The 56278-nt window shown below is 67.5% G+C and carries 51 protein-coding genes, 3 tRNA genes and 2 pseudogenes (1 of these 56 cut by a window edge); 15 read left to right on the top strand and 41 right to left on the bottom strand.

Translation table 11 applies throughout. From position 1 onward, the window contains the following. The 3 genes in view from mmsB to AC50YC_RS09970 are tightly spaced (each overlapping or abutting the next) and all read right to left on the bottom strand, a layout consistent with a single transcriptional unit that may run on beyond the window. A protein-coding gene (mmsB, locus tag AC50YC_RS09980) for a 3-hydroxyisobutyrate dehydrogenase (protein ID WP_494953384.1) crosses the window boundary here: on the bottom strand, positions 1-188 show its beginning. 763 nt of this gene lie to the left of the window's left edge; only the first 188 of its 951 coding nucleotides appear in the window; its start codon is at positions 186-188; its stop codon lies off the left edge, out of view. Then, on the bottom strand, positions 181-1254 hold the full coding sequence (locus AC50YC_RS09975; RefSeq protein ID WP_494953383.1) for an enoyl-CoA hydratase/isomerase family protein: 1074 nt from the start codon (positions 1252-1254) through the stop codon (positions 181-183). The genes mmsB and AC50YC_RS09975 overlap by 8 nt, the downstream gene beginning before the upstream one ends. Beyond that, positions 1254-2753, bottom strand: coding sequence for a CoA-acylating methylmalonate-semialdehyde dehydrogenase (locus AC50YC_RS09970; protein WP_494953382.1), 1500 nt, complete (start codon positions 2751-2753; stop codon positions 1254-1256). The genes AC50YC_RS09975 and AC50YC_RS09970 overlap by 1 nt, the downstream gene beginning before the upstream one ends. Positions 2754-2919: 166 nt before the next feature. Between AC50YC_RS09970 and AC50YC_RS09965 the strand changes: the two genes are divergently transcribed. Both AC50YC_RS09965 and AC50YC_RS09960 read left to right on the top strand, forming a co-directional pair. Then, positions 2920-3726: an exodeoxyribonuclease III gene (locus AC50YC_RS09965; RefSeq protein WP_494953381.1), complete on the top strand. Its 807-nt coding sequence runs from the start codon at positions 2920-2922 to the stop codon at positions 3724-3726. Between the two features lie 31 nt (positions 3727-3757). Next, positions 3758-4666, top strand: a complete 909-nt coding sequence (locus tag AC50YC_RS09960) for a DUF8083 family protein (protein WP_494953380.1) — start codon at positions 3758-3760, stop codon at positions 4664-4666. A gap of 54 nt (positions 4667-4720) precedes the next feature. Here the strand turns inward: AC50YC_RS09960 and AC50YC_RS09955 are convergent, their stop codons facing one another. The 24 genes from AC50YC_RS09955 to AC50YC_RS09840 all read right to left on the bottom strand — a co-directional run bounded on the left by AC50YC_RS09955 (position 4721) and on the right by AC50YC_RS09840 (position 27129). Further along, positions 4721-5836, bottom strand: a complete 1116-nt coding sequence (locus AC50YC_RS09955) for a LacI family DNA-binding transcriptional regulator (protein WP_494953379.1) — start codon at positions 5834-5836, stop codon at positions 4721-4723. Positions 5837-5926: 90 nt separating this feature from the next. Further along, complete coding sequence (locus tag AC50YC_RS09950; protein WP_494953378.1) at positions 5927-6181, bottom strand: hypothetical protein; 255 nt, start codon at positions 6179-6181, stop codon at positions 5927-5929. A gap of 10 nt (positions 6182-6191) precedes the next feature. Then, the gene (locus AC50YC_RS09945; protein WP_494953377.1) at positions 6192-7079 is read right to left on the bottom strand and encodes a carbohydrate ABC transporter permease; all 888 of its coding nucleotides are present in this window, start codon (positions 7077-7079) and stop codon (positions 6192-6194) included. Beyond that, entirely contained in the window at positions 7076-8113 is a 1038-nt protein-coding gene (locus AC50YC_RS09940) for a carbohydrate ABC transporter permease (protein WP_494953376.1), read from the bottom strand. The genes AC50YC_RS09945 and AC50YC_RS09940 overlap by 4 nt, the downstream gene beginning before the upstream one ends. Positions 8114-8119: 6 nt before the next feature. Further along, positions 8120-9406 carry an ABC transporter substrate-binding protein gene (locus AC50YC_RS09935; RefSeq protein ID WP_494953375.1) on the bottom strand — a complete coding sequence of 429 codons (1287 nt, stop codon included), beginning with the start codon at positions 9404-9406 and terminating at the stop codon, positions 8120-8122. 235 nt (positions 9407-9641) lie between these two features. Then, positions 9642-10253: a hypothetical protein gene (locus tag AC50YC_RS09930; RefSeq protein WP_494953374.1), complete on the bottom strand. Its 612-nt coding sequence runs from the start codon at positions 10251-10253 to the stop codon at positions 9642-9644. Continuing rightward, positions 10250-10822, bottom strand: a complete 573-nt coding sequence (locus AC50YC_RS09925) for a DUF6286 domain-containing protein (RefSeq protein WP_494953565.1) — start codon at positions 10820-10822, stop codon at positions 10250-10252. The genes AC50YC_RS09930 and AC50YC_RS09925 overlap by 4 nt, the downstream gene beginning before the upstream one ends. A gap of 98 nt (positions 10823-10920) precedes the next feature. Continuing rightward, positions 10921-11301 carry a hypothetical protein gene (locus tag AC50YC_RS09920; RefSeq protein ID WP_494953373.1) on the bottom strand — a complete coding sequence of 127 codons (381 nt, stop codon included), beginning with the start codon at positions 11299-11301 and terminating at the stop codon, positions 10921-10923. Continuing rightward, positions 11298-11489 carry a hypothetical protein gene (locus tag AC50YC_RS09915; RefSeq protein ID WP_354172807.1) on the bottom strand — a complete coding sequence of 64 codons (192 nt, stop codon included), beginning with the start codon at positions 11487-11489 and terminating at the stop codon, positions 11298-11300. The genes AC50YC_RS09920 and AC50YC_RS09915 overlap by 4 nt, the downstream gene beginning before the upstream one ends. Next, positions 11486-11950: an Asp23/Gls24 family envelope stress response protein gene (locus tag AC50YC_RS09910; protein ID WP_494953372.1), complete on the bottom strand. Its 465-nt coding sequence runs from the start codon at positions 11948-11950 to the stop codon at positions 11486-11488. Before AC50YC_RS09910 ends, AC50YC_RS09915 begins: the two co-directional genes overlap by 4 nt. Positions 11951-12089: 139 nt before the next feature. Next, a complete protein-coding gene (locus tag AC50YC_RS09905) occupies positions 12090-14072 on the bottom strand; it encodes a glycoside hydrolase family 32 protein (RefSeq protein WP_494953371.1) in 1983 nt (660 codons plus the stop codon). A gap of 194 nt (positions 14073-14266) precedes the next feature. Continuing rightward, on the bottom strand, positions 14267-15859 hold the full coding sequence (locus tag AC50YC_RS09900; RefSeq protein ID WP_494953370.1) for a glycoside hydrolase family 68 protein: 1593 nt from the start codon (positions 15857-15859) through the stop codon (positions 14267-14269). 494 nt (positions 15860-16353) lie between these two features. Beyond that, positions 16354-17976, bottom strand: coding sequence for a glycoside hydrolase family 32 protein (locus AC50YC_RS09895; protein ID WP_494953369.1), 1623 nt, complete (start codon positions 17974-17976; stop codon positions 16354-16356). Further along, positions 17973-19016 carry an ABC transporter ATP-binding protein gene (locus tag AC50YC_RS09890; RefSeq protein ID WP_494953368.1) on the bottom strand — a complete coding sequence of 348 codons (1044 nt, stop codon included), beginning with the start codon at positions 19014-19016 and terminating at the stop codon, positions 17973-17975. The genes AC50YC_RS09895 and AC50YC_RS09890 overlap by 4 nt, the downstream gene beginning before the upstream one ends. A gap of 81 nt (positions 19017-19097) precedes the next feature. After that, positions 19098-20033 (bottom strand): ABC transporter ATP-binding protein, encoded by a 936-nt coding sequence (locus AC50YC_RS09885; RefSeq protein ID WP_494953367.1) that lies wholly within the window; start codon positions 20031-20033, stop codon positions 19098-19100. After that, on the bottom strand, positions 20030-21028 hold the full coding sequence (locus AC50YC_RS09880) for an ABC transporter permease (RefSeq protein WP_494953366.1): 999 nt from the start codon (positions 21026-21028) through the stop codon (positions 20030-20032). Before AC50YC_RS09880 ends, AC50YC_RS09885 begins: the two co-directional genes overlap by 4 nt. Before the next feature lie 12 nt (positions 21029-21040). Beyond that, on the bottom strand, positions 21041-22018 hold the full coding sequence (locus AC50YC_RS09875) for an ABC transporter permease (protein WP_494953365.1): 978 nt from the start codon (positions 22016-22018) through the stop codon (positions 21041-21043). A 176-nt stretch (positions 22019-22194) separates the two neighbouring features. Further along, entirely contained in the window at positions 22195-23868 is a 1674-nt protein-coding gene (locus AC50YC_RS09870; RefSeq protein WP_494953364.1) for an ABC transporter substrate-binding protein, read from the bottom strand. A gap of 77 nt (positions 23869-23945) precedes the next feature. Then, positions 23946-25019, bottom strand: a complete 1074-nt coding sequence (locus AC50YC_RS09865) for a LacI family DNA-binding transcriptional regulator (RefSeq protein ID WP_494953363.1) — start codon at positions 25017-25019, stop codon at positions 23946-23948. Between the two features lie 298 nt (positions 25020-25317). Further along, positions 25318-25393, bottom strand: a tRNA-Phe gene (locus AC50YC_RS09860). Positions 25394-25441: 48 nt separating this feature from the next. Next, positions 25442-25515: transfer RNA gene (locus AC50YC_RS09855), tRNA-Asp, on the bottom strand. A gap of 96 nt (positions 25516-25611) precedes the next feature. Continuing rightward, positions 25612-25684: transfer RNA gene (locus tag AC50YC_RS09850), tRNA-Glu, on the bottom strand. A 148-nt stretch (positions 25685-25832) separates the two neighbouring features. Further along, positions 25833-26471: an FMN-binding negative transcriptional regulator gene (locus tag AC50YC_RS09845; protein ID WP_494953362.1), complete on the bottom strand. Its 639-nt coding sequence runs from the start codon at positions 26469-26471 to the stop codon at positions 25833-25835. Positions 26472-26526: 55 nt separating this feature from the next. Further along, positions 26527-27129, bottom strand: coding sequence for a LysE/ArgO family amino acid transporter (locus AC50YC_RS09840; RefSeq protein WP_494953361.1), 603 nt, complete (start codon positions 27127-27129; stop codon positions 26527-26529). Positions 27130-27198: 69 nt separating this feature from the next. Between AC50YC_RS09840 and AC50YC_RS09835 the strand changes: the two genes are divergently transcribed. From AC50YC_RS09835 to AC50YC_RS09815, 5 genes are all read left to right on the top strand, one after another. Further along, positions 27199-28080, top strand: coding sequence for an ArgP/LysG family DNA-binding transcriptional regulator (locus tag AC50YC_RS09835; RefSeq protein WP_494953360.1), 882 nt, complete (start codon positions 27199-27201; stop codon positions 28078-28080). Positions 28081-28177: 97 nt separating this feature from the next. Further along, on the top strand, positions 28178-29170 hold the full coding sequence (locus AC50YC_RS09830; protein ID WP_494953359.1) for a DMT family transporter: 993 nt from the start codon (positions 28178-28180) through the stop codon (positions 29168-29170). 21 nt (positions 29171-29191) lie between these two features. Next, complete coding sequence (locus AC50YC_RS09825; RefSeq protein ID WP_494953358.1) at positions 29192-29653, top strand: metallopeptidase family protein; 462 nt, start codon at positions 29192-29194, stop codon at positions 29651-29653. A 10-nt stretch (positions 29654-29663) separates the two neighbouring features. Beyond that, positions 29664-30584 carry a cation diffusion facilitator family transporter gene (locus tag AC50YC_RS09820; protein ID WP_494953357.1) on the top strand — a complete coding sequence of 307 codons (921 nt, stop codon included), beginning with the start codon at positions 29664-29666 and terminating at the stop codon, positions 30582-30584. Between the two features lie 228 nt (positions 30585-30812). Next, entirely contained in the window at positions 30813-32273 is a 1461-nt protein-coding gene (locus AC50YC_RS09815) for a C40 family peptidase (RefSeq protein WP_494953356.1), read from the top strand. 63 nt (positions 32274-32336) lie between these two features. Here AC50YC_RS09815 and AC50YC_RS09810 read toward each other — a convergent pair whose 3' ends face one another. From AC50YC_RS09810 to AC50YC_RS09790, 5 genes and pseudogenes are all read right to left on the bottom strand, one after another. After that, positions 32337-33137, bottom strand: a complete 801-nt coding sequence (locus tag AC50YC_RS09810) for an ABC transporter permease (protein ID WP_354172905.1) — start codon at positions 33135-33137, stop codon at positions 32337-32339. Between the two features lie 109 nt (positions 33138-33246). Next, positions 33247-34305, bottom strand: coding sequence for an ABC transporter ATP-binding protein (locus AC50YC_RS09805; RefSeq protein WP_494953355.1), 1059 nt, complete (start codon positions 34303-34305; stop codon positions 33247-33249). A 19-nt stretch (positions 34306-34324) separates the two neighbouring features. Continuing rightward, positions 34325-35485, bottom strand: a complete 1161-nt coding sequence (locus AC50YC_RS09800; RefSeq protein WP_494953354.1) for a LolA family protein — start codon at positions 35483-35485, stop codon at positions 34325-34327. Positions 35486-35563: 78 nt separating this feature from the next. Continuing rightward, positions 35564-38301: pseudogene (locus tag AC50YC_RS09795) on the bottom strand (PEP/pyruvate-binding domain-containing protein). 58 nt (positions 38302-38359) lie between these two features. Next, entirely contained in the window at positions 38360-39397 is a 1038-nt protein-coding gene (locus AC50YC_RS09790) for a universal stress protein (protein WP_494953353.1), read from the bottom strand. Between the two features lie 479 nt (positions 39398-39876). Here AC50YC_RS09790 and AC50YC_RS09785 point away from each other — a divergent pair, with 479 nt between their 5' ends. Then, entirely contained in the window at positions 39877-40503 is a 627-nt protein-coding gene (locus AC50YC_RS09785; protein WP_494953564.1) for an FAD-binding protein, read from the top strand. Positions 40504-40516: 13 nt separating this feature from the next. Here AC50YC_RS09785 and AC50YC_RS09780 read toward each other — a convergent pair whose 3' ends face one another. Next, positions 40517-41110 (bottom strand): copper resistance CopC family protein, encoded by a 594-nt coding sequence (locus tag AC50YC_RS09780; protein WP_494953352.1) that lies wholly within the window; start codon positions 41108-41110, stop codon positions 40517-40519. 110 nt (positions 41111-41220) lie between these two features. On the opposite strand from AC50YC_RS09780, the gene AC50YC_RS09775 reads away from it, so the two are divergent. Further along, entirely contained in the window at positions 41221-42663 is a 1443-nt protein-coding gene (locus AC50YC_RS09775) for an NCS2 family permease (protein WP_494953351.1), read from the top strand. A 191-nt stretch (positions 42664-42854) separates the two neighbouring features. Then, entirely contained in the window at positions 42855-43808 is a 954-nt protein-coding gene (gene hutG, locus AC50YC_RS09770) for a formimidoylglutamase (protein WP_494953350.1), read from the top strand. Positions 43809-43856: 48 nt separating this feature from the next. Here hutG and AC50YC_RS09765 read toward each other — a convergent pair whose 3' ends face one another. The 6 genes from AC50YC_RS09765 to AC50YC_RS09740 form a co-directional block, all read right to left on the bottom strand. Further along, positions 43857-45161 carry a cation:proton antiporter gene (locus AC50YC_RS09765; RefSeq protein WP_494953349.1) on the bottom strand — a complete coding sequence of 435 codons (1305 nt, stop codon included), beginning with the start codon at positions 45159-45161 and terminating at the stop codon, positions 43857-43859. A gap of 113 nt (positions 45162-45274) precedes the next feature. Beyond that, positions 45275-45520, bottom strand: a complete 246-nt coding sequence (locus tag AC50YC_RS09760) for a hypothetical protein (RefSeq protein ID WP_494953348.1) — start codon at positions 45518-45520, stop codon at positions 45275-45277. Positions 45521-45670: 150 nt separating this feature from the next. After that, complete coding sequence (gene hutH / locus AC50YC_RS09755; RefSeq protein ID WP_494953347.1) at positions 45671-47263, bottom strand: histidine ammonia-lyase; 1593 nt, start codon at positions 47261-47263, stop codon at positions 45671-45673. A gap of 131 nt (positions 47264-47394) precedes the next feature. Next, positions 47395-49092, bottom strand: a complete 1698-nt coding sequence (hutU, locus tag AC50YC_RS09750) for a urocanate hydratase (protein WP_494953346.1) — start codon at positions 49090-49092, stop codon at positions 47395-47397. Between the two features lie 229 nt (positions 49093-49321). Next, a complete protein-coding gene (locus AC50YC_RS09745) occupies positions 49322-50161 on the bottom strand; it encodes an IclR family transcriptional regulator (protein ID WP_494953345.1) in 840 nt (279 codons plus the stop codon). A 283-nt stretch (positions 50162-50444) separates the two neighbouring features. Continuing rightward, positions 50445-51413: an NAD(P)-dependent alcohol dehydrogenase gene (locus tag AC50YC_RS09740; RefSeq protein ID WP_494953344.1), complete on the bottom strand. Its 969-nt coding sequence runs from the start codon at positions 51411-51413 to the stop codon at positions 50445-50447. Between the two features lie 196 nt (positions 51414-51609). Here AC50YC_RS09740 and AC50YC_RS09735 point away from each other — a divergent pair, with 196 nt between their 5' ends. The 3 genes from AC50YC_RS09735 to AC50YC_RS09725 all read left to right on the top strand — a co-directional run bounded on the left by AC50YC_RS09735 (position 51610) and on the right by AC50YC_RS09725 (position 52984). Then, positions 51610-52266 carry a LysE family translocator gene (locus AC50YC_RS09735; RefSeq protein WP_494953343.1) on the top strand — a complete coding sequence of 219 codons (657 nt, stop codon included), beginning with the start codon at positions 51610-51612 and terminating at the stop codon, positions 52264-52266. Positions 52267-52457: 191 nt separating this feature from the next. Continuing rightward, positions 52458-52730 (top strand): hypothetical protein, encoded by a 273-nt coding sequence (locus tag AC50YC_RS09730; RefSeq protein WP_494953342.1) that lies wholly within the window; start codon positions 52458-52460, stop codon positions 52728-52730. 17 nt (positions 52731-52747) lie between these two features. Then, entirely contained in the window at positions 52748-52984 is a 237-nt protein-coding gene (locus AC50YC_RS09725) for a helix-turn-helix domain-containing protein (RefSeq protein ID WP_494953341.1), read from the top strand. Between the two features lie 11 nt (positions 52985-52995). Here AC50YC_RS09725 and AC50YC_RS09720 read toward each other — a convergent pair whose 3' ends face one another. Next, positions 52996-53745: a 3-hydroxybutyrate dehydrogenase gene (locus AC50YC_RS09720; RefSeq protein WP_494953340.1), complete on the bottom strand. Its 750-nt coding sequence runs from the start codon at positions 53743-53745 to the stop codon at positions 52996-52998. A 142-nt stretch (positions 53746-53887) separates the two neighbouring features. Between AC50YC_RS09720 and AC50YC_RS09715 the strand changes: the two genes are divergently transcribed. Next, positions 53888-54805, top strand: coding sequence for a LysR family transcriptional regulator (locus tag AC50YC_RS09715; protein WP_494953339.1), 918 nt, complete (start codon positions 53888-53890; stop codon positions 54803-54805). A 28-nt stretch (positions 54806-54833) separates the two neighbouring features. Here AC50YC_RS09715 and AC50YC_RS09710 read toward each other — a convergent pair whose 3' ends face one another. After that, the gene (locus AC50YC_RS09710) at positions 54834-55754 is read right to left on the bottom strand and encodes a spermidine synthase (protein WP_494953338.1); all 921 of its coding nucleotides are present in this window, start codon (positions 55752-55754) and stop codon (positions 54834-54836) included. A 193-nt stretch (positions 55755-55947) separates the two neighbouring features. On the opposite strand from AC50YC_RS09710, the pseudogene AC50YC_RS09705 reads away from it, so the two are divergent. After that, positions 55948-56278 (top strand): annotated as a pseudogene (locus AC50YC_RS09705) (hypothetical protein); the annotation flags it as partial.

The following is a 56278-nucleotide window of genomic DNA, read 5'->3' as shown; positions in this document are numbered from 1 at the left end:
GCGGTGGCGATGCCGTGCGCCCGGGCGGTTTCCAAGGCGGCCGGCACCACGTCGAAGCCGGTCACGGTGTAGCCGGCTTTTACCAGGTTGATGGCCATCGGCCCGCCCATGTGGCCCAGGCCGAGGAAGGCGACAGCTCCGGACTGAGCGCCGGGCCGGCCCTGTTCGGACGGCGATGGTTCAGACATTGTCGCGCTCCTTCGAAAGAATCAGTTCACGGTCGCCCAGCGGCGCAAAATAGGATTCGACATCGTCGCGGCTGACCTCCGCCAGCGTGGCGGGCTGCCAGTGCGGGTTGCGGTCCTTGTCAACCACCTGGGCGCGGATGCCTTCGCGGAAGTCCGGCCCGGCGAGGAACCGCAGTCCCACCCGGTACTCCTGTTCCAGGGTTTCCTCGAGGCTCAGTCCCCTGACCCTGCGCAGGGATTCCAGCGCCACCTTCACGGCGGTCGGCGACTTGGCGTCGATGGTGTCGGCAACTTCGGAGGCTTCACCGCCCACTGCCCGCAGCCGGCGCACGATCTCCTCGGCATCGTCACTCGAGTAGCAGGCGTCAATCCATTCCTGCTGCGCGGCGAGGACGGAGGGCGGAGCCTCCCCGGCGAAGCGTGCGACGGCGGCGTCCGCGGCCTCGTTCTCCAGCACCCCGGCGAGTTCCGCGAGCTTCGCGGACGGAACGAAGTGGTCCGCGAGCCCCAGGAACAGGGCGTCGGCGCCGCTCAGGTGCGCGCCGGTGAGGGCCGCATGGGTGCCTGACTCCCCTGGTGAGCGGCAGAGCAGCAGGGTTCCGCCGACGTCGGGTACGAACCCGATGGTGGTTTCCGGCATGCCCATCCGGGTGCGCTCGGTGACGATCCGGACCGAGCCGTGCGCGGAAATCCCCACACCGCCGCCGAGGACCAGCCCGTCCATAAACGCGACGTACGGCTTCGGGTAGCCCGAGATCAGGGAATTCAACCGGTATTCCCCGGCCCAGAACTCGGCCGTCGCGTCGCCGCCGTCGAGCATGTCCCGGTAGATGGCCACAATGTCGCCGCCGGCGCACAGGCCCCGGTCACCGGCGCCGCGGACCAGCACTGCAGCCACGGCGTCGTCGTCCGCCCAGACGGTGAGCTGGTCCAGCATGGCTGTTGCCATGCCCGCGGTGAGCGCGTTGACGGCCTGGGGCCGGTTGAGCGTGACGATGCCCAGGTGGCCGCGCCGTTCGAACAGCACCTCCGACGACGTGGCGTCCGAGGAGTGCTTCCCCGCCATCAGCTGCCTTCCGGCATCACGAAGCTGGCACCGGTGCGGATGCCTGAGGGCCAGCGGGTGGTGACCGTCTTGGTCTTCGTGTAGAAGCGGAAGGCGTCCGCGCCGTGCTGGTTGAGGTCGCCGAAGCCGGAGGCCTTCCAGCCGCCGAAGGTGTAGTAGGCAATCGGCACCGGGATGGGGACGTTGATGCCCACCATGCCCACCTGGACCCGGCTGGCGAAGTCGCGGGCGGAGTCGCCGTCGCGGGTGAAGATGGCCACGCCGTTGCCGAACTCGTGCTCGCTGCACAGGCGCAGGGCCTCGTCGTAGTCCTCCGCGCGGAGCACACTCAGCACCGGGCCGAAGATCTCTTCCTTGTAGATCGTCATGTCCTTCGTGACGTTGTCGAAGAGGGTGGGGCCGACCCAGAAGCCGCCCTCGTAGCCCTCGACCTTGAGGCCGCGGCCGTCGGTGAGCAGGGTGGCGCCCTCGTCGACGCCGGCCTGGATGTAGCCTTCGATCCGTTCCTTGGCGGACGCTGCCACCACCGGGCCGAAGTCCGAGTCCTTGGCGAGGCTGTGGCCGACCTTGAGGTCAGCGATCCGTTCCTCCAGCTTGGCGACGAGCGCGTCGCCGGTGGCCTTGCCCACCGGCACGGCCACCGAGATCGCCATGCAGCGTTCGCCGGCGGAGCCGAAGCCGGCGCCCATCAGGGCGTCCGCGGCCATGTCCAGGTCCGCGTCGGGCATGATCACCATGTGGTTCTTGGCGCCGCCGAAGCACTGGGCGCGTTTGCCGTTCGCGGCGGCCGTGGCGTAGATGTACTGCGCGATCGGCGTGGAGCCGACGAAGCCGATGGCCTGGACCCGGGGGTCCTCCAGCAGCGCGTCCACCGCTTCCTTGTCGCCGTTGACGACGTTGAAGACACCGGCGGGCAGGCCGGCCTCGGTGAAGAGCTCCGCGAGGCGCAGCGGGACGGAGGGGTCCCGTTCGGACGGCTTAAGAATGAAGGAGTTGCCCGCGGCGAGCGCCGGGCCGGACTTCCAGAGCGGAATCATGGCCGGGAAGTTGAAGGGAGTGATGCCGGCGACGACGCCGAGCGGCTGGCGCAGGGAATGGACGTCAATGCCGGTTCCGGCGTTGTCCGAGAATTCGCCCTTGAGCAGGTGCGGGGCGCCCGCGGCGAATTCCACGACCTCAATGCCGCGCTGGATGTCACCCTTCGCGTCGAGGAAGGTCTTGCCGTGTTCCGAGGACAACAGGGTGGCCAGTTCGTCCAGGTTCTGGTTGACCAGATCGACGAACTTCAGCAGGATCCGCCCGCGGCGCTGCGGGTTCATGGCCGCCCATTCGAGCTGGCCCTTTTCCGCGTTGGAGACCACGTTGCGGACTTCCTCGGTGCTGGCCAGCGGCACCCTGGCCTGGACCTCGCCGGTGCACGGATCGTAGACATCGCTGAAGCGCCCCGAGGTGCCTTCAACATGCTGTCCGTCAATGTAATGGGATAACTCGCGAACCATGATGGAATGCTCCTTTGCACCGTGTGATTGCCGAAGTGACGGCCGGGCCGCGTGTGACCCACGCCATCTTCTGCTCCCGAATATACTCGGACTTCCTACTAAATTCCAGAGGGGCGTGGCCGGCCCGCCGCTTCGTCGGGCAGACAAGTTCGGTAAGTTAGGGATTGTGAAGATAGCTACCTGGAATGTGAACTCGCTCCGCGCCCGCGCCGACCGCGTTGAAGCCTGGCTTCAGCGCACCGACTGTGATGTCCTGGCCATCCAGGAAACCAAGTGCAAAGACGACAACTTCCCCTGGGAGCTGTTTGAGAGCATGGGCTACGAGGTGGCGCACTTCGGACTGAGCCAGTGGAACGGCGTCGCGATCGCTTCCCGGGTGGGGCTCGACGACGTCGAACGCACCTTCCTGGACCAGCCCGTGTTCGGCAAAAACGGCAAGGACGCCGTGCAGGAGGCCCGCGCCATCGGCGGCACCTGCGGCGGTGTCAGGGTCTGGAGCCTGTACGTCCCCAACGGCCGGGCCCTCGACGACGAACATATGCCCTACAAGCTCAGCTGGCTGGACACCCTGCGGACCCATGCCGAGGGCTTGCTCCAAGAGGATCCCGCAGCCCAGATTGCGCTGATGGGCGACTGGAACATTGCTCCGCAGGACGAGGACGTCTGGGACATCGACTATTTCCGCGCCGAGGGCCTCACGCACGTGAGCGAACCGGAACGGGCAGCCTTCCATGCCTTTGAGAGCGCCGGCTTCCAGGACGTTGTCCGACCGCACACCCCCGGCCCCGGCGTTTACACGTACTGGGACTACACCCAGTTGCGCTTCCCGAAAAAGGAAGGCATGCGGATCGACTTCGTGCTGGCCTCCCCCGCACTGGCCGCCCGGGTCACCGGCGCCGCGATCGACCGCGAGGAACGCAAGGGCAAGGGTGCCTCGGACCACGCCCCCGTGATCGTGGAGCTGAGCGACTAATGGGCGCAGCGCCGGGAAGCGACGTGATCCAATGACGGGAAACCTCTACCGAGGCCAGGCCGGGCTGCCGTTCTCCTCCGCGCTGCGGGTCTACGAACCCCTGGAGGCGTTCCCGGAGGACCAGCAGGCGGCCCTGCGTGCGGCGGGCGCCCGGAGCGTTTCCCGGGCGGCCATCGAAAACGCCGAGCTCCAGGCATCCCTCGGCCGGATCACCCGCCCGGGCGGGGACCCGTTCCCCACCGGTGCGACGGATCTGGTCAGGGTTGTTGCGGTGCCGCGGACCGGCGGTCCGGCCCCGGCAGCAGGTCCGGACGACGCCGGGGCTCCCGAATCCGGGGCTCCGGAGCGGCTGCTGTACTGCCCCAGCCAGCTGGTGCTCCGGGCCGGGCTGGCGGCTAACGCCTTGATGGAGGGCATCCATGGGCCGCTGGCTCAGCTTCTCATCCCGGATGAGCAGCGCGACAAGCATCAGGGGCGCATCGATGAAGTGCGGGCGCATTCCGGGCTGGGCCGCGTGCACACCCGGGCGTCCACCTGGGGCATCCCCTTCAGCTGGTTTTGCCTGTTCAAGGAATCGGACCCCACGGACGTGGTGGAATCCGAGGGGCGAATCGTCACCGTGCGCATCCGGGCGACGATCGGCGAGGCCCTGGAGCGGGTCCGCTACGCCGTGGCCCATCTGGCCCTGGCCGCCCCCGATCTGGACATGCTCGAGGACCTGACCCAGCTCACCGAATGGCTGGAGCTCTTCCACCCGGAGTCTGTGGTGGAACTGGACTACGGCGCCGTGGCGGACAAGGTCTACCCGGATGACTCACCCATGGATGTCCGGCTGGGCATTGAGTGCCTGGCCGAAGGGGACATGACCGGGGCAGCCGCCGCCTACCGTCGGCTGGCATCCCGCTGGATCCCGATCCGGCAGCTCGCCCGCGCTTCCTGACACGGGCACGGCCTGTGGTTCACGGCCGGTGGCCGGTGCTGCGGGCGGGCGGCGCTACGGGCGGCCGGCCTGATCGGTGAGAATCCCCGGCGCAGCGCCCTTCCGGGCTGCCGCCTCCGCGCTCTTTGGCGGCGCCGTCGTGCCTCTGACGATCAGCTGATGCGGGGCCACCGTGGAGCGCACTGAACCGGCGATCCCGTCGAGCTCATCCAGCAGCATTTTCGTGCCCAGTTCGGCCTGCTCGTCCGGGCGCTGCCTGACCGTGGTGAGACCCATGGCCTCGGAAAAGTCGTGGTCGTCGATCCCGATGACCGAGAGGTCCTCAGGGACCCGCACCCCGGCCCGGGCGGCCTCAAAGATGATCCCCATGGCCATCTCGTCCGAGGCGCAAAAAATTGCCGTGGGCTTAGGTCCGGACCTGTCCCACAGCCGGTGGAAGGCGTCCTGGCCGCTGCGGACCGTAAAGTCCCCCCACTCGTCCCATTCCTCCCGGACGGTCAGGCCGGCTCCGGCCATGATGTCCTGGAAGGCCTTGATCCTGACCCGGGGGACGTCGAAGTTGAGGTCGGTTTCGTCGTCGCCGTGCAGCAGGGCGATCTCCGTGTGGCCGAGGTCGATCAGGTGCCGCACGGCAGTGGCGGCGGCGGCATAGTCGTCGATACCGATGTAGGGGCACTCCTCGACGTGGCCGCCGACGACGACCAAGGGGATGTCGATCTTCTGGAGATGCTCGATTTCCTCATGGGTCAAAGCCATACACAGGACCAGCAGCGCGTCGATCTGTTTGTAGACCATGGTTTTGCTGAAGAGCCGCTCACGGTGACTGCCGTGCCCGCCCAGGTTGAAGAGCGAGAGGTTGTACTGACGGGCGTGAAGTTCCCGGTCAGCGCCCTCGATGGCCTTGGAGAAGAACCAGCGGCTGACGAAGGGGGCCAGCACGCCGATGGTTTTGGTGCGCCCGGTGGCCAGCCCGGACGCCGAGGAGGAGGCGACGTAGCCCAGGGCTTCGGCGATGCCCAGGATCTTCTCCCGGGTGGCCGGCGAAACTCTGGGCAGGCCACGGACAGCGCGGGACACGGTGGCGGTTGACACTCCGGCGGCGGCGGCCACGTCTTCGATGCTGACACCGGAGTGTCCTCCGCGCTGCGCCCTGTCTGTTGTCTTTGCCACCGTGTCCCCTTGTTGCCTGACTGCTTCCGCCTCATGGCTGGATGCAGGAGTTTCCTGCCGCCATCTACGGCAGAAGGGCAGCTCTGGTCCTCACTTGCGCCGGGCTGCCGTCCTTTCCGGCAGGCGACGGCGCAGCCGGATCAGTCCGTACAGCGCCAGCACCATGGCCAGCAGGCCCAGGGACCAGCCAAGCGCCGGCTGGCCGGTTGCCTCCATCCAGACGGTGACCACCAGCAGCACAAGAGCCCAGAACCCGAGGAGACCGATGATGATATCGAAATCCTCTCCGGAGCGGACGCGCCGGTGTTCGTTGCGCACCAGGCCGTGGCTCGACTTGCTGTTCATTGCCAGGCCGTCACTTCACAGCGCCGGCGGTGAGGCCCGCGACGATCTTACGCTGGAAGACCAGCACCAGAATGACCAGCGGAATTGTGACGATCGTTCCGGCGGCCATGATGGCCGTGTACGGAATCTGCTGCGGCTGGGCCCCGGCGAAGTTGGCAATGGCCACCGTCACCGGCTGGGTCGCATCGTTGGATAGCTGGCTGGCAATCAGGAACTCGTTCCAGGAGGAGATGAACGCCAGGATCGCCGTCGTGAAGATGGCCGGTGCCGCCAGCGGCATGATCACCCGCCGGAACGCCTGCCCCTGGGTACAACCATCGACCCGGGCCGCTTCCTCCAGCTCCCACGGCATTTCACGGAAGAACGAGGTCATGGTGTAGACCGTCAGCGGGAGTACGAAGGAGATGTTCGGAATGATCAGTGCCTGGTAGGTGCCCATCCAGCCGATATTGGTGAACAGCTGGAAAAGCGGGGTGATGAGGGCGACGCCGGGGAACATGGACGCCCCCAGGATGAAGCCCAGCACCAGGAACTTGAACCGGAAATTCAACCGGGCTAGGGCATAGGCCGCGAAGACGCCGAGCACCAGCGAGATCAGGGTCACCGTCACGCCGATGAACACACTGTTCAGGAGCGCCTGCCCGAACCTGTTGCCGAACGAGGTGTCGAAGGCCGTGGCGAAGTTGTCGAGCGTCACGTGGGTGGGCAGGAGCGAGGTGTCGTAGGTGAAGCCCACGTCGCGGAACGCCGTGACCACCATCCAGTAGGCCGGCGCGAGGCACCAGATCAGGATGACGGCCGCACTGATATACGTGCGGACACTCGCCCACTTCTCGCGGTTCTGGGCTACCTTGCGGCCCCGGTCCTGCCGGGCGCGGAGTTCGGTCGCGGCGGTCATTTCTTCCCCTTACCTGCGCCGGTTTGCTGCTCCACAACATTCGCTCCCAGGAAGCGGACGAAAATGAAGGCCACCATAAAGATGATGATGAACGTAATAGTGGACAACGCGGCGGCGGAGTTGAACCCTTGCCTGATTTGGTTGACCACCAGAATGGAGAGCGTAGTGGTGTTGTTGGAGCCCTCCGTCAAAATGTACGGAAGGTCGAACATCCGCAGGGCATCCAGGGTCCGGAAGAGAATCGCGACCATCAGCGCCGGCTTCACAAGCGGCAGGGTGATCATCCGGAACCGCTGCCAGGCAGAGGCCCCGTCGACCTTGGCCGCTTCGTAGACGTCGGCCGGAATCATCTGCAGCCCCGCCAGGATCAGCAGCGCCATGAACGGCGTCGTCTTCCAGGTGTCGGCGATGATGACGGCCCACCGGGCCGGGACTTCGCTGCCCGTCCACAGGATCGTGGTGTTGAACAGTTTGTTGCCGATGCCCTCGAAGGCGAAGATGAACAGCCACAGCTGGGCCGTGACGGCGGTGGGGATGGCCCACGGCACCAGAACGGCGGCACGGACCAGGCTGCGCCCGCGGAAGGTACGCGCCATGATGATCGCCATCCAGAAGCCGAGGATCGTCTCCAGCGTCACCGTAATGATGGTGAAGTAGAAGGTCGTACCGGTGGCGGACCAGAACTGGGCACCGAGGGTCCCGGGCGGGCACGCCACGGTTCCGCCGTCCGGGGCGGCGCACTGCTGGAAAATCCAGTTGATGTAATTCGAGAATCCAGCCGCGCCGCCATCGGTGAAGAGCCCCGAGACGGGGTCAAGGCCGGCATCCTTCTGGAAGGACATCACGATGGCGCTGATGATCGGGTAGACGATCACAATTGCCAGCGCGAAGATGGTCGGCGCCAGGAGCCACGAAGCCCACTTGCCCTGGCTCGCAATCGCGTTGTCCTCCCCGACGCCCTTGGGCCCGTGGTGGACCGGGGTACCGCCCGACGCCGGTTCCTTGACCGGCGTCGGGCCCAATTCGGTTGCCATGGCTAGCTACTGTCCCGCGCTAGCGGACTCGATGGACTTCTGCATGTCGGACAAGGCCGCGTCCACAGTCTTCTCGCCCTTGATGGCCGAGTAGGCATTTTCCTGGATGGCCTTGGTGACGGCCGGGTAGAACGGGGTGACGGGGCGCGGCACGGCGTTCTCGATCGAGGTCTTCAGTACCGGGAGGTACGGCAGCTTGGCTACGAGTTCCTGGTCGTCGTACAGGGATTCGAGGACCGGGGCCAGTGAGCCCTGGGTGGCAAAGAACTTCTGGTTCTCTTCGTTGACGAGGAACTTGACGAAGTCCAGGGCCGTGGCCTTGTTCTTGGAGTAGACGCTGACGGCCGCGCTGTGTCCACCCAGCGTTGATGCGCCGGGGCCATCCTTGCCGGGGAGCGCCGTCATGCCGAGGACGTCCTTGACCTTGGAGGAGCCTTCCGTCGCGGCCAGGTTGTAGACGTACGGCCAGTTGCGGTGGAACAGGAGCTTGCCGTCCTGGAAGGCCTGGCGGCCCTGTTCCTCCTGGAAGGTGATGGCTTCCTTGGGGATGCTGCCGTCGGCGTAGGCCGCGGCGAGGTTTTCGAGGCCTGCCTTGGCCTCGGGGGTGTTCAGGTTCGGCTTGCCGTCCTCGTTGAGCACGGAACCGCCGGCGGAGTTGATCGCTTCGGAGGCGTTCACCGTGAGGCCCTCGTACTTGGCGTACTGGCCGGCGAAGCAGCCGATGCCGTTCTCCTCGGCGATGGAGCACATGCCCATCATCTCGTCCCAGGTCTTGGGAGCCGTGGGGACGAGGTCCGTGCGGTAGTAAAGGATGCCGCCGTCGGAAGACACCGGAGCCGCGTAGAGGGTCCCCTTGTAAGAGCCGGCGTCAATGGTGGGCTTCAGCATGCCCGCCGTGTCTACTGCCATCTTGTCCTTCAAAGGCTGCAGCCAGCCCTTGGCGGCGAACTCTGCAGTCCAAACGACGTCGACACTGGCGACGTCATAGTTGGGGTTCTTGGCCTGGTAATTCTGGACGAGGTCATCGTGCTGCTGGTCGGCCTGGTCGGTCTGTTCCTTGAACGTGACCTTCTCGTCCGGGTGGGCCGCATTCCACTTCTCGATCAGCGGGCGGACCACGTTGCTGTTGTCCTTGCCCTGCACGTAGGTGATGGGGCCGCGGCTGTCGAGGCCTTGCTCGGCGTCGGTGCCACCGGCGGTCGTGCTGCCTCCTCCTCCGCCGCCACAGGCGGAGAGAGTCAGGGCTAGCACGCCTGCTGCGGCGACGGGAAGTAAGAACTTCGGTGTTTTCATACTGGGGGCTCCTCGCTGAGTACCGGACAAAAAACGGCGGTGCGTTCGTGTGGTGCCCATCACGATAATCAACACCCGGTGAGGAATGCAAGCGTTTACATAGAACCTTTACAGAAAGGAGACTCTTGCGCCGGGGCCTGTTCTGTGCGCCGGACCGCGCGAATTCAACGGAATCCGCCCCTGGGGCGCCGCCAGCGCCACCGCCGAAACATGTTGCCGAAAGCTCACACGGGGGTCAGCGGACCCGCTCGGCCCGCCCAAACCTCGAGCGGGCACCCGAGGCGATGTGGATGAGCACCGGGGTGCGTTTTCCGAGCGCGACGTCGAGCGCCTCCACGAGGGCGGACACCTCGGCTGCGAGCCGGTGCGGGGCCACGCCGTGGCGGGGCTGGATCCGGATTCTCAGGGCCGGTTCGCCGCGGGATTCGTAGGTGGCAACGCTCGCGCCGGCCAGGTCCGGACGGTCCGCCAGGGCGGCCCGAAGCGCCTGCTCGGCTACCCCGCTGCCAACCCTGACGTTTCCGGGTACCTCACCCGAGTCCTCTTCGGACACGAGGAAGTTGGCCCGGCCCTTGCCCTGCTGGGCGACCCAGGCCACCATGGCCCCAATCACGAGGAGCAGCATCAGGACCACCACGATCCAGAGCCAGCTCTCCGAGCGCCCGGGGAAGCGCGTGCGCTCGAAAAGGTCGCGCCAGATGCTCCAGACGCCGGCGGCCCAGCCCTGCCACCATGTGGCGACGGCCGGCACGGTCGCCAGCAGGATGAGCAGTATTCCGATGGCTAGGAGCTTCAAGCCGAGGACGCCGATCAGGATCCGGTTGAGGGTTCTGGGGGTGCCGTTCATGCGCCGATCACCCCGGTCGACGCCACATTGATGCGAACCTCCGGTGTCGGTGACAATCCCATGTCCCGGAGCTCATCCTGGACGGCCGCGAGGACGGCATCCCGTCCCAGCGAGACGCCGGAGGTGGGACGGACGTTGACTTCGACCCGCTGCCGGGACACGGTCACCATCACCTGTTCCTGGCTCACGTTGGCGGCCAGCCGTGCCCGCCGCGCGAGCGCGGAGGCTATAACTTCGTCGTCCACAACGACGGCGGCGCGGCTGTCCCGCAATCGGTGGCGGGCACGTCGTCCCGGCAGCACCGCGTTCAGGACAAAGAACAGCCCTGCCATAACCAGCACCGCACCAACGACGCCGAGCAGGAGCGGCTGCACCCCGTTCGGGAGCGCCACCGCCCGCTCCGCGGCCGTCTGCGGATCCACGAGCCACGGCGGCTGGCCGACGGCCCGGACAGCGGTTTCCAGCAGGGCATAGACGCACAGCGCGATCACGAGCACTGCGGCGATGATCGAGGCCACCGCCCTGGAGGAGTGGGTCTCGCGTTTGAGGATCTCTTCCACACCCTCGATGCCGGGCTCCGCAGCTGCCGGGTTGCCGGCCGACGGTGCGGCGCTGGGGGCGGGCGGGACGTGGCTCCCTTGGCGGGAATTGTGAGAAGTGGAGTGACTCAATGGACCCGCCGTCCTTCGCTCACGCTGGCGCCGCTGATCCGGATGTCGACCCGGCTCAGCCGGGCACCGCTCAGCTCGGTCACGCGGCGCAGGATCTCAGCCTTGGCGGCCACGGCCCGGTCCCAGACGGAGCCGCCGAAGCCTGCGGCGCGTCCGGGGTCCCGCAGGACCGCGGCCAGCGGCGGAAGGGTGATGGGTGAGACAAGGGACAGTGCCAGCAGCCCGTCGTCGTCGGACCACTCAGCCCGCACCTCATGCGGCGCGACGCCAAGGGCCTCCGCCGCGGCGGCCCGGGCCACGCTGGTGAGCGCCTGGGTGCTGATCCTGGTGTGTCCAGCCATCGCGGCGGCGCGGACCGCACCAGCTGTCCCGCTCATGAGGAGGAACGCCGGCCTGTGAGAGCGTCAAGCACGCTGCGCAGGTCCAATTTCCCTTCCGCGGCGCGGCCCAACAGGGCTCCGATTCCCATAAACAGCAGGGCGCCCAGGAAACCCCATACGCCGAACTGGAAGGACATGAATGCGGCGAAGGCGCCCATTGCGATTCCCACAACCGTTAGATTCACTGGATTGCCTCCCTTGAAGGCCGCGCTTCGGCCGGGGTACCGGGCTTCGCCGGGCCGGGCACGTAGACGTCGTTGATTTCGATGTTCACTTCGATGACCTGGAGCCCGACGAGTTCCTCGACCGCCGCGTACACGGCGGCTCGGATCTGGTCCGCCAGGGCGTGAAGGGGTGTGCCGTACAGCGCCACCAGGTCTATGTCGACGGCCACCTGGGTTTCACCGACCTCGGCGCGGACTCCGGCGGCGTGGTCCGAGCTGCCGACGGCGTCCCGGAAAGCTCCGAGCGCGCGGGACGGGCCGGATCCCAGGGAATACACGCCGGGCACTGAGCGAGCGGCTATGCCCGCGACCTTCGCGACGGCGGTCTCGGAAATGACGGTGCGGCCGGCACCGGGCAGCGGCAGGTTGGTGGCCACCCCGGGCACAGGGGCCGCTGCAGGCTGAGAATCCTGGTATTCCATGAGGCACTCCCCCTTCTCTTTGAGACCACCCTAGTACCTGCCGGCGACAAGGTGTCCGCTTGGCCCGGCAGGCCACTCGGATCTCCTCCCGGAAGCGCAGCTCCGACGCCTTGCCGCTGCCCAGGAGGGACCGAACTGGTCAGCGTGTCGCGGCCAGCCGCCTGTAGCTGAAGGACTTGAGCGTCAGGGACCCTTCTGCCGTGACGGCTTTGATGGTCGGCGCCCCCGCGGTTGGGAAAACGAGTGACGTCATGGTCTTTTCCCCGCCATTGATGAAAACCTCTACTGAGCAATAGTCGACGAAAATTGTTAGCTCCAGTTTCCCTTCACGCGGTGGGCTGACGGTGCGTCGCGACGCCCGATAGTCCGGGGGGAGTTCGGCCTTGCCGGTGTCGGCAGCATCAGCATCGCGGGAAATGAATGCCGATTCACTCGCGAAGTCATATCCGACCGTCGCGAACGTTCCCTTGTCGCTTCCAAGCTCGATCCTCGCTTCGGATCCGTCGTCGCCTCCCGTGCGTTCAAGCGTCACATCGAGCCTGTATGCCCCGCCCTCCGGAACCGGTAGCTGACCTGTGCCATCCTGTGTCATTCGCCGTTCCCCGACCGTTGCCACCGGTCCTTCAATAGACTCCATGGCAGCGGTGGGGCTGGACACCAGGGTCGGCTTTCCCGTGACCGTTTTCAGCCTGATGTCGCGCACAATGGAGTCGGCGCCGCCGTGCCAGTCCTCAGTGGGAAGCTGCCGCGCGTACGTCCAGTTGTTCATCCACCCGATGGCGTGCCGGGAGGACATCCGCTGGCTTTCGGTGAGCCTGGGATCGTCCCACGTCACGGCGGCGTAAAAGTCGGAGCCGGCATCTAGCCACTGATGTTCCTCGTCAGTGGCTGTGAAGCGGGTTCCGTCCCACGTGCCGGTCCAGTAGGCAACGCCCGTGGTGAATCCCTCTTCGCTCCCATTGGCGCTGGCGGCCAGGACCCAGGTCCGTTTGGACGGGTCACCGTCGAGATCCAGCTGGAAGAGTTCCGGGCATTCCAGGGTGCCCAGACCGGTGCGTTCGATGCCCGAAGAGTAGTGCCAGTCCTTGAGGTCCGTCGAGGTGTACATGCCGATCTTCTCGCCTTCGGCCAGTGCCATCACCCATTGGCCGTGGGCTTCATCGCGGATGATCTTAGGATCCCGCCAGTCCGGTTCACCGGGGTTTTCCATGATGGGGTTCTTCTCGTACTCGGTAAACGAGTATCCGTTGTCGGTGGAATAGAACAGGGATTGCCGCTGGATGCCCTGGTCCTGTTGTGTCATGACCGCGATAACGGCCCCCTTGCCGAAGCCGGCCGAGTTGTCATGGTCCACCACGGCGCTTCCGGTCTCGATGTCGCCCAGCCCGTTTTTGTACTTGGCGATCGCCACCCCTTCGTCTTTCCAGTGCACCAGGTCTGTGCTTGTCAGGTGGTACCACTCGGTGCCGTTTTCCTTGGGATACCCGGCATTGTAGAGGTAGTAGTAGTGCCACAGCCCGTCCAGCAGGATCGGACGCTGCGGATCATTCATCCAATTCTTTCCGGGCGTGATGTGATAGCTGGGCCGGAACTGGGACGCCCCCTCGGGCCGGTCGAACGCTGAAGCCGCGGGCGACGACGTCTGCCGCGGCACGCCCAGATCCGAGAGCATGGACGCAACTGCTTCGGAAGACATGCACTCGGGGCGGACGACTTCACCTTTTCCTGCACGGACGACCCGGTCTTCCACGCTGGACCTGATCTCGACGTCATCTCCAATCCGTGCGGCTGCCACCCACCCGTTGCGGCATTCGATGCTCCGCAAATCCGCCACGCCTTCGGCCCGGATCGGATGCGTCAGCTTCTCAAGGGTGTGATCTCCACCGCTGATCCAGTAGGAGCCGTAACGGCCCTGGGATGCCATGGCTTCGGCCTGGGCGTCGGCGACGCCCTCGAGCGCCTGCTCGGCCTGGCCGCCGGCAGCCGGACGGGAACCCGTCGTCGTCGGGACCAGAGCCACCGCGACAAGAACCGCCGCGGCCGCTGCGGCCACAACAATCCAGATCGTGCGGGGGCTCGCGATACGTCGTCCGATCAGCTTGGTACGTGAAACTGCAGTCATTAGCCAGGTTGGCGGTCGCCTGCGTCGAAGTTGCTTCAACTTTTTCGGCACCAGCGGGCGTAGATGGTCTCTCACAATTCAACATTCCTGATTCTGGTGGTGACGCGACGCCCTCATCTAAGGCCCGCACAGACAGAGGATGGAGGCGCCCGGATTCCCGGGCGCCTCCTCCCTGTTACTGCCTCATTGATGAACTACTTGTAGTGGCCTGCGCCGCCGACGTTGACGTTGGTGGGAAGGTAGCCGAACGGACCTAGGCCGTTCTGGCCGAAGGTGCGGTCCACCGCGGAAACTCCGTCGCGGAAGTTGATTTTCACGGTGGGCGAGAGTGAGCCTCCGCGGACGCCGTTGACATTGTCAATGAAGGACTGCACCAGGCCGCCGGGCTGCACGTAGTGCGAGTAGGCCTGGAACTGGCGGCCGTTCTGGTTGGGCGTGGGTGCCTCCGGGGACTCGGACGGAAGGTTCAGGTCCGTCGGTGAGCCCAGGGCCAGGCCGCTGTTGTTCATCGGCTGGTAGTCGGACCGGACACCGTCGCCGACGAAGCCGTAGACCCCGTCCGGGCCGCGCATTCCGGCGGCGTAGGTGAACTGGTGGCTGATGGTGAACAGGTAGTACTTGTTCTTGCCGCCTTCATTCTGGATGAAGATCTGCGGACGTTCGGTCTGGTCGTTGACGCAGTTGGCCGAGAGGATCGGGGGCAGGAAGGACCACTTGGTCAGGTCCTTGTTGTCCGCAACGGCGAGGCCCACATTGGCGGTCTGGAAATAGGCGCCGCTGCTGTTGACGTTGTTCACGTTCTCGGCGTTGGGGTCACCGGGCTGATAGCCCAGGTCCTCGGCCTTGCATTCGTACTGTCCACGCGTTCCGCCGGTGTTGCCTTCGAACACCATGAAGGTCTTGCCCGGGTGGGCCGGGTCAGCAAAGGTGTACGGATCACGGAAGGCGAAACCCGGGTTCTGGGCCTTGGTCTGGTACATCGTGCCATCCGGTTCCAGCAGTTTCGTGTGCTGGAACCCGTCAAAGGTGACCCCATTCTGGTCCGCGTGGATCTTGCCCAGCGCTTTGGCGATGGCAGCGTCCGGGGCGATGCCGCCGCCGCCCGTGTTGCGCTCGGCCACGTCATAGAACGTGGTGGCCGTGTAAAAGACGTTGACCTGGTTGCCCTGCATCAGGCGGGTGGAACCGGACCATTCAGTGTTGCCGATCGAGGCCCCGTCGGCGAAAACGTGACCTCCGTAGTTCCACTTATCCTTGGCCGGGTCGGCGTTGGTCTTGCGGAAGAAGTAGCCGATGCGGGCATTCCAGTGACGCTGGTCGAAGCCGTAGCCAGCGTTGCGGTCGGCGACCAGGGAGAAGACGACGTCCCAGCCCTTGTAGCTGATCTGGTTCGCGTTCTCGTCGGTGAGGGACCAGGTATCCCAGACCCAGACGTCCTCATTCATGGTGGGGAAGCTCTCCGGGATTTCCGGCATGGTGACGTTCGGGCTCATCGAGTTCTCGCCAGGGGTGACCGTGGGGTCACTCTGCGCCATGATCTGCTTGGCATCGGCACGGGTCCACTTGGACGTGAAGTCCGACGCCGGATCGTACGCCTGCTGGCTGTGCTGGGTCGGAAGCGGGAAGCCGGGAGTCGGCGCCGGCATCTGCGTCGCCGGCGGATCTGCAGGCTCGTTGGCCTGGGCCGAGGGAGCGGCCAGAAACGCTGAGGCCACGATGGCGGCTGCCAGCGCTGCGGCGGCGGGGCGCCACCGCATAATCAGGGGTGTATTGGGATGCCTGTGCATTCTTGCTTCTCTCGCGGAGTTAAGACCAGTCGTGGATGACGGGCGTGTGCCCTCATTCCCCGAACTCCGACAGTCCCGACAACACCGCAGGCGTCATCGAGGACGCCATCGTGTCGAGGGGCGGGGCTTGGGTAGAGCCCCGGCTGGCGATTCGGAAAGGACTCCTTTCCTGTGCCGGTTTCTACGCTATGCAAGCCGAAGCCTGCTTATCAAACCGTGGTTCGAGGCCCGAAAAACCGAGTTTTGCCCCGTCAATGCAAGCGCTTACATTGTCCAATCCGCGCGCGTTCCACAGGAGATTTCGCGCGTCAAATGCTGCCGCATAAATCAGATTTAGTGTGAAATGTCACCCTCCGGCCCCGCGTCATTCACTGTCTCACCGCCCCGGGGATCCATCCCAAACCGGTCCCCAGCACCTCCTGCGCATCGGTTGCTCCGCAACGGCCGTTATGAAGCCCCAAAAGGGCCGTTACGGAGCAATCGACGGTGTTATGTCAGGGGAACAACGGTCGGGGGCCGCCGAAGACTCCCTCCATCCGCCAGGCGTCCAGCCCCAGCAGCCTGACTGTTCCGGCCGCAGAAAGGCTGACTGCTTCGCCGCCGAGGGTCGGGTACGCGCGGGCCGTCAGTGGTTTCCCGTTGGCGAAGATTTCCAGCGCCGAACGGTCCACCAGGACGCGCAGGTGCAGTCGGCCACCGGGGAGGTTCACCGGGCCGGATTTCTCGTCCGCATCCACCGAGAGGTCCAGGCTGGTGCGGGAGCGGTCCAGTCGCAGATAGGACTGCGGGAACCCGCCGTTGCCGGCCTCGTACCCGATCTCGATGACGGTTTCCTCGGCGAACCCCGGACCCGGGCCCGGGAGGGCTGAACTCAGGACCCCCAACCGAAAGACACTGCCCGGCGCCAGTTCGACGTCCAGCTCCAGGTCCAGCTGGTTTCCGGACACGCCGGCCAGGACCTCCCCGCCGGACAGTGTGCGGGGACCAAGCCGGAGGTGGTCCCGCCGCAGCGACTCCACCTCCGGAACGGGAGCAAAGGCCAGTTCCCCCTCCGCACCCAGGGTGGCCACCCGCGGCAGGCTCATCACGCCGGACCAGCCGGCCTCCACCATCGCGGCCTCCGTCCGGCCCTCCTGCAGCCAGCCGAACATGACCCGCCGGCCCGACTCGTCGGCGAAGGACTGCGGGGCATAGAAATAACGGCCGCCGTAGTCCAGCCGGTGGAGGTTCCGCGGGGTGAATGAATCCCCCGCATAGCGGCCGGTCCAGTAGAGCGGGTGGCGTGTATCGCCGTCGTGCCAGGCCGAGAAAACCAGGACGTCGGTGGCACCGGCGGTGCCGCCGCTCCCTGGTCGGGTCCCTCCGCCGCCGGGCGCCTGGTCCCCCAGTGCCCCGGCCCCCAGTGCCCCGTCCCCCAGCGCCCCGTGCCCTGCGCGGAACAGGTCAACGCACTCCCACATGGTGCCCTGCCAGTCCGTGGCGGCCGTATCCCCGGAGGCGGCGTCGCCAATGAACAGCGGGCCGATGTAGTCCCAATGGCGGAGGTCGGCGGACTCGTACAGGAAGGCCGTGCCGCCGCGGCCGCGGATACCGGACCCCACGAGTTGGCGCCAGCGCGAACCTTCCCGCCAGACGCAGTGGTCGCGGTAGGCGGTGATATCCACGCCAGCGGGCGGCGCCGGGATGACCGGGTTCTCCGGCGCTTTGGTCCAGGTCAGCAGGTCAGGCGATCCCACGGCCACGCAGGGCAGTTCGCTGCCGCTGTGTCGGCCGGAGTACACCAGGGTGGGTGTTCCGCCGTCGTCCACCAGCACACCGGACCAGCAACCGTCGGCGTCCGGGCCGCCGGAGGGCTCCAGGGCCACGGGCTGGTCGGTCCAGCTGACCAGGTCCTGGCTGGTGGCGTGACCCCACAGGATGCGGTGGTGGAAGGCGCCCTCCGGGTTGTACTGGTAGAAGAGGTGGTAGGTCCCGTTCCACTGGCTGACGCCGTTGGGGTCGTTGAGCCAGCCGGCGGGCGAGACGAAGTGGAAGCGCGGCCGGTGCGGGTCCGCCTCGGCGCGGGCCACGAGTTCATCCCGGGGCACGGTGGCCAGGGGGTGCGTAAGTTCGGTCATGCGGAAGCCTTGGTTTCTGCTTGGGACCCGTCTGCCGGCGACGCATCCGGGCATTCGAGGGGTGCGGCGGACAGCGCGTGGCTTGCCGCCGTGGCCGGAGGCCGGTAGAGGTGGCAGCGCACCCAGTGTTCGTTGGCGGGATCGCCCACCCGGTGCCGGACGGGTTCGGCGGCGGAACAGCGTTGCTCCGGGTCGCCGTCGAACGCGCACGACGCCGACTCCATCACCGCCGCGCGGAGCGCCGCCCGTTCGCGCGGATCGTAGGATCCGGTGCGGGCGGGATCCGGCACGGCCGAAACCAGCAGCCGCGTGTAGGGGTGGGCAGGGTGGGCCAGCAGGTCCAGCGATTCCCCTTCCTCCACCAGTTCCCCGGCGAACATGACGGCGATCCGGTCCGCGAGGTAGCGCGCAGAGGCGAGGTCGTGGGTGATGTAGAGCATGGAGATGCCCTGGGTGTCCCGCAGCTGGCGCATCAGGTTCAGGATGCCGATCCGCACGGAGACGTCCAGCATGGACGTGGGCTCGTCCGCCAGGATCACTTCGGGTTCTACCGCCAGTGCCCTGGCGATGGCGACGCGCTGCCGTTGCCCGCCGGAGAGTTCATGCGGGTAGGAGTTGAGCATGTCCGGTGTCAGGCCCACAGTGGTCATCAGCTCGTCCAGGCGGGTGCGCAGCTGTGCGGGGGTCCCGGCTTTGCCGTGCAGGGTCAGCGACCGGGTGAGGAAGTGCTCGATTCGATGGACCGGGTTCAGGGAGCCGAAGGGGTCCTGGAACACCATCTGCAGCTGCGAACGGTATTCCCTGGACGCCTGGAAGCGGTCCCGTTTCAGCACGTCGGTGCCATTGAGCAGAATCCGGCCGGCAGTGGGCTTCTCCAGCCGTGCGATGCAGCGGGCCAGGGTGCTCTTGCCGGACCCGGACTCCCCCACGAGGGCCACGATTTCGCCTTTCCTGATGGCGAGGTCCACCCCGCCGAGTGCCCGGACCGAGGCGCGGGAGAACAGCCCGCCACTGTGGAAGTCCTTTACCAGGGCCTTCACCTCGAGGGCGGGGGCGCCGCCGTCGTTTTTGGCTGGTCGAGACGCAACGGTCCGCTGCCGGCCGTGGTGATACCGGAGTGCTCATGGATGTGCTCCTTGGAGGACGGGGAGGGGCGAAACGAAGTGCCCGGGCGAGACTTCCTGAAGGTCGGCAATGTTGCTGAACTTCACGCCCTCGGCCAGGCCGGAAAGCGGAACGCGGGGTCCGGTGAGCGGCGGAAACGCTCCCATCAGGGCCTGGGTGTAGGGGTGCAGCGGGGAGGTATGGATCTCCTTGGCCGCGGCGGACTCCACGATCCGGCCGCCGTACATCACGGCCATCCGGTGCGAAAGTTCCACCATGAGGGACATATCGTGTGTGATGAACAGGACGGAGAAGCCCAGTTCGCGCTGCAGTTCCTTGATCTGGGCCATGATCTCCTGCTGCACCACCACATCCAGGGCGGTGGTGGGCTCGTCCAGGATCAGCAGTGATGGCTTGAGGGCCACTGCCATGGCAATGACCGCGCGCTGCCGCATGCCGCCGGAGAGCTGGTGGGGGTAGGACTTCAACCGGCCGGGGTCGATCCGGACGAGTTCCAGCAGCTCGGCCGCGCGCCGGAGCGACTCCCTCCTGGTGTAGCCCGCATGGGTGGTGTAGATATCCACAATCTGATCCCCGATGGTCATCACCGGGTTCAGCGAGTTCATGGCGGACTGGAACACCATGGCGACCTCCTGCCAGCGGAAGCGGCGCAGCTCCTCCGGCCCCATGGCCGTGACGTCCCTGCCGCCGAAACGGATGCTGCCGCCGGCGATCTCGGCGGGGTCCCTGAGGAGCCTCATGATGGCGTTCGCGATGGTGGATTTGCCGCAGCCGGACTCGCCGGCCAGGCCGAAGATTTCGCCCGTGTCGATGTTGAAGGAGACACGGTCGACGGCGGTAGTGGAGCGGGTGTCCCCTCGATACTTCACGGTGAGGTCCTTGATTTCCAGGACCGGCTCGTGCGGGCCGGAGGAGGTTTGGGAGACGGTCATGCCTGGGCTCGCTTTCCGGACAGGGCGGGTTTCTTGATTTTCCTCAGGCGCGGGTTCGTGACTTCGTCCACCGCGTAGTTGATCAGGGACAGCGAGAACGCCACCAGCGCGATGCAGAGACCGGAGGGAATGAAAACCCACCAGCTTCCGGTGAGCAGGGCGCCCTCGTTGCCGGCCCAGTACAGGTTGTTGCCCCAGGAGACCGTGCTGACGTCACCCAGGCCCAGGAATTCGAGTCCGGCCTGCGCGCCGATGCCGTAGATGATGCAGGCCAGCAGGGTTCCCATCACAATGGAGGCCATATTGGGCAGGATTTCGCGGAACATGATCCGCAGGGGACGTTCGCCGGTGACCACGGCCGCGGCGACGAAGTCCTTGGACCGGATCGAGAGTGCCTGCGAGCGCAGCACCCGGGCCGAACCGGCCCAGCCTGTGACGATCAGGACCAGGACCACGGTGCCGAGGCCGGGCGGCAGGAACGCGGCCAGGATTACCAGCAGCGGCAGGCCCGGCAGGAGCAGGAAGATGTTGGTGGCGAGGGACAGGGCTTCGTCGATGAACTTGCCGAAGTAGGCCGAGGCCAGGCCCACCAAGATGCCGATGAAGGTGGAGGCGAACCCCACGGTCAGGCCCACCAGCAGCGAGCTGCGTGCCCCGTGGACGGTAAGGGCCAGGACGTCCTGGCCCTTGGCCGTGGTGCCGAGCCAGAACTCGGCATCGGGCTCCTGCGAGGCCATGCCGGTGATCTTGGACGGATTCTCCGGGTATAGGACCGGGGCCAGGAGCGCCAGGGCAATGAAGATGAACAGGATTGCTGCGCCGGTCATGGCCTTCTTGTTCGTCAGCAGCCCGTGCAGCAGGGTGTGGTTGGGCCTGCGGACGGAGGCTCCGGGCGGTCCGCCGCCGGGCGTTCCAGTGGTGCTTCCGGGAAGCGTGTCGCCGGCGGGGGTTTCCCCGTGCACGGTGGAGGCGGTGGTTGCGATGGAAGTGGTCATGGTCCGTCCTTCCTAATTGGCGCGAACGCGGGGATCGAGGCGGACGTAAAGGATGTCCACCAGGAAGTTGGCCAGCAGCACTGCGGCGGTGATGGTGAGGAAGAGCCCCTGCATGAGCGGGTAGTCGAGGCCCTGCACGGCGTTGAGGAGCTGGTAGCCCACACCCGGATAGGCGAACACCACTTCGGTCAGCAGCGCACCGCCCACCACGAAGCCCAGGCTCATCCCGAAACTGGTCACGGACGGGAGCATGGCGTTGCGGGCGGCGTAGCGGAACATGATCCGTCCCGGCCGCAGTCCCTTGGCTTCGGCCATGGTGATGTAGTCCTCGGCATTGGTGGCGATCATTGTGTTGCGCATGCCGAGCATCCAGCCGCCGATCGAGACCAGCACAATGGTGAGGGCCGGCAGCACCAGGTGCATCCCGACGTCGGACAGGAACTCCCAGCTGAGGCTGGGCTCTATGGTGTCGCTGAAGGCGTGGCGGATGGGGAACCAGCCGAGGGTGACGCCGAAAAGGTAGAGGGCGCCCATCGCTAGCCAGAAGTACGGGAAGGACCCGATGAAGATCAGGAGCGGAGGCAGCGCCGAATCTATGGCGCCGCCGCGCCGCCAGGCGGCCAGGATGCCCAGCAGGTTGCCCGCAACGGCGGCGATCACGAGAGCAGTGCCGCCCAGCAGGAGGGTCCAGCCCACCTGGGAGGCGATCACTTCCGTGACCGGGGTGGGGAACCGGGAGATGGAGACGCCCATCTGGCCGGTGACCATGTTGTGCAGGTAATCGACGTACTGCTCCCAGATGGGCCGGTCGTCGACGCCGAGCAGTTTGCGCAGCGCCTCGATCTGTTCGGGCTGCATGCGGTCCTGGGTGCGGGCGAACATGCGGGAGACGGGGTCCCCCGGCATAAAGCGCGGGAGGAGGAAGTTCAAAGTGATGGACACCCAGAAGGCGATCAGGTAGAAACCCAGGCGGCGCAGGATAAAGCGCACGGTTTCCCTCCATTCGGGAATTGCGGAAATGGGGCGGCGTGCCCGGTGAGCCGGTTGTGGTGCAGGGGCACCGGGCACGCCCTTACTTCGAAAGGTCTGGGGCTAAAGCCCCGCGTGGGCCCATGCCGCCAGGGTTCCCTGACCGAAGCGGAGCGAGGTCAGGGTGGCGGTGGGGATTACTTGGCCGGTTCCAGGGAGGTCAGGACCAGCACCGTGGTGGGGGCCCGGACCGACAGGGTGGCGTAGGGGTTTTCTTCCGTGGGCCAGCCGGTGAAGCGGGTGGTGTTGTAGGCGCCCCACTCCGGTCCTGCGAAGAGCGGGACGGTGGGGGCGAGCGCGCTGTACTCCTCCTGGAGCTCGTCCGCGATGGAGTGCTGCGTTTCCTCGTCCGCTGCTGCCGCGAAATCGGTCAGCAGGGCCTCCGCCGTCGCATCGCCAAAACGGTGATAGTTCTCGAAGCTCTTCTCCCCCACCGGTTTGACCGTGGAGGTTCCCATCAGACCCGCAAAATACTTGTACGGGCTGGGGTCGTTGGCGCTCCACACGATGCCGGAATCGAAATCGCCTGTCTCGTAGCCTGCCACGACGGCAGCCCAGTCCGGGGAGTCGACCTTGGCGGTGATCCCGATTTCCGCGAGGTTCTGGGAGATCACGTTGGCCACGGAGAGCCAGTCGGAGGAGGAAGCGCCCACTGAGATCTTGAATTCGAAGGGTTTGCCGTCCTTCAGCGTGCGTTTGCCGTCCGCGCCCTTGGCGTAGCCGGCCTTGTCCAGGAGCTTGTTGGCCTGGTCAACGTCGAGCTTGGTCCAGTCGCAGTTGTCCTGGACTTTTTTGTTCTTCCAGGTTTCGTAGTTTCCGGACAGGCCGGTGCAGTCCGCCGGCTTGGTGTAGCCGCCCATGCCGATCTTGGTGACCTGCTCGCGGTCCACGGCCATACTGAGAGCCTTGCGGACATCGGTTTCATTGAACGGGGCCTTGGTGGTGTTGAGCTGCCAGTTGATCATGGAGCCCGTGGGCGGGAACCAGTACTTGCGGTGGTCCGGGTCCTTCGAGATAAACGTCTTCTCGATGTTGGGCATGTACTGGGGAGCCCAGTCCACGTCGCCGTTCGCGGCGGCGAGGTTGGCGCCGTCGTTCCCGGCAAAGGCCAGCATCTTGATGCCGGCGATCTTCTGCTTCTCCGGCTGCCAGTAGTTGGGGTTCTTCTTCAGGACGAAGGACTGGGCCTGGAAGGTGTCTACCTCGGTGTACGGGCCGGTGCCCACCGGCGTCTCGTTGGCGTCTTTTTCGGGATCGGCGATCGTGGACCAGACGTGGTCCGGCAGGATGCTCAGCTGTCCCAGATCCAGCAGTGCCGGGGACCACGGAGTCTTGAAGCTGAACCTGACCTTGTTCGTGCCCTCTGCCGTGACGGTGTCCAGGTAGTCGTAGCCGCCCTTGATCTTCTTCTGCAGGGCGAAGGTGGTGACGACATCCGCGGCCACCAAGGGCTTGCCGTCGGACCACTTGACGCCGTCGCGCAGGGTGAAGGTGATGGACTTGCTATCCTCCGAGACCTGCCATTCGCTGGCCAGCCACGGGATGGTTTCGCCCTTGGCCGGGTTGTAGACCAGCAGGGATTCGTAAATGGCCTGCTGTGTCATGGGTGCCACGGTGGGAGCGAAGGGGTTGAAGTTCCTGACGAAGGTGGCCATGTCCTCCCGGGGAATGGTCAGCAGTGCACTTTGGGCGGAACCGCCGCTGGTGGCCTTAGTCCCGGCGGTGGCCGAACATCCGGTGAGCAGGAGCGCCCCGACTGCCAGGCCGGCGGCGGCGATGCGGGCGGACCTCTGGAATCGCGATTGTGTCATGATGGATATCTCTTTCCTCTCTTCATCGCTGAAGGTGAAGGTGTGGTTGGGGTTGCTCTTCAGTTGTTGATTTGCCGTCAGACTGAAAAGCGTTCTAGCAGCGGACAGTCGACCATTTGCTGATGTGCGGTGATCGGCTGTCCTGCTGTAAGGCTTGCGAGTGTCTGGACACCCAGCGCACCCATCTCCTCGAAGGGCAACGCAACCGTCGTCAGCTTCGGCCGGAGATAGGCCGCGATGAGTTCCTGGTTGTCGAAGCCGATCACGGCGATGTCTTTGGGGATGGCGAGCCCGCGCTCCTTGATGGCGTCGTAGGCGCCCATAGCCATCCGGTCATTGGCACAGAAGAGTGCCGTGGGGCGTGCCGCCTTCCCGCCATACTGGCGGTCCAGCAGTTCACACGCGGCCTCGTACCCACCGTCCGCAGTTGCGTGCCCCGACACCACAAGGTTCGGGTCAAATTCGATGCCGGCCTGCGCCAGTGCCTCCCGGTACCCTCCCATCCGGCCCAAGGCAGCGGGGATGTCGGGGTCCAGATTGATAAACCCAATCCTCCGATGCCCGGCGGCGAGCAGGCGCTCGGTGGCCCGGCGTCCTCCGCCGCGCTCGTCCGGCACGATGGACGGGAGTTTGCCTTCAGCGTCGAAGCAGTTAATCAGGACCGTGGGGATTTCCCGGACGATCTCTGGCACGTGCACGGCCCGGTGCCAGGTCGCGGCGTAGAGAATTCCCGCCACGCGCTGTTCGAGCAGTTTCTCGACGGCGGCATCCTCCATGCCTGCGTGCCGGCTGCCGTCCTGGCCTGTTGCCTGCTCGGTGGAGGCGATGAGCAGGAACTTCTTGTCCAGCCATGCCTCGTCCTGGGCCCCTTTGATGATGTTCACGGCGAAGGGTGCCGTGACGATCTCGGTGACCAGTCCGTACCAGTCGCTGCGCTGGGAGGCGAGCGCCCGGGCGCCGGCGTTGGGGCGGTACCCCAGTGTCTGCACGGCTTCGAGAATGCGCTGCTTGGTTTCGTCCGAGATGCTGGCGTTCTCCCGGTTGCTAAGGACGAACGAGACGGCGGTCCGCGAGACACCGGCATGCTTGGCGACGTCCGCCATTGTGACCCCCCGGGGTGCGGGGACGGCCGCCTGTGTGCTGTTCGCCATTGAATGCTCCGGAGGTTCTCACTGCTGGCCGCCTTGGCCAGCTGAATTGCAGGTAACGCGCGTTACTTGCAAGGTGTGAATTAGGTTACGCGCGTTACTTCGACCCTGTCAACGGCTTTTTCGAGGTTTCTTGCGGGACGCTGGGCCCGCCCTGGACTGGCGCGCCGGACGCTCTGGGCGCCCCCACCTCATCGATTGCTCCGCAACTGCCCTTTTGCCCCGCCAGAAGGGCAGTTGCGGAGCAGTCGATGGGGTTAAAGAAGAAAAGCACCAGTTCCGAAGAACTGATGCTTCCCAGTGGTGGCTCCGACCGGCGTCGATCCGGTGACCTTTCGATTTTCAGTCGAACGCTCTACCAACTGAGCTACAGAGCCTAGGTGACATGTCACCATGAGAGCCGGAATTTCTTCTGGCAATCAGAGCGACCCTGACGGGACTTGAACCCGCGACCTCCGCCGTGACAGGGCGGCGCGCTAACCAACTGCGCTACAGGGCCTTGCTATTTTCTTGCTTCTCTGCAGTATCGCTACTGCAATTTTTCAAGGCCTTTAGCCTACCAGACTTTCATACCCGGTTTGACCAGTTCCTTGCGTACCCCCAACGGGATTCGAACCCGTGCCGCCGCCGTGAAAGGGCGGTGTCCTAGGCCGCTAGACGATGGGGGCCAGAACGCCATTCGGTTGAACAAGGGCAAAAATTAAGGGCCGAAGCCTTCCGTTTTTGTCCTTTCGGGTTCCTCCGAACTGGACTATAAAACTATAAGGGCAGACCCCCGGATTATCCAAAATCGGCGGTCGCCTCCGGCCGGGACGCTCAACTCCGCCGGCCCAGGCCCTGTTGCGCCCGCTCCACGTCGCGAGCCGAATCCAGCTCGCCCTTGGCCCGCAGGCCGGCGATGACGCCGTCCACATCGGCAGCCGAACGGTTCTGGCTCAGCTTCCGCTTCGCTTCCACCCTCGTAATGACGAGTTCGACGCCGACAATCGCCCGGAGCTGTCCGGCGACGAAGCGCGCCGGCGCGTCGTCGACGGTCCAGGGCTCTGCCGACGCCGCTTCATGCATCGTGGTCAGCCGCCGGACCAGGTCGTCCACCCAGGCGGGGTCGTCATGGATGACCAGCCGGCCATAAACGTGCGCCGTGGTGTAGTTCCACGTTGGAACCACCCGGCCATGTTCGGCCTTGGACGGGTACCACGACGGGGAAATGTACGCATCGGGGCGCTGGATGATGACCAGGGATTCGCCCAGCGCCGGCAACTGCCACTGGTCGTTGTTGCGGGCAAGATGGCCCAGCAGTGCCCCTTGGTCGCCGGCCTCCGGGTCATAGATGAACGGCAGCAGCGTCGCGAGCAGTCCGCGCCCTGTCGAGGTCACCAGGTTGGCCGCACCAGGGTTTGAGAGCAACTCGTCGATGGCGCCCTGGTCGGCGGCGAAATGCGAGGGGACGTACATGGGAACTTCCTTTGTCGTTTGCGTGATGCGGCGTGGTGCGGGACGGCTGACAAACTCAGACTACGAGCATCACAGCCAGGGTGACCATGACCACGGCAATGCCACCGTCGAGCACCCGCCAGCTGCCCGGCCGGGCGAACACCGGCGCGAGGAACCTGGCACCGGCGCCGAGGGCGGCGAACCACGCGATGCTGCCAAGGCCTGCTCCGCCGGCAAACCACCACCGCCCGTCCGGGCCGTGGGTGCCGGCCAGGGACCCCAGCAGCAGGACGGTGTCCAGGTAGACATGGGGGTTGAGCCAGGTCAGCGCGAGGCAGGTCCCCAGCGCGGCCGCCCAGGTGCCCTTCTGCCCGGCCACCGGCTGGGACGCCTGCGTTCCACGGATGGCCCGCAGTGCAGCCATCAGTCCATAAGCCAGGAGAAAGGCGGCCCCCGCCCAGCGCACAACCTCGATAACGCCGGGTGCCTGCTCGATCAGGACGCCCACCCCGGCCACGCCCAGCATGATCAGCACGAGGTCGGACAGGGCGCACACGGCAACGACCAGCAGGACGTGCGAGCGCTGCACGCCTTGGCGAAGCACGAAAGCGTTCTGCGCACCGATGGCGACGATGAGGGACAGCCCGCTGGCGAGGCCCGAAAGGAGGGAGAGGATCACGGGTTCCACGCTAGAGGGCCCAGGAACATGAAACCAGTTAATAATTTTTGTCCAACATAAGATGGGCTAATGATCGACATCCATCCGGACCAGGCCCGGACCCTGGCCGCCATTGTGGCGCACGGAAGCTTCGAGGCTGCGGCCAGCCACCTCCGGGTCACGGCGTCGGCGGTGAGCCAGCGCGTCCGCGCCCTCGAAGTGGCCGTCGGCAGGCCGGTCTTGAAACGCACCCGCCCCGTCGAACTCACCTCCTCCGGCCACGCGGTGGTGCGCTTCGCCCGGCAGCTGGACATGCTCTCCGCCGATCTGGCCGAAGAGTTGCAGCCCGGCGCGCAGCCCGCCAGCGTCCGGCTGACCCTGATCATCAACAGCGATTCCCTGCACACCTGGGCGCTGCCCGGGCTGGCGGCCGTGGCGGACAGGGTCCAGCTGGAGATTCTGCGCGAGGATCAGGACTACTCGCTGGAGCTCCTCCGCAGCGGCGCCGCAGCCGCTGCCATCACCACCACGGCGAAGGCGGCGCCGGGCTGCTCCTCCCGGCGCCTGGGCGTGATGCACTACCTGCCGGTCTGCACCCCGGAATTCGCCGCCCGATGGTTCCCCAACGGGGCATCGGCGGAAACGCTTGCCGCCGCCCCGGTCATCATCTTCGACCGCAAGGACGACCTGCAGGACCGGTACCTGCGGTCCGTGAGCCGCACAGCACTCCAGCCGCCCCGGCATTATGTCCCGGCGGCCCACGAGTTCGGCGAAGCCATCCGCTGGTCAATGGGCTGGGGGCTGCTTCCCGAAATCGAAGTATCGGAGGAACTGAAGCGCCGCACGCTGGTTTCCCCGGACCCCGCCGCGCACGTCGATGTGCCGCTCCACTGGCAGCAGTGGCGGTACGGATCGGCTGCCCTCGACGAGGTGGCAGCCGCCATCCAGGCCGCCGCCCGCCCTCTCCGGTGAGCCGCCGGGCGCGGCTGCGCCCCGGGTGGCAGAAACTCGACTAGACATGGCCGATTTCCGCCAGTCCCCGGGTCCCTGTGCGGGCTAGATTGGCAACATGGCCACAACCGCCCAGACAGGCTCCCCCCAGCCGGACAGCTCGCACCCGGACGGCACCCACGAAGTGCCGCCGCACGCTCCCGCCCCCACCTCCCCGTCCAAGACCCCGCAGCCGGGCCAGATCAGCCGGCTCGGCATCGCCGCCGTCGTCGTGACGGTGGTGCTGTGGGCATCCGCCTTTGTGGGCATCCGGGCCGTGGGACCGAGCTTCTCCCCCGGCTCCCTGACCCTGGGCCGGCTGGCGATTGCCGCCGTCGTGCTGGGACTGGTGGTGCTGCCGCAACTCCTGAAGAACAGCACCCTCCCCCGGGGCCGCGAGTGGTGGCCCATCCTGGCCTACGGCGTCATGTGGTTCGGCGGCTACAACGTGGCGCTGAACGCCGCCGAGCACCTCCTCGACGCCGGCACGGCCGCCCTGCTGATCAACGTGAACCCGATCCTGGTCGCCATCATGGCCGGCGTGATCCTCAAAGAGGGCTTCCCGCGCTGGCTGATCATCGGCAGCCTCGTCGCGTTCGGCGGGGTTGCAGTGATCGCCCTGGGTTCCGGCCAGCGGTCGACGGCGGACGTCGCCGGGGTGCTGCTGTGCCTGCTGGCTGCAGCCCTCGCCGCGGTGAGCGTGATCGTGCAGAAGCCGGTGCTGCGGAAGTTCCCCGCCGCCCAGGCCACCTGGTTCGGGATCATGGTCGGTGCCATCTGCTGCCTGCCCTTCAGCGGCCAGCTGATCGCCGAACTGCAGGCGGCCCCGCTGCCGGCCACCCTGGGCCTCGTCTACCTCGGCGTTTTCCCCACCGCGATCGCCTTCACCACCTGGGCCTATGCACTGTCACTGATCGACGCCGGCCGGCTTGCCGCCACCACCTATCTGGTGCCCGGCACCACGATCCTGATTTCTTGGCTGGTGCTCGGCGAGATCCCCACCGTCTGGGGCCTGGTCGGCGGCGCCATCTGCCTCGTCGGGGTGGGTCTGACCCGGCGCCGGTCCCGCTGATTCGGGGCTAGAGTTTCAGCTATGCCCGCCTCCCTGCCGCCAGGCCTCCCGATCATTCCGACCGGTCCGGACAGCCCGGACGACGGCGGGAACGGCGCCGGCCATGACCACCCGCCGTTCCCGATGTCCGAGACCGACTTCGAAGCCGCGGTGCATGACGCCCTGGACCGGATCCCGCCGGACCTTGCCAAGACCATGAACAACGTGGCCATCTTCATCGAGGACGACTACACACCCCAGCCCGGCGACGATCCGGACACCGTGCTGTTGGGCCTCTACGAGGGCGTGCCGCTGACCGAACGGGACTCGTGGTGGGACGCCGGCTCGTTGCCGGACCGCATCACCATCTACCGCCGGCCGATCCTGGAGATCTGCGAAACACGCGAGGACGTGATCGAGGAAGTGACGGTCACTGTGGTCCACGAGATCGCACACCACTTCGGCATCAGCGACGATCGCTTGCACGAGCTCGGCTGGGGCTAGCCTTGTAGGCATGGGACACGACCACAGCCACTCACACGGCCTAACCGGCACTGCCAAGCACCGGAAGCGCCTGGTCGCCGTCCTGGCCATCACCCTCGCCGTCGTCCTGATCCAGATCGTCGGCGCACTGGTTTCCGGCTCCCTGGCCCTGCTGGCCGATGCCGGCCACATGCTGTCCGACGCGGCCGGGGTCTTCATCGCCCTGCTGGCCGCCTGGATCGCCGCCCGGCCGGCGAGCGACCAGCGCACCTACGGCTACCAGCGCGCCGAGGTGCTGGCCGCCCTCGCCAACGCCCTGGTGCTGATCGTGATCTCGGTGGTCATCTTCACGGAGGCGATCCGCCGGCTCGGCTCTGCCCCCGAGGTGCAGACCGACGTCATGCTTTACGCCGCCGTCCTCGGCGCCATCGCCAACCTCGTGTCACTGCTGATTCTCCGCGGCGCCCAGAAGGAGAGCCTCAACGTCCGCGGCGCCTACCTTGAGGTCCTGGGCGACCTGCTCGGCTCCTTCGCCGTCATCGCCGCCGCGGTGGTCATCATGGTCACGGGTTTCCAGACGGCGGATACCATCGCCTCGATCGTCATCGCGCTGATGATCCTGCCTCGGGCCTGGCACCTGCTCCGCGATGTGGTGGACGTGCTGCTCGAGGCGACCCCCAAGGGGGTGGAAGTGCAGATGATCCGCGAGCACATCCTTGCCGTGGAGGGTGTGGTGTCCGTGCACGACATTCACATCTGGACCATCACCTCCGGCGTGCCCGTGTTTTCCGCCCACGTGGTGGTGGAGGATGCGGCGCTGGGTGCCCGCGGCGCCGACCAGATCCTGGACAAGCTCGTCAGCTGCCTGGGTTCGCACTTCGACACCGAGCACTGCACCTTCCAGCTGGAACCCCTCTCCCACGCGGAGCACGAGTCACACCAGCACGCCTGAGCCCTGGGGCCCCGTCCTGGCCCTTGTTGGACCTGGAGTCCGCGGCCGACACGCGCCCCGGGAATGTGACTAAATGACACACTTGTTGTTTATGTTATTCATGTGACCAGTGTTGCCAAAGTGACTACTGGCACGTAGCCTGACCGTGCTGGGGGATCAGCCGCGGGCTCCCCTGCGCCGGAATCCACGCTCACCTGCTCCAGCCCGACACTGCAGCGAGGTTTGCCCATGACATGGACCGGTCCTGGCCGAAAGACCGCAGCGGTCTGCGCCGCCGTCGTCCTCTGGGGAACACTGGCCCCTCCCGCGAACGCAGCACCGCTCCCGCCGGCCCTCCAGCTCCCGGCCCTGTTTGTCCCGGCTTCGCCGGGGATTCCCTCTCCGGATGAGATTGCCGCGGCCAAGTCCAGTGAAAGCGCGACGGCGGCACAGGTCGCCACCATCGACCGGCTCCTGGCGGACGCCTCCGCGGCCCGGGAGGCCAGCCTCGCGGCCTCCCTGCAGGCCAATAACGCGTATAGCGAAGCCCTCGTGGAACTCCAGCTCCGGCGCGACGCCGCCGCGGTTGCCGCCGCCAGGGCCTCGGCGGCCGGGGCGGAGCAGCAGAAGACACGCAAGCAGATCGGCCAGCTCGCAGGCGATCTCTACCGCAGCGGCGGGCTGAATCCCGCCCTCAGCAGCTTTGTCAGCGGCAGCGGCAACGCCCTGCAGCAGGCCGCCACCCTGGCGGCCGTAACAGCTGGCCGCTCCCGCGCCTTCCAGTCGGCGGAAACCGCCGCCGTGGCCGCTGAGTCGCTGACGGCCACCGCCGCCGACGCCAACCGGGCCGCCGACGAGGCCGCACGGACCGCGGAGGCCCGCAAGCTCGACGCCGAACGCGCCAGCGATGCCCAGCGGAAGGCCGTGTCTGAAGCCAGGGCGCAGCGGACCGTCCTGGTGGACCAGCTCGCGAATCTCAGGAACACCACCGTGGCCCTGGAATCGGCCCGCGTGGATGCCCTGGACCTGCAGCGCCAGCAGGACCGGCTGGCGAAAGTAACCGCCGCTGCCGCGCAGGGTCCGGACCGGAACCCTGTCCAGCAGCCCACCGCAGGGAACCCCGCGTCCGGCAATTCCGCTTCGGGAAACTCCGCCTCGGGAACTCAGGGTCCGCAGGCACCGGCTCCTGCGCCGCCGGAGGCGCCGGTTGCGCCCGTTCCCCGTCCCGCAGCCCCGGCTGCACCCGCGCCCGCACCCGCTCCCGCACCCGCACCCATTCCCGCCCCGGCTCCGCCACCCGCACCTGCCCCGCCCCCGGCCCCGGCCCCGGCCCCGGGAGGGTCCAACCAGACAGCGATCTCGGTGGCCCTCGGCAAAGTCGGTGCGCCCTATTTCTACCAGTACGGCGGAACGGGCACCCGGGGATTCGACTGCTCCGGCCTGGTGCAGAATGCGTTCGCCGCGGCCGGAAAATACCTGCCCCGCACGGCGTCCCAGCAGTTCGCCCAGGCACCCCTGCACGTTCCGCTCTCCCAGGCCCAGCCCGGGGACCTGCTGGTCTGGGGCTCGGCACCGGGTTTCTACCATGTGGCGATCTACCTCGGAGGCGGACGTGTGGTCCAGGCACTGAACGAGGACGCGGGAATTACCGTGACCGACCTTGCTGCCATGTCAGGAATGCAGCTTCACCCCGTAGCCGCCCGCTACTGAGCGGCACCGGCCGTGCGGGGCCGGGAACCGCCCGGCCGGAGCCACCACGGCCGGTGACAGCCTCTAGGAGAGCACGTCCTTGGTGATGAACCTGCCGTAGGCGAGCGCACCGAACACGGCGACGTAGCCGCCCTGCAGCAGCGCATTGGTGAGGAAGGAATCCCACGCAATGGGCTGGCGGAGCAGGTCCGCGAAGTCCAGCCAGTAGTGGCTGAACAACCACGGATGCAGCCATTCCAGCTGCGGCAGCGCATCCAGCACCTGCGAGACCACCGAGAGCACCACAGTGGACGCCATCGCACCCACGGGGACGTCCGTAAGTGTGGACATAAAGAGCCCGATGGCCGACAGGCCCATCAGCGACACGGCAAGGTAGGCGGCAATCAGCAGCAGCCGCTGCAGTGCCTCCGCTGCCCCGATCGAGTCCCCGGAGAGCAGAGTCACCGGCCCCACGGGGAAGAGTGCCGCCCCGATCCCGGCCCCGACCAGCGCCACCACAAGCGGCGCCGCAACGGCGAAGGCCACAGCCCCGGCGTATTTCACCAGCAGCAGCCGGATCCGGCCCGCGGGCGCCACCAGCAGGTACCGCAGGGTTCCCAGCCCGGCCTCTCCGGCCACGGTATCGCCCGCCACCACCCCCACGGTCAGCGGCAGGAACAGCGGGACGGACACCAGCATGGCGGTCACGCCAACGAACAAACCGTTCTGCGAAATCCGGTCCAGGAACGCCGGTCCCCGGCCGGGCGGTACCGCGGAGGACAACCGCACCGCCACGGCGATCAGGATCGGAATCGCCGCCAGCGCGCAGAGCATGGCCCAGGTCCGGCGGCGGCGGAAGAGCACCCCGAGCTCGGAAGCGAGCAGACCACGGCCCCACTGCCCCCGCGGCGCCGCATACGCAGCCGCGCGACTTCCACCTGGGCCGCCCCGGGGGCCCTCACCCGCCGGGGCTGTTTCGCTGGGGCTGGATTCTTTACTGGACAACGTCAAAGCCCTCCCCCGTCAGTGCCACGAAGCGTTCCTCCAGGCTGACCTGTTCGGTGGCGAAGCCCCGGACCCGGACGCCGGCCGCCACCAGGGCGGACACGACCGCTTCCGGTGCCACGGCTCCGTTCCCTGCCGCCGCCGGAAGCGGCGCGTAGAGCACCGCACCGGTGCTGCCGGGGATTTCACTGCTGGCACCTGTGCTGCCCCACGCGGAACGGGCTGGCGGCCCGGCGACACCCGGCCCTGCTGGCCCCGGCCCGGCGACGGCCGCGGTCAGGCCCAACCGGGCCAGCACCTCGGCCGCGGTCCCCGCGTCGGGCGTTAGAACCCGGATCCGCGCCTGCCCGCCCTGACGCAGTTCCGCGAGGGTTCCCTGCGCCACCAGCCGGCCAGCACTCATGATGGCCGCGTGCGTGCAGATCTGTTCCACCTCGGCCAGCAGGTGGCTGGAGACAAACACGGTGGCGCCGTCGGCCGCGAGTGAGCGGACCAGGCTGCGGACCTCCCGGGTCCCCTGCGGATCCAGCCCGTTCGTGGGCTCATCCAGGATCAGGAGGTCGCGGGGTGCCAGCAGGGCGTTGGCGATGCCGAGCCGCTGCTTCATGCCCAGCGAATAGGCCCGGACCTTCTTGTCCGCGGCATGCGTCAGGCCCACCCGATCCAGCGCCGACTGGACCCGCGCCTTCCGCGTCGCGGCGGGAACATGCGGGTCGGCGGCATCGAAGCGGTGCAGGTTGGCCGCACCGGAGAGGTAGGGGTAAAACGCCGGTCCCTCGACCAGGGCACCCACGCGGGGCAACACCGAGTGCAGGTGCCGCGGCATCTCCTCGCCGAGGAGCCGGACAGAGCCACCCGTGGCCGCGGCGAGCCCGAGCATGAGCCGGATCGTGGTGGTCTTCCCTGAGCCGTTGGGACCCAGGAAGCCGAAGACCGAGCCCGTCGGCACGGCCAGATCGACGCCGTCGACGGCCATCTGGTGGCCTAAGCGCTTGCTGAGACCGGTGGTCTCGATGCACAATTCCGTCGCCGGCGCGGCAGCCGTCACGCGGCGGTCACCGGGTGGTTCACCGCGGCGCGGCCGCGGCCTGCAGCCGCTCCAACGGCACGGAGCCGACGAGGATACGCCCATCGTCGAGGATCAGCACATTCACCAGCGAGGTCGACACGAGACGCCCGCCCGGAACGGCCATCGCGGCCTGCTCCAGCAGGGCGGCGGCGCCGGACCGGGTTCCTTCCGGGTCGGAGGGTGTGGGCTTCAGGGGGTTGGCAGTCGCAGGGTCAGGGGCCCCGTCCTGAGGCTGGGCCTGGCCCGGCAGCGCCATGGCTCCCGCTGGGAATTCGAGCACCGAGGCCCAACCCGTGCCTGTGATGGTGGGCCGCTTCGCAGCCTTCGCCGCGGCAGCGTCCGACGGCGGCATGGCGTCAGCCTTGTGGTCGGGCAGTGGGATTTCCTCCACGGTGGCCCCGGGCGGCGGGGTGAAGTTGAAAATGGCGGAATCCGGGGCCTCCAGCGAGAGGCTCGTGAAGGCAACGCTGAAAGCCGGCTCGGCCTGTCCCCGCGCCTTCACTTCGAAGCCGAGCGGAAGTCCGCTTTCGCCGTCGACCGCGATGGCGATCGAATCCACGAGGGTGGTATCCGCGGCCGGGGTAAGCATCAGATTGTAGGCTGCCCGCCCAGCGACCTGGACATCCGGTCCGACGGTCACCTCCGTGCTCGCGTCGAGTTTGGCGAGCAACTTGTCGGCCAGCTCCTCGGGGGTCGCTACGGCTCCGGGTCGGGATTCGTGGCGGCTCTCAGCGTCGGCAGGAAGCTGCGCGTGGGCGGCCGTGTTGTCCTTGGAATTGTAGAACCAGAGCTCGTCGCCATTCCGGACCGCGTTCCGTTCCGCCATCCGGTCCATGATCTGTACCCGGGCTTTTTCGGGCCCGTCCAGGTAAACCCGGGCGGTGTGAGGTCCGGTCAGCAGCTCCAGCCAGGCCGTCTCCGGGGAGCCCGCACCGGACCCGGACGTCGGAAGTTCCGGCAGGCCGATCTCGGAGCTTTGTTCCAGCGTCCCGGACAGGGCTTTTTCGCCATGCTGGGCGACCATGAGCAACACCTGCTGCGGGGTCTTCTCCGGCAGCGGGTCTCCGGCGCTCGCGGGAAGGGATCCGGACAGGACGCCTGCCGCGATCACGGCAGGGACCACAACAGCGGGCATCCAACGCAACCATTTGCGGGTCATTGCGACCGCGCTCCAACCTTGCAGCTCATGATTCAACACTACGCCCGGAAGTGGCCCGTTTCACCTTTGCCTGGCAGATTAGTCCGGGCCGCCGCCGGGCGCGACGGTGCCGGCGGCGCCGTCGAGCGTGATGCTCTGCCCGGTGATGATCCGCGAGGTGGCGTCCGGAACCCCGACCACTGCGGGAATCCCGTACTCCCGGGCGACGACGGCGCCGTGGGAGTTGGGACCGCCCATTTCCATCACCAGTCCGCCGGCGGTCAGGAACAGCGGCGTCCAGCCCGGGTCCGTGGATGGCGCCACGAGGATCTCGCCGGGCTCCAGATGCGCGCCCTGCGGTTCCAGGATGACGCGGGCCGCGGCGGTAACCGTGCCCGCCGACGCCGGAGTGCCCGTCAGCACTCCCGCGGAACCCCCCTCCGCCCTGGCGGCCTGCAACGCCTCAGGTTCTGTCCCGTCCGAGAGCAACACCCGCGGGATGTGCCGGCGGCCCAGTTCCTGGGCGTACGCTTCGCGGCGCTCCTCCACGACGCGGTGCAGGCGCCTCCCCGCAAGGCCCTCGCGGACCTCGACCAGGTCCAGGAAGAAGACGTCGTCCGCTTCAGTGATGCTCCCGGTGGCCGCGAGTTCCGTCCCGATAGCCCGGAGTTGCCCGCGCACCGCACCCAGGGCCTCGACGATGTGGTACTTCGGCAGTTCCCGCAACCCGGCAAACATCCTGGTGCGTTTCAACGCCGCCCGCACCAGTGCTGCGCGCAGCCTGCCCCGCTCCCGTGCGGCGGCGGCAAGCCGGTCCACCTGGGACTCAGCGTCGCGTGCCGCCTTTCTGAACAGCCGGTCCGGGGCCCGGCCGGGATCGTCCAGCCGCAGGTAGTTGGCCAGGACTCCGAGGATATGGGCCGGGTCGTCGGACCATCGCGGCATCCCGAGGTCAATTTCCGCCACCGCACGGTGCCCGTACCGGCCCAGGAAGCTGGCGAGCCCAAACTGCACGACGGCGGGCAGTTCGCGGGCCCGGTAGCGGCGGACCAGCTCCGGCACCCCTGTTGCATCGAACACCGCGCCCTCGAACACCGCGGCGGATCCGGCGTCGGCCCGGATGGCGGAGGCGAGCTGCCAGAGGGCCAGGTCCATTTCGGTGGTGACATTGTGGGGAAGACCCCGCAGCACCGGCTGCAGTGCCCCCGGGCCGGCGCCGGGCCCCAGCAGCCTGCCGGCGGCCGCCAGCAGGGCAAAGCCTACGGCGGGCAGCGGCAGGATGTTGGGCACCACCGGGAAGAGCTCCTGCCCGAGGATGCGCTCCACATGGTCCAGCCGCTGCACCGGGGTGGACCCGGCCGGCACGACAAGGGCGGCCCTGAACCGTTCGCCAAACCGTTCCACGCGGCGCAGCGCGGCCTCGGGCCGGAACACGGCGCGGAGCAGCGACTCCGGAACCCTGGCCCGCGCCGCCACGGGCCGGCATGCCGAAGCACCCGCCAGGGCGACCTGCTGGTGACCGAAAAGCGGGGGTCCGCGAACAGCCGCCGGAGCACTGCCGCGGAGCGGGCCTCCATAACGTCGAACACCCGCGGCACGATGGCCCGCCCTAGGGCGCTGCGCACCACCGGGGTCAGGTCGACGAACATGCGTTGGCCGGCCTGGACGTACGGCGGCGGCCCGTCGTGCGGCACGGGAACGTCGAACTGCGCGGCCCGTGCCACGGACGAGGCAATCAGCCGGAAGCCTGCCAGCCCCATCGGCGTCAGCGGGCGGGTCAGGCCCTGTGCCAGGCTGAAGCACAGGTAGACGCGGGTCCCGTCCCGGCTTCGAGGCAGCTCCGGCAGCGGGTAGAGGGTGGTGATGGGCCGCGATTGCGTCAGCCACGCCACCCCGTCGCCGTCAATGGCCCATTCGAGGTCCTGCGGGGCGCCAAAGTGCACTTCCGCGCGCCGGCCAAGGCGCTCCAGCGCCAGGATCTGGGCATCGTCCACGCAGGGCTGCCACCCGGAACCCGACTGCTCGATGCGTTCGGTCCCGCCGCAAAGCGGCCGGATGGCCACCCCCTTGCTCCCGGTCCGGCGCTCGAGAATTCTGCCCGTGGCGCTGTCGACGACGAAGTGGTCCGGGTTGACTGCCCCGGACACCACCGCTTCGCCGAGCCCGGGGCTGGCATCGATGACCGCTTCATGCCGCCGACCGGTCACCGGATTCGCGGTGAACAGGACTCCGGCCACGGCCGCGTCCACCATCTGCTGGACCACCACGGCGAGCGTCACCGTTAAGGGGCTGATCCCGTGGGTGGCGCGGTAGCTCACGGCGCGGTCCGTCCAGAGCGACGCCCAGCACTGCCGGACGGCCGCCAGGACTGCCTCGGCGCCCACGACATTCAGAAAGGTGTCCTGCTGGCCGGCGAAGCTGGCGAACGGCAGGTCCTCGGCGGTGGCGGACGAGCGTACCGCCACCGGGGCGTTCGTGCCCAGCGCCGCGTAGGCGGCCCGGACGGCCTCGGCAATGTCGGCAGGGACATCGGCGGCCAGCACCTGTGCCCGGGCGGCCGTGGCCAGACGGGCGAGCGCCGGAAGGTCATCCGGGGCGGTCGCTGCCAGCCCGGCGTGGATCACCTCGAGCCCGGCGGGCGCAGTGGCACGCCGGTAGGCCTGGGTGGTCAGGCAGAAACCGGCCGGAACCGGCAGCCCGGCGCGCTGTAATTCACCAAGGTTGGCCGCTTTGCCGCCGACGTCGGCCAGCAGCCCGGCGCCAGCCAGCTCCAGTGCGAGCACCAGCCCGGGCTGCGGTTCCTGCCGCGGCTCACCTGGGCCGGGGAGCTGGTCCACCTGCGGGTCCTCCCTTCACCGAGGAAGCTTTCCGTCCCGGGTCCGGGCCCGCTCCGGGCTATGAATCGCCGAGGATGGGGCCGAAGTTCACCCGGTCCGCCAGCCGGGGATCGTCCCGGTCCGGGACCACCATGACGGGGCCTTTGGCGTGGTGCAGGATCCCGTCCGAGGTGGATCCGAGCAGCATCCCGGCGAAGCCGCCGCGGCCGCGGGTGCCGACGACCACCAGTTCCACGTGCCGGCTGGCCTCGACGAGGATGTCCACGGGGGAGCCATCCACGAGCTGCGTCTCCAGCGTGAGGTGGGGAAAGTGGCTCCTGATCCAGGCGGTGCCGGCCTCGAGCTGGACCCTTATGTCGGCGAAAAGCGCGTCCCGGTCCATCGGCGCGGGTACCCAGGCGAGCGAACCGCTGTACTGCGGTACCGCGCACACCACCCGCAGCGGTGCCGAGAGCCGCTCGGCCTGCGTTGCGGCCTCCAACACCGCCACCCGGGCCTGTTCGGAGCCGTCGACCCCCACCACCACCACGTTTTCGACCGGGACGCGACCGGACTTGGCCCGCTCCGCGAGGACATGCTTGTCGTCGGTGGTTTCGCCGAGGCGGTCGGCGCAGATCAGGGGCACGGTGACCGTGGGGCATTTGGCGTGCGCGGGGAGGGCGCTGCTGACGGAACCGAGCAGCCGGCCGACGAAACCGCCCCGGCCCCGGGTGCCGAAGACCAGCAGCTCGGCGGTCTCAGACATTTCCAGCAGGACGCCGGAGGCATCGCCGTTCTCGACCGAGGCGTCGACGTCGATCAGGTACCCGGCCACCTTGTCCACGGCCTGCTTCAGGATGGCCTCCGCGCCTTCGCGGATCACCGAATCGTCAACGGTGGCGTACCCGCCGTCGAGCCCTGACGCGGCGAAGATCGGAACGGAATAGGCGGTCACGATGTGCAGCGGGCGATTGCGGCGCTGGGCCTCGCGGGCGGCCCATACCAGTGCGCACTTGCTGTGGTCCGAACCGTCGACGCCGACCACGATCCCCCGGGGCGCCGCGGACCCGCCGGAGGAATCCCCTGCCGGATCCGGATGCACCTGTTCTCGGCCCATGGGGTCCGCCTCCTCGCGATTCTTGCATGATGTTGCGGCTATTCTGCCAGACGTGTCGGCATGCAGCGTCCATTGGCGACGCGCCCGAAGAATCTGCGGCTAGAACCCCTGGTGTTCACAACTATTCTCGGTTTGCCGGGAACAAGCAAGCGCCAGGAATGAGCTCTGGAATGAGGGCGACACGCAGGTTTTACCCAGTGTTTACAGGCTGCCGGCGGCCCCGGAAGACGGCGGAAGATGCCCGCGGCGCCGCCGGAAAAGCCCGGGAATTCCCGGACCGGCCAATGTGGCAGCTGCTCTACCCAAGGCCGGAAATGTTAGGTAGTCTTCGAGGCGTTGCTGAACCGAGACTCGTGTTTCAGAACGCGGAAGCTTCTTGTGATTGCGATGAGGGCAGCGTTCGGGCGGGCAGTGGAACGCGTAGGGGGCATCGGCCCCGCAATTGGCACCATTCGAGGAGGGACCCTGCCGTGTCGACCATGCCTATGTCCGGTGGTATCGAACGGACCGCAGCCGTCGTCATCGGCACCGGCCTGTCCGGGCTGGCGGTTGCCAGCGAGCTGCAGCGGCGCGGCGTGGACTCCATCATTGTGGACGGGCTCGATCTGCTGGGCGCCGGCAATCCGGCCAACACCTCCTCCCTGCAACGCTGCGACGCAGCCGACGCCGGCAGCCTGCGGGAGCGCAACGAGATCCTCCGGCATCTGCGGAACTACGCCGCCAGCCACAAGCTGGATGTCCGGAACAATATCCGGGCCCTGCAGCTGGACCACGTTGATGCCGGCGTCACCGGCCCCACCCAGCAGTGGGCCGTCCGCACCCCGGGCGGCGTCCTCCTGGCGGATCACCTCGTCCTGACGCGCTGTGCCCACAGCCAGCTGCGCCGGATGCTCTCCGAGCTCGGCATGACCGCCGGGCAAAACCTGATGGCGACCATGCACGCGCTGGGGATGTACCTCGTGGGCGTGGGCGAACTCATCACCCCGACGCCGAAGGAAGTACTGCGCCAGGCCAAGGTGGTGGGCCAGGCGATCTCCGCCAAGGTTTACCCGGACGGCTTTCCCGCCGTCCTCCCGGGGTACTACGACCTGGCCGCACCTGCTTAAGGCGCGGCTTCGGTCAGCTTTCGGTGTCCTTGCCGGAGCCCGGCTTGAGACGGCTCCTGGCCATCAGACCCAGGACCACCACGATGCCGATGGCTGTTCCCACAAAGATCACGATGCTCCAGGGGAAGGGCTCCGCGGAGCTGGACGGCCGCGCCGGCGCCGGTGTGATGCCCGGCTGGGCGGTTCCCATCGTGGGAACCGCAGCAACCGCCGTCGAGCCTGGGGCTCCGGCGGTGGCGGTGAAGGTGAAGCTGCCTTCGATCGGGTGGCCGTCCGAGCTGGCAACGCGCCACAGCACCGTATAGGCACCGGCCGGGGCGCCGGCCTTGAGCTTCTGCGAGGCCACGTTGTCCACGATCTCGACGGCGCCGTCGGCCCAGTTGGTGCCCGCGGGATCGTTCACCAGAATCTGCGACCCCAGCGCCAGCGGATTCTTATTGAAAGTGACCGAGACCTGCTCCGGTGGCGTCGCCACGGTGGCGCCGGTGGCCGGGCTGGTGGATTCCGCGGCATCGTGGGCCGAAGCCGGAGCAACCGCCCCCAGCAGGGCGGCGGCGAGGATCGCGGCGCCCAGGAGGGCACTGAAAAGCTGTCGGATGAGGCGCATGGAAAAGCTGCTCCTAGTGTTGGCTTCCTTACAGACTAGGCGAAATCGGCCGGACGCCGGGTGCGCGCCCAATAGGATTCAAGTAACTATCCACACCTCCCGGAGGACTAATGCTCAAGCAGGGCTCTGCACTCGACCGGTACTTCAAGATATCCGAGCGGGGGTCGAACTTCTCGCGGGAGATCCGGGGAGGCTTCGCCACGTTCTTCGCCATGAGCTACATCGTGGTGCTGAACCCGCTGATCCTCTCGGGGCCCGACTCCACCGGCGCCACCCTCGGCTTCGCCGCCGTCGCCGCCGTCACCGCCTTTGCGGCCGGCATCCTGACCATCCTGATGGGCGCGTGGGCCAAGCACCCCTTCGCGCTGGCAACAGGCCTCGGCGTCAACGCCTTCGTCGCCGTCACGGTGGCCACCAACCCCGGCCTGACCTGGCCGGACATGATGGGCCTCGTCGTGCTCTCGGGCGTCACCATGCTGATCCTGGTCCTCACCGGTTTCCGGACCGCAGTCTTCAAGGCGGTCCCGGAAGGGCTGAAGACCGCGATCGTGGTGGGCATCGGCCTGTTCATCGCCCTGATCGGCCTGGTCAACGCGGGCTTCGTGCGCCGCATCCCGGATGTTGCCGGCACCACCGTTCCGGTCGGCCTGGGCTTCGACGGCAAGCTGCTGGGCTGGCCCACCCTGGTCTTTGTCTTCGGCCTGATCCTCACCATCGCCCTCGTGGTGCGCAAGGTCAAGGGCGCGATCCTGATCGGCATCGTCGCCTCAACCATCCTGTCCGTGATCCTGGAATTCACGCTGCACATCGGCCCCAGCTTCGACGGCAAGACGTACAACCCGCAGGGCTGGTCCCTCGTGGCCCCGGCGTTCTCCGAATGGGCGGCCCCGGACCTGTCACTGATCGGGCAGGCCAACCCGTTCGGCGCCTTTGAACACCTCGGCTTTGTCGCCGCGACCCTGCTGGCGTTCGTGATCCTGCTCAGCATCTTCTTCGATGCCATGGGCACCATGGTGGGCCTGGCCACGGAGGCCGGCAGCATCGATAAGGACGGCAACATCCCCAACGTGGACCGTGTACTGCAGGTGGACGCGCTCGGCGCGATCATCGGCGGCGGCGCCTCGGTCTCCTCGAACCAGATCTACGTCGAATCCGGCGCCGGCATCGGCGAAGGCGCCAGGACCGGCCTGGCCTCGATCGTCACCGGCCTGCTGTTCCTCGTGGCCATGTTCTTCACCCCGCTGATCAACCTCGTGCCCTTCGAAGCCGTGGCCCCGGCGCTGGTCATCGTCGGTTTCATGATGGTCTCCCAGGTCGGCAAAATAGACTGGCAGGACCTGGGCATCGCGATCCCGGCCTTCCTGACCTTCACCCTGATGCCGTTCACGTACTCGATCGCCAACGGCCTGGGTGCCGGCTTCATCAGTTTCGTGCTGATCCGCACCTTCCAGGGCCGCGCGCGCGAGGTGCACCCGCTGATGTGGGCTGTGGCCGCGGCGTTCCTGCTGTTCTTCGCGATCGGCCCGATCGAGGCCGCGCTGGGGATGCACTAACCCTTCGTTCCCCCGTAACTGCTCCCTCCCCTCCGCCGGGGTGGGACGTCACGCCCATGTTTGTTCTAAACATCGGCGTGCGTCCCACCCCGGCGGTGTTTTTTGCGGCTTTGAGCCCGGATTCCGGGATTACGGACAGTCCGACGGCGGCGCGGCTGGTTTTCCGGCCCGGGCTGCGGTGAGCTAGGGGCATGGTTTCTCCCGTGCCCGCCGTAGATGTCCCGCCGCAGCCCTGGACCGGACGGTTCGACGGCGACGGCCCCGAGCACCGCCGCTGGTGGCAGGCCGTCACGCCGTACGCCCTGCGCCGGGTCCAGCCCGCCGCCGCCCGGCCCGCCGTCATTCTCGGGTTCGGCAGCGATGCCGGGGTGCGCCGCAACAAAGGCCGCGCCGGAGCCGCCGCGGCCCCCGCCGCGATCCGCGCCGCCCTCGGTCCGCTCGCCTTCCACCTCGGCCGGGAAGTGCACGACGCCGGCGACGTCACCGTGGCCGGGGATGCGCTGGAGGCCGGACAGGCGCGTGCCGGGCTGGCGATCACCAGCCTGCACGACGCCGGGCAGCTTCCCGTGGTGCTGGGCGGCGGGCACGAAACCGCGTTCGCGAGCTATCTGGGGCTGGCAGGCTCGGCGGCGGTCCGGGAGGGCCTGCGCGTGGGGGTGCTGAACCTGGACGCCCACTTCGACCTCCGCGACGAGGCCGTGCCCAGTTCCGGGACCCCGTTCCTGCAGATGGCCCGGGCGGAAGCCGCCGCGGGCCGCGAACTGAGGTACGCCGTCGTCGGGATCTCCGAGCCGAACAACACCCGGGCGCTGTTCCGGACCGCCGAAGATCTGGGCGTGGACTACCTGCTGGACGAGGACTGCGCAGCCGAGGCCGCGCACGCGTTCGTGGCCGCGTTCCTGGCACAGGTCGACGCCCTGTATCTGACCATCGACCTGGATGTGCTGCCGGCCTCGGTGGCGCCGGGGGTGAGCGCACCGGCAGCCTACGGCGTGCCGTTGCCGGTGATCAGCGCGGTGTGCCGCCAGGTGGCCGCGAGCGGAAAGCTGCTGCACCTCGATGTCGCCGAACTGAACCCGGAGTTCGACATGGACGCCCGCACCGCGAGGGTGGCCGCGCGGCTGATCAACACGCTGCTGGGCTAGCCGGCGGCTGGCGGGCACAGCGCCCGGCCCCCGGCAGACCCGGCCCCGTCAGATGGGTGTCTTCGGCGCCTTGCCTTCGTCGCCATGCTGCTGCACGGCCTTCCGTTCGCGGAGCCGGTCCAGCCGGTTCATGACCGGCGCTGTGGTGGCCCCGTGCAGCACGATGGACATTGCCACCACCAGGCCGATGAACGCCCACAGCTGCTCGGCCTGGGCGTTGAAGTCGCCCTTGCTGAGCGCGTAAGCGAGGTAATAGAGCGAGCCGATGCCGCGGATGCCAAAGAAGGCGATGGCGATCCGTTCCCGCGGGCCGGTCTTGCCCCGCGCCAGGCCGATCCAGCCGGCCAGCGGACGGACGACCAGCAGGAACGCCAGCGCCACCAGGATCTCCGCCCAGCCAATGCCGGCCAGCAGGCCCCGGGCAATCGCGCCGCCCAGGAGCACCAGGATGACCACCGTCATAAGCCGTTCGAGCTGCTCCACGTAGGAGTGCATCACGCGGTGGAATCCATGCGTCCGTTCCGCGGCCCGGATGGTTACCGCACACACAAAGACGGCGATGAACCCGTAGCCTTCCAGCATTTCCGTCACCCCGTAGGCCAGGAAAGTCGCCGCCAGCGCCACGAAGCCTTCGGAGTGGCTGGCCAGCCGGATGCTGTCACGGGCGGAGAAGAACAGCAGGCTCAACGCCTTCCCTGCCAGCCAGCCGAGCAGCACGCCCATACCGATCCGCCACACGACGTCGGTGGCGAACCAGGAAACGAACCACTCGGACGGCGAGGGACCGACCAGGCTGATGGCGATGGCCAGGTAGACAAACGGGAAAGCCAGCCCGTCGTTCAGGCCTGCCTCGGAGGTGAGGCCGAAGCGGATCTCGTCTTCGCCCTGCTCGGTTTCGTCCTCGTCATCGGCGGGCTCCCCCACCTGGACTTCCGAGGCCAGCACGGGGTCGGTCGGCGCGAGGGCCGCCGCGACCAGCAGCGCGGCACCGAGCCCCAGCCCCAGCACCCCGAGCCCCAGCAGGGTGAGGGCAACGATGCAGATCGGCATGGCGATCCCCAGCATCCGCCAGGTGGTCGACCATTCGCGCCTGCCCACGGGGCGGTCCAGCGCGAGGCCGGCGCCCATCAAGGAGATGATGACGCAGACTTCAGTCAGGTGGGTGGTGAACTCCCCGTATTGCAGGGGGTCCGGGTCCGGCAGTTCCGGGATGAACGTGAAGGCCAGCATGCCGGCGGCCAGGAAGACCATCGGCATCGACAGCGGCGCATTGCGCAGCAGCTTGGGCAGAAGTGCGGCAGCGAAGACGGCCATGCCTGCCGCTGCAAAAATGATGCTGGGAGCCTCAAACACTGCGTATTCCTCCTGCCGGGACCCGGATGCCCGGGGATGAGTAGGGGCACCGTCCCTACGGAACGGCGCCCCCTCACCAAGATACGCGTCAGCGGTGCGAAAACCGGTTTCGGCTAGCTGCGCCGCACCTCCACGCCATCTGATTTCAGGAAAAGCCCGTGCTCAGAAGGGACCGCCGGTTCCGCCGGCACCAGCCAGAGGACATTGCCGCTCAGTGAGACTTCTTCGACCTCACCGGCCGCCAAAACCTGGGCATGCTTAAGGATTTCGACCCGGTCCCCCGCTTTGAGGCTCCGCCAGTCGGAGACCGCACTGACCGATGCCAGCCGTCTGGACATAACCGTCCCGCGTGCTTTCATGAACTTCTACCCCTTTGTATGTGTTCCTTGTCACAACTTCGTTGGTGTGACTTTCCATTTGTACTACAGTTCCCGGGCCCCCGCTGGCCGTGTTGCCCACTATTTCGGGGGCGCCGGAAATTGTTCACCCGGACTGCATTTTGTTTTCCCTCAGGCGAGATTTCCGACGGCGGATTCGGCTGCAGCCCGCACCCGGCCCGAGGCGACGAGACGGTCCGCCGCCTCCAGCTCCGGGGACAGGAACCGGTCCGTGCCGGGACCGTCGACGACGTCGCGCAGCGCGGCGATCACGGCGGCGCCGGCGGGTCCCGGGGTGAGTTCGCCGCCGGAGAGCTGGGTGCGAATGTCGAGTGCCCGCGCCGAGGTCACGAGTTCGATCGCCAGGACGCGGCGCAGGTTCTCCACCGCGCGGCGGAGCTTGCGGGCCGCGTGCCAGCCCATCGACACGTGGTCCTCCTGCATCGCGGAGCTGGGGATCGAATCCACCGACGCCGGGACAGCCAGCCGCTTGTTGTCCGAGACCAGCCCGGCCTGGGTGTACTGGGCGATCATCAGCCCCGAGTCAACGCCGGGGTCTGCGGCGAGGAACGCGGGCAGCCCGTGCGAGCGGGCCGGGTCCAGCATGCGGTCGGTCCGGCGCTCGGCGATGGAGCTCAGGTCCGCGACGGCGATCGCCAGGAAGTCCAGCACGTAGGCCACCGGGGCACCGTGGAAGTTGCCGTTGGAGCTGACCCGGCCGTCCGGCAGGACCACCGGGTTGTCGATCGCGGCGGCCAGCTCGCGGGAAGCGACCATGGCGGCATGGTCCACGGTGTCGCGGACCGCCCCGGCCACCTGGGGGGCGCAGCGCAGCGAGTAGGCGTCCTGGACCTTGGTGTCGTTGATCCGGTGCGAGGCCACGATCGGGGAGTCGGACAGGACCCGGAGCATGTTGTCCGCGGAGGCGGCCTGGCCCGGGTGCGGGCGGAGGGCCGCGTGCAGTTCGGGCAGGAACACCTGGTCGGTGCCCAGCAGCGCCTCGACGCTGAGCGCGGCGGTGATGTCCGCCGTCGTGAGCAGCTGGCGGATGTCCGCGATGGCCATCAGCAGCATGCCCAGCATGCCCTCGGTGCCGTTGACCAGCGCCAGGCCTTCCTTCTCGGCCAGGGTGACGGGCTCGATCCCGTGCGCGGCGAGGAGTTCGGCGACCGGGCGGCCGTCCTTGCCGCCGTAGAGTTCACCGTCCGGGCCGGTGGCTTCGCCTTCGCCCATCAGGACGAGGGCGCAGTGGGACAGCGGGGCGAGATCGCCGGAGCAGCCGAGCGAGCCGAATTCGCGGACCACCGGGGTGATGCCGGCGTTGAGGACCTTCACCATGGTCTGCAGGACCACCGGGCGGACGCCGGTGCGGCCCGACGCGAGGGTCTTGGCGCGCAGGAACATGATGCCTCGGACCACCTCGCGTTCCACGGCCGGGCCCATGCCGGCGGCGTGGCTGCGGATCAGCGATTTCTGCAGCTGGGTACGCAGTTCGTTGGGGATGTGCCGGTTGGCCAGCGCGCCGAACCCGGTGGAGATGCCGTACGCGGGAACCTCGCTGTGGGCCAGGCCGTCGATGTGGGCGCGGACCCTGGCGACGGCGTCGAGGGCGTCCTGGGCGATGGTCACCTGGGCGTCGTGGCGGGCGACGGCGACGACGTCCTCGGGAGTGACGCCGCTGGAGCCAAGGGTGACGGTGAGCGGTTCGTGGGTTGTGACAGTCATGGGGTGTTCCTGGTTCTCTGGGGCCACGCGAGCAGGGTTCCCTGGCTCGTGGGGATCGAGTGCTCCGTAAGTGCCCTTTTCGGGGCTCAAAACGGCGGTTACGGAGCAGTCGATGTGGGGTGGGACCTTACTTAGCGGGTTTCTGACATCGGGATGCGGACGCCGCGCTCTTGGGCGACTTCGACGGCGCGGTCGTAGCCGGCGTCGACGTGGCGGATGACGCCCATGCCGGGGTCGTTGGTGAGCAGGCGTTCGAGCTTCTGCGCTGCGAGCTCGGTGCCGTCGGCCACCGAGACCTGGCCGGCGTGGATGGAGCGGCCGATGCCGACGCCGCCGCCGTGGTGGATGGAGACCCAGGTGGCGCCGGAGGCGGTGTTGAGCAGCGCGTTGAGCAGCGGCCAGTCGGCCACGGCGTCCGAGCCGTCAGCCATGGCTTCGGTTTCGCGGTACGGGGACGCGACGGAGCCGGAGTCGAGGTGGTCGCGGCCGATCACGATCGGCGCCTTGACCTTGCCCTCCTTGACGAGCTGGTTGAACAGCAGCCCGGCCTTGGCACGTTCGCCGTAGCCCAGCCAGCAGATGCGGGCCGGGAGGCCTTCGAACTCGACGCGCTCGGCGGCGGCGTCGATCCAGCGGTGCAGGTGTTTGTTCTCCGGGAAGAGTTCCTTGATGGCCTTGTCCGTGACCGCGATGTCCTCCGGGTCGCCGGAGAGCGCCACCCAGCGGAACGGGCCCAGGCCCTCGCAGAACAGCGGCCGGATGTACGCCGGAACGAAGCCGGGGAACTCAAAGGCCCGGTTGTAGCCACCCTTGCGGGCCTCGTCGCGGATGGAGTTGCCGTAGTCGAAGACCTCGGCGCCGGCGTCCTGGAACTCGACCATGGCCTGGACGTGCCTGGCCATGGAGGCCTGGGCCTTCTTGGTGAAGCCCTCCGGGTCGGCTGCGGCCTCGCGGTGCCATTCCGCGACCGTGATGCCCTCGGGCAGGTAGCTCAGCGGATCGTGGGCGGAGGTCTGGTCCGTGACGATGTCCACGGTGAGCTCGCCGGCATTGTGGCGGCGCAGGATCTCCGGGAAAACCTCGGCGGCGTTGCCGACGTAGCCGACGGACCAGCCGCGGCGTTCTTCCTTGGCTTTGAGGACCTTGGCGATCGCGGCATCGAGGTCGGTCTCCACTTCGTCGAGGTAGCGCTTGCCGAGGCGGCGGCGCAGGTGGCTTTCGTCGACGTCGACGATCAGGCAGGCGCCGTCGTTCAGGGTGACGGCGAGCGGCTGGGCGCCGCCCATGCCACCGCAGCCGCCGGTGAGCGTCAGGGTGCCGGCGAGGGTGCCGTTTTCGTCACCGGTGAGCTTGCGGGCGATCGCGGCGAAGGTTTCGAAGGTGCCCTGCAGGATGCCCTGGGTGCCGATGTAGATCCAGGACCCGGCGGTCATCTGGCCGTACATCATCAGCCCCTCGGCCTCGAGCCGGCGGAACTCGGGCCAGTTCGCCCAGTCGCCGACGAGGTTGGAGTTGGCCAGCAGCACCCGCGGCGCCCATTCGTTGGTGCGGAAGACACCGACCGGTTTGCCGGACTGGACCAGCAGGGTCTCGTCCTTCTCCATGGTTTCCAGGGTGCGGGTGATCGCGTCGAACGCGGCCCAGCTGCGGACGGCGCGGCCGGTGCCGCCGTACACCACCAGGTCATCGGGGCGTTCGGCGACTTCGGGGTCCAGGTTGTTCATGAGCATGCGCAGCGGGGCTTCCGTCTGCCAGCTCTTGGCGGTGATCTCGGTGCCGCGGGCTGCTTTGACCGGGCGGGCACCGGTGGTGAAATCTGCGGGTGCCATGAGGGGCTCCTTCGTGTCTTGGTGGTTCCGGGAATGAGGTTCTGTATCAACTAAAGCCTGTCCCCGGCCGCGGAAACAGGGCCCACGGAGGGGTGCTGTCCGGGATTCCAGACCCGCCCACCAGCTCCGCCTCCCCCACGTTGCGCTATCACTTTTGGCCCTTAAAACACGTGGATGGGAACCAAAAGTGATAGCGCAACGGGAGAGACAGGGCGGGTTGGGGACGGGTTCAGGCGGAGGGGCGGCCGTGGATCCGGAGGGAGAGATCGTCCGCGGCCTTCCGCACCCGGGCGGCCAGGGCAGGCCACTCCTCGGGCGGGAGTTTGTCCTCGAGGAAGGTTACGGCGACGGCGGCGGTCGGCCAGCCCACATGGTCCGTGACGGCGGCCGCGATCGAGCCAAAGCCTGGCGTCACTTCCCCGTGTTCGGTGGCGTAGCCGCGCTGCCGCACCCGGTCCAAATGCGAGGACAGCGCCGAATACTTCATGATCGGCGACTCGGTCTCGTGCCGGGCGGTGAAGGCGGCCGCGTTGGGGTACAGCGCCCGCACCTGCGACTTCGGCAGCGCGGCGAGGATGGCGCGCCCGCTCGCGGTGAGGTGGCTCGGCAGCCGCACCCCGACGTCGGTCACCAGTGAGGGGCGGTTCTTGGCCCGCTCCTCCACGATGTAGAGCACATCGCGGCCATGCAGCACGGCGAGGTGGGCGCTCTCGCCGATCACATCCACCAGCGAGGCGAGCAGCGGCCGGCCCAGGCGCGAGAGCGGTTCCTGCCGCGAATACGCCGAACTGAGTTCGAAGGCGCTGATCCCCAGCCCGTAGCGCTGCTCCTCGTGCAGGTGCAGCACAAAGCCATTGGCCTCCATGACGCCAAGCAGGTGGTAGACGCTGGAGCGCGGCAGCCCCAGCGCGGTGGCAATGTTCGACGCCGCCATCGGCCCCCGCTTGGAGGCCAGCAGTTTGAGGATGCGCAGGGTATTTTCCGCCGCCGGAACTTTGGAGGTCACCTTGGCCGGCGCGGTTTTGGGCGCCGCCTCGTCGGCTGGCGGGGTGCTGCTGGTGGCTGGCATGGATCCTCTTCAATTGCTCGGTGTCCGGTATCCCGTACTTAAGCATGCAACCACTACCCGCGTCCCGGACCGTCCGATATCCTTGCCGGTGTCTGGAATCCCGGACATGCCTGCCATGTCCCGCCTCGACCCGCCGCGGTAAGAGGAACCCGTCGCAGGCTGGAGGGGCCGTGGTCTCGGCCGCACTGCTGCTCCTGACCTTCAACCGCTGGTGGCTGATCGGGCTCGGGATCAACGCCACGATCATCGGAATCGCGCTGCAGCAGGCCTGAAGCGGGCGTCCTCAGACCGTGATGACCACCTTGCCGCGGGCGTGGCCGTCGTGGAGGTGCCGGATGGCTTCCGGAGCCTCGCCCAGCGGATAACTCTTCTCGATGACGGGGGTGATCGCACCGGTGTCGATGAGCTGGGCGAGGTAGCGGAGGTCCTCCTGGCGCTCCGCTGCCATCAGACCGGTGAGTTTCTGCCCAACGAAGGGGGACAGCAGGGCGGCCCGGAGTGACCGCTCAAAGCCTCCGGTCCAGCGGCCGCCGCCCTCACCGCCGACAATCACGAGGGTTCCCCGGGGTTTCAGTGCCCGGCGGAGGACCGACAGCGGGCGGTTCCCCGCCGTGTCGAGAATGAGGTCGAACTGCCTCGCACCGTCCGCGAAGTCGTCGTGCTTGTAGTCGATGACGTGATCGGCACCGATCGACCGGACCAGATCCAGCTTGGCGGTGCTGCACACTCCGGTGACCTGTGCTCCGAGCGCCTTGGCGAGCTGAACGGCAAAGGAGCCCACCCCGCCGCCGGCGCCAATGATCAGCACGTCCTGCCCGGGCTGGAGCTGGCCGCTGTCGCGGAGGCCCTGCAGCGCCGTGGTGGCGGAGATGGGAACGACCGCTGCCTGCTCGAAGCTGGCTTTCACCGGCTTCAGGGCGATCTTCCCCTCCTTGGCGCAGACAAATTCGGCAAAGGAACCCTCGGCCGTCCCGAACACTTCATCCCCCGGACGGAACCCGACGACGTTCCGCCCCACCGCCTCCACCCGCCCGGCGACTTCCCTGCCACGGATCGGGTTCCTGGGAGCCTTGAACCCGAAGAAAGCCCGGGTCAGGTAGGGCATGCCGGACATGAGGTGCCAGACCCCCTGCTCGACCCCGGCGGCGTGGACCCGGATCAGCACCTCATCGTCGCCCGGCACGGGAGTGTCGACGTCGCGCAGCACCAGCACATCCGCAGAGCCGTACACGTCCTGGACGATGGCTTTCATGGCGCTTCTCCTTCACTGTCGGGTGCTGGAACTCAGCGTCCAGCGGCACCTTGAGCAAACGGTCCAATGACGGCGGCCCTGCTCGAAGCGCAGGAGACGAAGGGATTCGCGACCCGGGTCGGTTCTATCACGGCCGGAAGCCCCTCCGGTAGGGCACGGCCCGCCACGGGCCCGGCCGCGGGGGCTAAAATCAGTCATGGTCCCCGCCACGAACCTGCTGGCCTTTGCCCTCGCCGCCCTCCTCCTGATCGCCGTGCCCGGACCCAGCGTGCTGTTCGTGATCGGACGGACGCTGGCCCTGGGCCGCCGGGGCGGGCTCCTGAGCGTGCTGGGCAACGCCGCCGGGGAACTGTTGCAGATCGCCGCGGTCGCCCTCGGGGTGGGTGTGGTGCTGGCCCAGTCCGTACTGCTTTTCAGCGTGGTCAAGTTCGCCGGCGCGGCCTATCTCATCTACCTCGGCATCCAGGCCATCCGGCACCGTGGCAGGGGCCCGACGACGGCGGCGGACCCCGCGCGTCTGGCGTCGACCTTGCGAATCCTCCGGGAAGGGTTCATCGTGGGTGCCACAAACCCCAAGTCGATTATCTTCTTCGTCGCCGTGCTGCCCCAGTTTGTGGACTACTCGGCCGGCGCTATCCCATTGCAGCTGGCGACGCTGGGAGCGCTGTTCCTCGCGATCGCGCTGGCGTCCGACAGCGTCTGGGCGCTGGTCGCCGGTAATGCCCGGCGCTGGTTTGCCAGCTCGCCGCGGCGGATCGCCGGGCTGGGCACCACCGGCGGGGCGATGATGATCGGGCTGGGCGGAACCCTCGCCCTGGCCGGAAACGGGGCGGATCCCTTGCCCGGCAAGTAGTCGGCCCCGCGTCCCAAGTGGTGCCCGGTCTGGCAGGGGTAGAAGTTACTCGTGTGACGAATGGGGCTGAGGGCTACAGTAACTTCACGGCGGTACGGAGCGGCCGGGACGCAGGGCCGGCGAGCCCTCCCCCAGCTGGTCCGGAGGCAGCCGACAGTCCGAGTGGCGCGCTTCCCGAAGGAGTGGTTCCGATGGAGTCCCCAGCATCTCCGCAGGCACAACACCAACGACCAGAACTCCAGCGGGGCGGCGTGGCCGGTTTCCTGTGGGGCACCGTGAGCCGCGCCAGAACAGCGCGCATTCCGTTCCGGATGGGTCAGGTGCTCATTGGCGATGATCCGTTCAACGGCCGGCACCTGGGCACGGTGGCCGTGATCGATGCCCCCTACGTGGGTCTCCGGACAGCCAGCGCGGCGGGGGAAGTCACCTTCTACGACTACCGGCAACTCCGGTACCCCGACTAGTGGACGGCCCGGAAGATATGAGCTCAGCGAATTTCTCCTCCCACTTTCTGACTATCGCGGAGGTCGCTGCGGCCATGCGGGTGTCCAAAATGACCGTCTACCGTCTGGTGAAGTCACACGCCATCGCGGCCGTGCGGGTGGGCCGCTCGTTCCGGGTTCCGGAGGAGGCCGTCAACGACTACATCCGCCGCGCCACCGAGCCGGCCACCCATGACCAGGCCGACGACAAGAAGGACGACGGGAAGACCGACTGATCAGCGGCCCGCTACCGAGCCGACCAGCCGCCGTCCATTGTGTAGCTCGCGCCGGTGACCATCCCGGCGTCGTCAGAAGCCAGCCAGGCCACGAGGGAGGCGACCTCCTCAGGCTCGACGAGTCGCTTGACGGCGGCCTCGGTCAGCATGATCTTGGTCAGCACCTCTGACTCCGGGATCCCGTGCACCTTGGCCTGGTCGGCGATCTGGGACTCGACCAGGGGCGTCCGGACGTAGCCGGGGTTAATGCAGTTGGAGGTGACGCCGTGCGCGCCGCCTTCCAGCGCCGTCACTTTGCTCAGGCCTTCCAGGCCGTGCTTCGCCGAGACATAGGCACTCTTGAACGGGGAGGCGCGGAGCCCGTGCACGGAGGACAGGTTGATGATCCGGCCGTAGTTGTTGGCGTACATGTGCGGCAGGGCGGCGCGGATGAGCAGGAACGGGGCCTCCAGCATGAGCGTGATGAGGCGGCGGAAGTCCGCCGGGTCGAAGTCCTCGATCGGGCTGATGCGCTGGATGCCGGCGTTGTTGACGAGAATGTCGCAGTCCAGGCTGACCGACTGGAGCGCCTCGACGTCGAGCAGGTTGACCGCCCAGGAAGTACCGCCGACCTCATCGGCCAGGGCTGCGGCCGCGGACTCATCCATATCCGCGATCACCACTTTTGCTCCACGTGCCGCCAGGGCACGCACGCTGGCAGCGCCGATTCCGCCGGCTCCGCCGGTCACCAGGGCCTTTCGCCCGTTCAAGCTGCTCTCCATGATTTGCACTCCTCAAGTTCGCGGTCGTCAACAGCCCAGAGGAGGTGCGATGCACAGCGCTGAGCAGCTTTACTGAGTATTGCCGCACAAAGTTGGCGATTCAATGGTCAAACCAGCACCCCTTATGTGCAGAATTGCAGATATGAACGCCAACCCGGATGACCTGCTCGTACTTCTGGCTGTCTCCCGCTCCGCGAAGTTCACGACGGCGGCGCAGTCCCTGGGGCTGAACCACACCACCGTGTCCCGCCGCATCGCGGCACTGGAGAAGGCCCTGGGCGGGCGCGTGCTCTCGCGCGCCTCCGGCGGCTGGGAGCTCACGGAGCTGGGCGCGGAAGCCGTCCAGGTGGCCGAGCGGGTGGAAGCGGCGATCCGGACCCTCGAACAGCCTGGGCGGGTACCGGACCCGATCACCGGCGTCGTCCGGATGACCGCGACGGACGGCTTCAGCGCCTACATCGCGGCCCCCGCGGTGGCCAGGCTGCGCCGCGACCACCCTGGCCTCAGCGTTGAGATCATCACCGTGACCCGGCGGGCGCTCCAGCAGCGTTCCGGGCTGGACATCGAGGTTGTGGTGGGTGAACCGCAGGTGCACCGGGCCGCGGCCGCGCGGCTCGGTGAGTACATGCTCGGCATGTACGCCTCCCGCGATTACCTGGCCGAGTACGGCACCCCCTCGACGATCGAGGAACTAACCACCCATTCGCTGGTCTACTTCGTGGATTCCATGCTTCAGGTGGACGACCTGGACGCCCCCCGGCGCCTCGTGCCCACCATGCGGGACGGCCTGAGCTCCACCAATGTCTTCGTCCACGTGGAGGCAACCCGCGCCGGCGCCGGGATCGGCTTCCTGCCCTGCTTCGCGGCGGACCTGCACCCGGACCTGGTCCGGCTGCTGCCGGAGGACTTCGCCGAACTGCTGCCGTACTGGATGGTGCTGCGGCCCGATTCCATGCGCCGCCCCGCTGTCGCGGCGGTGGTGCAGGCCCTGCGTGAACAGACGAAGGCGCACCGCAAGGCGCTCCTGGGGCGGGGAGGGCACGCATCGGCTGCTCCGTAACCGCCGTTTTCAAGCCGCTAAAGGGCCGTTACGGAGCAGTCGACGACGGCGGAGCCACAGTTTTCGGGTCGTGGCGGACCGGAGCCCCGGCGGCAAATGCGCGGACCTTGGCGTCGTTCCAGATGTGGGCGGGCACCGCGCCGCCCAGCAGGCGCCGCGCCAGTCCCGGGTCGTTGTCGAACGGGAGGTCGCTGCCGGCCATGATCATGTTGCCGTAGCGCCGGCCCTTGAGCATGGCGGGGTCCGCGATGATGACGGTGTGCTTGAAGGCGTCCGCGATGGTGGCGGCGTCCTCGCGGGCGTTCCTCAGGTCCGGCGCGTCGCCGGAGTTCACCACGTAGATCCCGCCGGGGGCCAGGACGCGCTTGGCGTGCTCGTTGAACTCCCTCGTGGTGAGCGGCCGCGGCGTCAGCGAGCCGGCAAAGACATCGCGGATGATCAAGTCCCGGGTCTGCGGCGTAAGGCTTTCGGTGACCTCGCGGGCCTCCCCCACACGCAGGCGCATCAGCGGCGCCTTCGGCAGGTCGAACCAGCCCCGGACATATTCCGCCAGCTTTCCGTCGAGTTCCACCACCACCTGGCGCGCGTCCGGGTAGGCGGCGTGGAAGTAACGCGCCAGTGAGCATGCTCCGCCGCCCAGGTGCAGGGTGCGCAGCTTCGGCCGGGAGTCCCGCGGCCAGCGCGATTCCACCAGGGCCGAGATCCAGCGCATGTACTCGAAGTCCAGGAAAAGCGGATCCGCCAGGTCGATGTGCGAACTCATCACACCGTTGATGCGCAGCAGCCAGCCGTTGGAGTTGTCCTGGTCGGCGATCAGCTCGCAGTCACCGGTATCGATGTAGTAGATGCCCTCCAGCGGACCCTCGGGGCGGCTGCCCTTCGGGATCTCCACCACTCCGGACGCCTTTTCGGTGTTGCTCCGGCCGGCAGCCCTGCCCCGCTTCGCCATCAGCCGTCCACCGTTTTGCCCATGTTTCCAGCCTAGTTCACCGGCCGGGGACGGCTTCACCGCCGCCATCCCCACGACCCGCGGCAAGAAGTAAAGCAAGGGTACTTACTATTTGTTAGTAATCATGCTTACTATTATGTCTCCAGTTATTGCTGGTTTGTGATCAGCAGCCGATCTTGAAAAGAGAGCGAAGATGACAGAAAACAAATGGCCCGAGGACGGTAGCTACGGCACTCCTACGGCCACCCAGCAGACTCCCCTGCGGCCGGAAACCACGTTCCCGCCGACGTCGGACGGCAGCGCCTACGGCACCTCCACCGAGGGCGGGGCCTCCAAGACAGATGCGGCCAAGGACGAGGCAGCCGACCTGAAGCGCCAGGCCACGGATTCCGCCCAGAGCGTCGCAGAGACGGCCAAAACCGAGGCCGCCAACGTCGCCGCCGAGGTGAAGACGAACGCCAGGGACCTCCTGCACCAGGCCAAGTCCGACCTGACCGACCAGGCCGGCACGCAGCAGCAGAAGG

This window comes from Pseudarthrobacter sp. MDT1-56, assembly GCF_059383555.1.
Note: the sequence above shows the minus strand (reverse complement) of the source record. Positions and strands in the feature narration are given on the sequence as shown.

Bases quoted from the DNA above. Each gene is read 5' to 3' on its own strand.
- AC50YC_RS09975 (WP_494953383.1), bottom strand. From the start codon at position 1,254: ATGGCGGGGAAGCACTCCTCGGACGCCACGTCGTCGGAGGTGCTGTTC.
- AC50YC_RS09970 (WP_494953382.1), bottom strand. From the start codon at position 2,753: ATGGTTCGCGAGTTATCCCATTACATTGACGGACAGCATGTTGAAGGC.
- AC50YC_RS09960 (WP_494953380.1), top strand. From the start codon at position 3,758: ATGACGGGAAACCTCTACCGAGGCCAGGCCGGGCTGCCGTTCTCCTCC.
- AC50YC_RS09950 (WP_494953378.1), bottom strand. From the start codon at position 6,181: ATGAACAGCAAGTCGAGCCACGGCCTGGTGCGCAACGAACACCGGCGC.
- AC50YC_RS09945 (WP_494953377.1), bottom strand. From the start codon at position 7,079: ATGACCGCCGCGACCGAACTCCGCGCCCGGCAGGACCGGGGCCGCAAG.
- AC50YC_RS09940 (WP_494953376.1), bottom strand. From the start codon at position 8,113: ATGGCAACCGAATTGGGCCCGACGCCGGTCAAGGAACCGGCGTCGGGC.
- AC50YC_RS09935 (WP_494953375.1), bottom strand. From the start codon at position 9,406: ATGAAAACACCGAAGTTCTTACTTCCCGTCGCCGCAGCAGGCGTGCTA.
- AC50YC_RS09930 (WP_494953374.1), bottom strand. From the start codon at position 10,253: ATGAACGGCACCCCCAGAACCCTCAACCGGATCCTGATCGGCGTCCTC.
- AC50YC_RS09920 (WP_494953373.1), bottom strand. From the start codon at position 11,301: ATGAGCGGGACAGCTGGTGCGGTCCGCGCCGCCGCGATGGCTGGACAC.
- AC50YC_RS09910 (WP_494953372.1), bottom strand. From the start codon at position 11,950: ATGGAATACCAGGATTCTCAGCCTGCAGCGGCCCCTGTGCCCGGGGTG.
- AC50YC_RS09905 (WP_494953371.1), bottom strand. From the start codon at position 14,072: ATGACTGCAGTTTCACGTACCAAGCTGATCGGACGACGTATCGCGAGC.
- AC50YC_RS09900 (WP_494953370.1), bottom strand. From the start codon at position 15,859: ATGCACAGGCATCCCAATACACCCCTGATTATGCGGTGGCGCCCCGCC.
- AC50YC_RS09895 (WP_494953369.1), bottom strand. From the start codon at position 17,976: ATGACCGAACTTACGCACCCCCTGGCCACCGTGCCCCGGGATGAACTC.
- AC50YC_RS09885 (WP_494953367.1), bottom strand. From the start codon at position 20,033: ATGACCGTCTCCCAAACCTCCTCCGGCCCGCACGAGCCGGTCCTGGAA.
- AC50YC_RS09880 (WP_494953366.1), bottom strand. From the start codon at position 21,028: ATGACCACTTCCATCGCAACCACCGCCTCCACCGTGCACGGGGAAACC.
- AC50YC_RS09870 (WP_494953364.1), bottom strand. From the start codon at position 23,868: ATGACACAATCGCGATTCCAGAGGTCCGCCCGCATCGCCGCCGCCGGC.
- AC50YC_RS09865 (WP_494953363.1), bottom strand. From the start codon at position 25,019: ATGGCGAACAGCACACAGGCGGCCGTCCCCGCACCCCGGGGGGTCACA.
- AC50YC_RS09845 (WP_494953362.1), bottom strand. From the start codon at position 26,471: ATGTACGTCCCCTCGCATTTCGCCGCCGACCAGGGCGCCATCGACGAG.
- AC50YC_RS09835 (WP_494953360.1), top strand. From the start codon at position 27,199: ATGATCGACATCCATCCGGACCAGGCCCGGACCCTGGCCGCCATTGTG.
- AC50YC_RS09830 (WP_494953359.1), top strand. From the start codon at position 28,178: ATGGCCACAACCGCCCAGACAGGCTCCCCCCAGCCGGACAGCTCGCAC.
- AC50YC_RS09825 (WP_494953358.1), top strand. From the start codon at position 29,192: ATGCCCGCCTCCCTGCCGCCAGGCCTCCCGATCATTCCGACCGGTCCG.
- AC50YC_RS09820 (WP_494953357.1), top strand. From the start codon at position 29,664: ATGGGACACGACCACAGCCACTCACACGGCCTAACCGGCACTGCCAAG.
- AC50YC_RS09815 (WP_494953356.1), top strand. From the start codon at position 30,813: ATGACATGGACCGGTCCTGGCCGAAAGACCGCAGCGGTCTGCGCCGCC.
- AC50YC_RS09800 (WP_494953354.1), bottom strand. From the start codon at position 35,485: ATGACCCGCAAATGGTTGCGTTGGATGCCCGCTGTTGTGGTCCCTGCC.
- AC50YC_RS09790 (WP_494953353.1), bottom strand. From the start codon at position 39,397: ATGGGCCGAGAACAGGTGCATCCGGATCCGGCAGGGGATTCCTCCGGC.
- AC50YC_RS09785 (WP_494953564.1), top strand. From the start codon at position 39,877: ATGCCTATGTCCGGTGGTATCGAACGGACCGCAGCCGTCGTCATCGGC.
- AC50YC_RS09780 (WP_494953352.1), bottom strand. From the start codon at position 41,110: ATGCGCCTCATCCGACAGCTTTTCAGTGCCCTCCTGGGCGCCGCGATC.
- AC50YC_RS09775 (WP_494953351.1), top strand. From the start codon at position 41,221: ATGCTCAAGCAGGGCTCTGCACTCGACCGGTACTTCAAGATATCCGAG.
- hutG (WP_494953350.1), top strand. From the start codon at position 42,855: ATGGTTTCTCCCGTGCCCGCCGTAGATGTCCCGCCGCAGCCCTGGACC.
- AC50YC_RS09760 (WP_494953348.1), bottom strand. From the start codon at position 45,520: ATGAAAGCACGCGGGACGGTTATGTCCAGACGGCTGGCATCGGTCAGT.
- hutH (WP_494953347.1), bottom strand. From the start codon at position 47,263: ATGACTGTCACAACCCACGAACCGCTCACCGTCACCCTTGGCTCCAGC.
- hutU (WP_494953346.1), bottom strand. From the start codon at position 49,092: ATGGCACCCGCAGATTTCACCACCGGTGCCCGCCCGGTCAAAGCAGCC.
- AC50YC_RS09745 (WP_494953345.1), bottom strand. From the start codon at position 50,161: ATGCCAGCCACCAGCAGCACCCCGCCAGCCGACGAGGCGGCGCCCAAA.
- AC50YC_RS09740 (WP_494953344.1), bottom strand. From the start codon at position 51,413: ATGAAAGCCATCGTCCAGGACGTGTACGGCTCTGCGGATGTGCTGGTG.
- AC50YC_RS09735 (WP_494953343.1), top strand. From the start codon at position 51,610: ATGGTCCCCGCCACGAACCTGCTGGCCTTTGCCCTCGCCGCCCTCCTC.
- AC50YC_RS09730 (WP_494953342.1), top strand. From the start codon at position 52,458: ATGGAGTCCCCAGCATCTCCGCAGGCACAACACCAACGACCAGAACTC.
- AC50YC_RS09725 (WP_494953341.1), top strand. From the start codon at position 52,748: ATGAGCTCAGCGAATTTCTCCTCCCACTTTCTGACTATCGCGGAGGTC.
- AC50YC_RS09720 (WP_494953340.1), bottom strand. From the start codon at position 53,745: ATGGAGAGCAGCTTGAACGGGCGAAAGGCCCTGGTGACCGGCGGAGCC.
- AC50YC_RS09715 (WP_494953339.1), top strand. From the start codon at position 53,888: ATGAACGCCAACCCGGATGACCTGCTCGTACTTCTGGCTGTCTCCCGC.
- AC50YC_RS09710 (WP_494953338.1), bottom strand. From the start codon at position 55,754: ATGGCGAAGCGGGGCAGGGCTGCCGGCCGGAGCAACACCGAAAAGGCG.